The sequence below is a fragment of the Pseudomonas sp. BN505 genome (assembly GCF_029873175.1).
Classification (GTDB): domain Bacteria; phylum Pseudomonadota; class Gammaproteobacteria; order Pseudomonadales; family Pseudomonadaceae; genus Aquipseudomonas; species Aquipseudomonas putida.
This window is the reverse complement of the sequence record NZ_SSOI01000067.1, coordinates 394,365-449,272: the sequence shown is the minus strand read 5'-3', so window position 1 is coordinate 449,272 and position 54,908 is coordinate 394,365. Positions and strand designations below refer to the sequence as shown.

Below are 54,908 nucleotides of genomic sequence, written 5' to 3'. Positions count from 1 at the left end.
AACGCCCGCATCGCGCTGCTGCATTCGGCGGTGAACGACCGCGAGCGCCTGGACGCCTGGCTGGCTGCCCGGGACGGCGAGGCCGATATCATCATCGGCACCCGCTCGGCATTGTTCACGCCGATGAAAAACCCCGGCCTGATCATCATCGACGAGGAGCACGACGGCTCCTATAAACAGCAGGAGGGGCTGCGGTATCACGCCCGTGACCTGGCACTGGTGCGCGCCCACCAGGAGAACATCCCGATCCTGCTAGGTTCTGCCACGCCGTCGCTGGAAACCCTGCACAACGCCCTGACCGGTCGCTACCGCCTGCTGCGCATGAACCAGCGCGCCGGTGGCGCCCGCCCGCCGCGCATGCTGCGCCTGGACGTAAAGAGCCTGCCACTGGACAGCGGTATCAGCGGCCCGCTGCAGCAAGCCATCCGCCAGACCCTGGAGGCGGGCCAGCAAGTGCTGGTATTCCTGAACCGCCGCGGCTTCGCCCCGACCTTGCTGTGCCACGATTGTGGCTGGCTGTCCGAGTGCCCGCGCTGTGATGCACGCATGACCGTGCACCAGCGTTCTGGCGTGCTGCGCTGCCACCACTGTGGCTACGACGAACGCCTGCCGCACCAGTGCCCGCAGTGCAACCACGTGGACCTGCGCCCGGTCGGCGCGGGCACCGAGCGCGCCGAAGAACGCCTGAAGGTGCTGTTCCCGGACTACCCGATCCTGCGGGTGGACCGCGACAGCACGGCGCGCAAGGACGCCATGCACAACCTGTTCACTACCATACAGCGCGGCCAGCCGAGCATCCTGGTCGGTACGCAGATGCTTGCCAAGGGCCACCACTTCCCCCGGGTGACCCTGGTGGCCATCCTCGACGCCGATGGTGGGCTGTTCTCGGGTGATTTTCGCGCCAGTGAGCGCATGGCGCAGCTGATCGTGCAGGTGGCCGGGCGCGCCGGTCGGGCCGAAGAGCCAGGCAAGGTCATCATCCAGACCCACCTGGCCGACCACCCGCTGTTGGTGCAGCTTACCGAGCAGGGCTACTTCGCCTTTGCCGAACAGGCCCTGGACGAACGCCGCGCCGCCGGGCTGCCGCCCTACTCCCACTTGGCCCTGCTGCGCGCCGAAGCGCACAAGCCGGGGCAGGCCGAAGGTTTCCTTGACGAAGCCTGCGCCGCCGCCGAACGCCTGGTGGCCCAGCAGCGCCTGCCGGGCATCGAACTGCTGGGCCCGGTGCCGGCGCCCATGGAGCGCCGCGCCGGGCGCTTCCGTGCGCAACTGTTGATACAGGCCAATACCCGGGCGCCTTTGCATCGACTGATCAGTGCCTGGTTGCTAGTGTTGGAGCAGATGCCCAGCGGGCGGCAGGTACGCTGGTCGCTGGACGTCGACCCGGTCGACCTGTACTGACGTCTGGCGCTGCTTTGCAGCCCCAAAGGTTGGCAACCCGCTCCCGGCAACGGATAATGCCCAGTTTTTCCACCTGCGCATCCAGGCGCTCACCGCGCTTGCGGTCGAAAAGAGATCCCCATGAAAGACACCATTCGCCAGCTGGTCCAGCAAGCCCTCACCCAACTCGTCACCGACGGTGTGCTGCCTGAAGGGCTGTCGCCGGCGATCCAGGTGGAAAACGCCCGGGACAAGACCCACGGCGACTTCGCCAGCAACATCGCCATGATGCTGGCCAAGCAGGCAGGCATGAAGCCACGCGACCTGGCCGAAAAACTGATCAACGCCCTGCCGGCCAGCGCCGACATCAGCAAGGTGGAAATCGCCGGCCCCGGCTTCCTCAACTTCTTCCAGAACACCGACGCCCTGGCCAACCGCCTGGACGCCGCCCTGGCCGATGACCACCTGGGCGTGCGCAAGGCCGGCCCGCGCGAAAAGGTCGTCATCGACATGTCGGCGCCAAACCTGGCCAAAGAGATGCACGTCGGTCACCTGCGCTCGACCATCATCGGTGACAGCGTCGCACGCGTGCTGGAATTCTTGGGTGACAATGTCATTCGCCAGAACCACGTCGGCGACTGGGGCACCCAGTTCGGCATGCTGATGGCCTACCTGCAGGAAAACCCGATCACCAGCGACGAGCTGTCGGACCTGGAGAACTTCTACCGGGCGGCGAAGAAGCGCTTCGACGAATCGGAAGAGTTCGCCACGCGCGCCCGTGGCCTGGTGGTCAAGCTGCAAGCCGGCGACCCTGAGTGCCTGGCCCTGTGGACCCGCTTCAAGGACATCTCGCTGTCGCACTGCCAGAAGACTTACGAGCTGCTCAACGTCAAATTGACCATGGCCGACGTGATGGGCGAAAGCGCCTACAACGACGACCTGGCCAACGTGGTGGCCGACCTCAAGGCCAAGGGCCTGCTGGTCGAAGACCAAGGCGCCCAGTGCGTGTTCCTGGAGGAATTCAAGAACAGCGAAGGCGAACCCCTGCCGGTGATCGTGCAAAAAGCCGACGGCGGCTACCTGTACGCCACCACCGACCTGGCCGCAGTGCGCTATCGCAGCAACGTGCTCAACGCTGACCGCGCCCTGTACTTCGTCGACCAGCGCCAGGCCCTGCACTTCAACCAGGTATTCGAAGTGGCACGCCGTGCAGGCTTTGTCGGCCACCCGATGCAGATGGAGCACATGGGCTTCGGCACCATGAACGGCGCCGACGGCCGCCCGTTCAAGACCCGGGACGGCGGCACCGTCAAGCTGATCGACCTGCTCACCGAGGCCAAGGAGCGCGCCTACGCGTTGGTCAAGGAAAAGAACCCGAGCCTGGCTGACGAAGATCTGCGCCACATCGGCGAAGTGGTTGGCATTGGCGCAGTAAAATACGCCGACCTGTCCAAGCACCGCACCAGCGACTACAGCTTCAACTTCGAGCTGATGCTCAACTTCGAAGGCAACACCGCCCCGTACCTGCTGTACGCCTACACCCGCGTAGCCGGCGTATTCCGCAAGCTGGGCAAGGGCTTTGACGAAGTCGAAGGCAAGATCGTGCTGCAGGCCGCCCACGAGCAGGACCTGGCTGCGCGCCTGGCGCAGTTTGGCGAAACCCTCAATAGCGTCGCCGAAAAAGGCACACCGCACGTGCTGTGCAGCTACCTGTACGACCTGGCCGGGCTGTTCTCCAGCTTCTACGAGAACTGCCCGATCCTCGCCGCCGAAACCCCGGAGCAACAGCAAAGCCGCCTGCGCCTGGCCGCCCTGACCGGCCGCACCCTCAAACAAGGTCTGGAACTGCTCGGCCTGGAAACCCTGGAGCGCATGTAAGTTGGCTGCCAAGAAAAAACCCACCCCAAAACGCGGCGCCAGCCGCCAGACGGCACCGGCCAAACAGCCGATCCCTGGCTGGGTATGGATGGCCGTCGGCCTCACCGTCGGCGCGTTCATCGTGTTCCTGATGAAGCTCGAGCCGGGGGGCGATGACATCAAGCGTGCCAAGCCCGAGCAGCAGAAGACGGAAAAGGTGACCGAAGCCAGCAAGCCTGCGCAGGCCACCCCGCAGCAGCCGGTGAAGCCGAAGTACGACTTCTACACCCTGCTGCCGGAGTCTGAGGTGATCGTGCCGCCAGAAGCGGTACCGGAGAAGACGCCACCGGTACCGGCCCAGCCCGTGACCCCGGTGACGCCGGCAGAAGCGGCAAAAATCGACACCGCGCGGGCCCAGGCGGCGTTGCTGGGCCAGACCCCGCCACCGCCACCACCGGTGATCAAGCCGGCTGCGACCACCCAGTACTTCCTGCAGGCTGGCTCGTTCCGCAAGCAGGCCGATGCCGACAAGGTCCGTGCGCAGATCATCCTCCTGGGCCAGTCGGTGAAGGTGGAGTCGGGTACGGTCAAGGACGAGACGTGGTACCGCGTACTGGTTGGGCCCTTCAGCAACCGTGAACAGCTGACCGGTGCGCAGAAGCAACTGGCCGGGGCCGGGTTCAGCAACCTGCTGCTGCAACAACGGCAGACCCGGCAGTAACCCAGCCACAAAAAAAGGCCTTGCCGCTTCGGTGCGACAAGGCCTTTTTCATTACCCGCGAAGCATTTCAACGCAAGGCGTTGCGCTCAGACACCTGGCTGTTCAACGTCCAGAAGTCATACAGCACCCCCACCAGGAACAAGCCGCCGGTAAAGAAGTAAATGATCGCGGTGATCCACTTGCCCTGATACAGCCGATGCAGGCCAAACACCCCAAGGAAGGTCAGCAGGATCCAGGCGATGTTGTAGTCGATACGCCCGGACTGGAACCGCAGGTCTGCTTCACGGTCCATGGCCGGGATCAGGAACAGGTCGATCAACCAGCCAATGCCCAGCAGGCCCAAGGTGAAGAACCAGATGGTGCCGGTGATGGGCTTGCCGTAGTAGAAGCGATGCGACCCGGTGAAGCCGAAAATCCACAGCAGGTAACCGATGACCTTGCTGTGAGTGTCGTGATAGGGCGCCCCCTGTTGATAAGTATTCATTCATAGCCCTCGTGGGTTATCCGAAAATTTTCTAAAAAAAAATGTGACTTTCTTGTCGCAGGCCGACGTACGGCACCTGGGCAATCGACCAACGGATCAAAGATTGATCAAAAAGCTGTTATAAAGTTGCGCGCCCAACACATAACTATTCATAAGAGCTTCATCTATGCCGCCTTTGATCAAGACATGGCTGACCCTCTGCCTATTATTGCCCCTGGCCGCCCACGCCACCAATCGTGAGCAACGTCTTCCCAATGGTTTCACCGGCTACACCACCAATGCCTCGGTGAAACACGCGCCGGTCAAGCAGACCGCTCTACGCGCACGCCCAGCCAATGCCGCCAGCAACCGCGGCTTGCCAGTGGCTGCCATGTCGCCGAAGCAGAGCAGCGATGTGCTCAGCCGTGCCGTGAATGTGCTCGGTACCCCTTATGTTTGGGGTGGCAGCAGCCCGAAAAAAGGGTTCGACTGCAGCGGGCTGGTGAAATACGCCTTCAACGATGTCGCAGACGTCGACCTGCCGCGCACCTCCAATGCCATGGCCCAGGGCCATGGCGTCAAGGTGGCCAAGGGTGACCTCAAGCCTGGCGACCTGATTTTCTTCAACATCAAGAGCCGCCGGGTGAACCATGTTGCCATCTACCTGGGCAACGACCGCTTCATCCACGCACCACGGCGTGGCAAGCGGGTAAGCATCGACAACCTGAGCAAGCCCTACTGGCAGAAGCACTACGTAGTAGCCAAGCGGGTGCTGCCTAAGGAACAGCAGCAGCTGAACCTGGCCAAGCGCTGAGCAGGCCCGGCCCTTTCGCGGGTGAACCCGCTCCCACAGGGACCGCACAGTCTTCAAAGGCTGCTTCGTACTTGTGGGAGCGGGTTTACCCGCGAAGAGGCCAGAACAGGCACTATAGGTCTTTGATCAGCCCCTTCTCTCTCAGCTCCCGCATTGCCCCCTCCATCGTCCGCATCCCTTCTGCACCACCCGCCTGCATCACCGAACACAACTGCGCCATTCGCCCCTCCCGCACCAGGTTGCGCACCGCCGGCGTCGCCACCAGCACTTCCCGCGCCGCCACCCGCCCACCGCCCACACGCCTGACCAGTACCTGAGCCACCACCAGGCGCAACGACTCGGCCAACATGGTTCGCACCAAGGGCTTTTCCTCGGCAGCAAACACCTCCACCAACCGGTCAACGCTGCTGGCCGCCGACCGCGTATGCACGGTCGCCAGCACCAGGTGCCCGGTCTCGGCTGCGCGCAAGGCCAGGCGAACGCTTTCCAGGTCACGTAGCTCACCGATCATGATCACATCCGGGTCCTGGCGCAGCGCACTGCGCAGCCCTTGGGCGAAGCCGCCGCTATGGCGGCCAATCTCACGCTGGTTGATCAGGCTGCGCTGGCTGCTGTGGATAACTTCGACCGGGTCTTCGAGGGTGATGATGTGCAGCGCCCGTTCGCGGTTCAGCTGGTCGATCAACGTCGCCAGGGTGCTGGACTTGCCACTGCCGGTAGGCCCACCGACCAGAATCAGGCCATCAGTGCATTGCGCAACAGCTTGATACACATCCCCCAGGTCGAGCTCATCCAGCGTGGCGATCCGCCCCGGGATCAGCCGAAAGGTAGCCCCAGCGCCGTTCAGTTGGCGAAACAGGTTCAGCCGAAAGCGGCCAAGCCCGGGCAACTCCAGCGCCAGGTCCAGCTCATCGCCCTGGGCCCATTGCCGCCGTTGGTGTTCAGCCAGCAAGGGCGCCATGCCTTCGGCCAGGTCTGCCGGGACCAGAGCCGGCAAATTCATGCGTTGCAAGTCACCCTCAATGCGCAGCATCGGGATCTGGCCCGCCGCCAGGTGCAGGTCCGAAGCCCCCGCATCCACGGCCCGGGCCAACAGGTCGGTCACATCCATGAGACTCCCCAAAGGCCTTCAAGTAGGTAGAATGCCGCAGACCCTCTAGCCGCCGGCATCCGTCCATGTCCACCCTAGCAGACAACCTTTCCGCTATTTCCGCCCGCATCGCCAGCGCTGCCCAGGCTGCCGGGCGCGATCCGGCCAGCGTCCAGTTGCTGGCCGTGAGCAAGACCAAGCCCGCCAGCGCCATTCGCGAAATCCACGCCGCTGGCGTGCGCGATATCGGGGAAAACTACCTACAGGAAGCGCTGACAAAGCAGCAGGCGCTAAGCGACCTGCCCTTGATCTGGCACTTCATCGGCCCCATTCAGTCGAACAAGACCAAAGCCATCGCCGAGCATTTCGACTGGGTGCATTCCGTGGACCGCCTGAAAATTGCCCAACGCCTGTCCGAGCAGCGCCCTGCCGGCCTGGCGCCACTGAACCTCTGCCTGCAAGTGAACGTGAGCGGCGAAGACAGCAAGTCTGGCTGCGCCCCCGCAGACCTTCCGGCCCTGGCCAAGGCCGTGGCCGGGCTGCCCAACCTGCGCTTGCGCGGGTTGATGGCAATCCCCGAGCCCACCGAAGACCGCGCCGCCCAGGAGGCTGCCTTCGCCCGCTTGCGCCAGTTGCAGGAAAGCCTGGGCCTTGGCCTGGACACCCTGTCCATGGGCATGAGCCACGACCTGGAAGCGGCTATCGCACAGGGTGCGACCTGGGTACGCATCGGCACCGCCCTGTTCGGTGCCCGCGACTACGGCCAAAACTGACTCCATGCTTTACTCACTCTTCCCCACAAGGACCTGACATGAGCAAGACACGTATTGCCTTTATCGGCGCCGGCAACATGGCCGCCAGCCTGATCGGTGGTTTGCGTGCCCAGGGCCTGGACGCCTCGCAGATCCGCGCCAGCGACCCGGGCGCCGAGACCCGCACCCGCATCCAGGCCGAGCACGGCATCGAAACGTTCGAGAACAACGCCCAGGCCATCGACGGCGCCGACGTCATCGTCCTGGCGGTCAAGCCGCAGGTCATGAAAGCCGTGTGCGAGGCCCTCCAACCCAACCTGCAGGATGGCCAACTGATCGTTTCCATTGCCGCCGGCATCACCTGTGCCAGCCTGCAAAGCTGGGTGGGCGCTCGCCCGGTGGTGCGCTGCATGCCCAATACCCCTGCGCTGCTGCGCCAGGGCGTAAGCGGCCTGTACGCAACCGCTGAAGTGTCCGACACGCAGCGCCAGCAGGCCGAACAACTGCTGTCGGCCGTGGGCACAGCCCTGTGGCTGGATCAGGAACAACAACTGGACGCCGTGACCGCAGTGTCCGGCAGCGGCCCTGCGTACTTCTTCCTGCTGATCGAGGCCATGACCGCAGCAGGCGAAAAGCTCGGCCTGCCACGTGAAACCGCTTCGCAGCTGACCTTGCAGACCGCCCTTGGCGCTGCCCGCATGGCGGTTGCCAGCGATGTCGATGCCGCCGAGCTGCGCCGCCGAGTCACCTCGCCCGCCGGCACCACCGAAGCTGCGATCAAGTCGTTCCAGGCCAGCGGCTTCGAAGCCATCGTCGAGCAGGCGCTGCAGGCTGCGGCTACGCGCTCCGCCGAACTGGCCGAACAACTGGGCAAATAAGGAGCTTTAGATGAATGCACTGTCCGGCGCCGCGATATTCGTGGTGCAAACCCTGGTCAGCCTCTACCTGGTGATCGTCCTGTTGCGTTTTGTCCTGCAACTGGTCAAAGCCAACTTCTATAACCCGCTGTGCCAGTTCGCAGTGCGCGCCACGCAGCCGCTGCTCAAGCCAATCCGCCGGATCATCCCCAGCATCGGTGGGCTGGACACCTCGTCGCTGCTGCTGGCGGTCATCATCCAGGCCCTGCTGATGGGCTTCGTGCTGATGGTCACCTACGGCACCTTCGGTGACGTCCTGCACCTGCTGATGTGGGCGATCATCGGTATCACCTCGCTGTTCCTGAAGATTTTCTGGGTGGCGATGATTGTCATGGTGATCGTCTCCTGGGTTGCCCCCAACAGCCACAACCCGGCCGCCGAGCTGGCCTACCAGATCAGCGAGCCGGTACTGGCACCGTTCCGCCGCCTCGTGCCCAACCTGGGCGGCATGGACATCTCGCCGATCTTCGCCTTCCTGGCGATCCAGGTGATCCAGTCGTTCGTCATGCCCCCGCTGGCCGCCTACGCAGGCATGCCACAAGAACTGTGGCGCATGATCTGACCCTGGTTGCTTCCAGCGGCAAGCCTTTGCTTGCCGCTGGGGGTAGCGCTCTTTAGACTTACGCCTCCGTCAAGCGTGAGCAGGGTCGATGTCCACTGTCTTTCCCGAAGATTCCGTCGGTCTGGTAGTACCGCAAACCGCCCGGTTCGATGAACCGCTGGCACTGGCTTGTGGCCGCTCCCTGGCCAGTTACGAGCTGGTCTACGAGACCTATGGCACCCTGAACGCCAGCGCGAGCAACGCCGTGCTGATCTGCCATGCCCTCTCCGGCCACCACCATGCCGCCGGCTACCATGCCGCCACCGACCGCAAACCGGGATGGTGGGACAGCTGCATCGGCCCTGGCAAACCGATCGACACCAACCGCTTCTTCGTGGTCAGCCTGAACAACCTCGGCGGCTGCAACGGTAGCACCGGCCCCAGCAGCGTCAACCCGGCCACGGGCAAGCCTTACGGCGCCGACTTTCCGGTACTGACCGTAGAGGACTGGGTGCACAGCCAGGTGCGCCTGGGCGAGCGCCTGGGCATCCAGCAATGGGCCGCTGTCGTCGGCGGTAGCCTGGGCGGCATGCAGGCACTGCAATGGACCATCAGCTACCCGGAGCGTGTGCGCCATTGCGTCGACATCGCCTCGGCACCCAAGCTGTCGGCACAGAACATTGCCTTCAACGAAGTCGCTCGCCAGGCCATCCTCACCGACCCCGAATTCCATGGGGGTTCGTTCCAGGACCAGGGCGTCATCCCCAAGCGCGGCCTGATGCTGGCGCGCATGGTCGGCCATATCACCTATCTGTCCGACGACTCGATGGGTGAGAAATTTGGCCGTGAGCTGAAAAGCGACAAGCTCAACTACGACTTCCACAGCGTCGAGTTCCAGGTCGAAAGCTACCTGCGCTACCAGGGCGAGGAGTTTTCTGGCCGTTTCGACGCCAACACCTACTTGCTGATGACCAAGGCGCTGGACTACTTCGACCCGGCCGCAGCCCAGGGCGGCGACCTGGCCGCCACCCTGGCCCACGTGAAGGCGCAATACTGCATCATGTCGTTCACCACCGACTGGCGCTTCTCGCCGGCCCGTTCGCGCGAGATCGTCGACGCGCTGATGGCTGCGCGCAAGAACGTCTGCTACCTGGAGATCGAATCGCCTTACGGGCACGATGCCTTCCTGATCCCCACACCTCGCTACATGCAGGGTTTCTCGAACTACATGAACCGCATTGCCATCTGAGGACAGCATGAGAGCCGATCTGGAAATCATCCACGACTGGATCCCCGCCGGCAGCCGGGTACTCGACCTGGGCTGCGGCAGCGGCGAACTGCTGGCCTCGCTGCGTGACCGCAAACAGGTCACCGGCTATGGCCTGGAGATCGACGCCGACAACATCGCCGCCTGCGTGGCCAAGGGCGTCAACGTCATCGAGCAGGACCTGGACAAGGGCCTGGGCAATTTCGCCAGCAACAGTTTCGACGTAGTGATCATGACCCAGGCCCTGCAGGCCGTGGAGTACCCCGACCGCATCCTCGACGAGATGCTGCGCGTTGGCCGCCAGTGCATCATCACCTTCCCCAACTTCGGCCACTGGCGCTGCCGCTGGTACCTGGCGACCAAAGGCCGCATGCCGGTATCGGACTTCATGCCGTATACCTGGTACAACACGCCGAACATCCACTTCTGCACCTTCGCCGACTTCGAGGAGCTGGTGCACGAACGCAGGGCCAAGGTGCTTGACCGCCTGGCCGTCGACCACTTGCACCGCAACGGGTGGGGTGGCCGGCTTTGGCCTAATCTTCTAGGTGAGATCGGCATCTACCGCGTCAGCAGCCCGGGCCTGCCAGAGCACCAGCTCGCTGTCTGACGCCCACCGGAGGAATTGCCCCATGCGTCGCCTAGCCCTGTTCCTGATCAGCCTGTGCCTGGCATTGCCAGTACTGGCTGCCGATGCCGCCCGGCCCGAGCGCAAGGAAGTGTTTGGCGACGTGACGGTGCATTACAGCGCATTCACTTCGAGCATGCTCACACCCGAGGTGGCTGCAGCCACCGGGCTTGTGCGCAGCAAGAACCAGGGCGTGCTCAACATTGCCGTGCTCAAGGCCGGCAAGCCCACCCCAGCACTGGTCAGCGGCAAGGTCAAAGACCTGACCGGGCGCATCAGCCCGCTGTCGTTCAAGCAGGTTACCGAACCGGGCGCGGTTTACTACATCGCCCAGTTCAAGATCGAACAAGCAGAAACCGTCACCTTCGACCTGACCATCGAAACCGGCGGCATCAGCAACTCCCTCAGCTTCAACCAGGAAGTGTTCCCAGGCGAATGATGAATTTCCAGCAACTCGTATTGGCCAGCCATAACGCCGGCAAACTCAAGGAACTCCAGGCCATGCTCGGCCAGTCCGTGCAGCTGCGCTCGATTGGCGAGTTCAGCCAGGTCGAGCCGGAAGAAACCGGCCTGTCGTTCGTCGAGAACGCCATCCTCAAGGCACGCAACGCCGCCCGTATTTCCGGCCTGCCGGCCCTGGCCGACGATTCTGGCTTGGCCGTGGACTACCTCGGTGGTGCGCCGGGTATCTACTCGGCACGCTATGCCGACGGCAAGGGTGATGCAGCGAACAACGCCAAGCTGCTCGAAGCCCTGAAAGACGTGCCCGAAGCGGAGCGCGGCGCGCAGTTCGTCTGCGTCCTGGCGCTGGTGCGCCATGCCGACGACCCGTTGCCGATACTGTGCGAAGGCCTGTGGCACGGCAGCATCCTGTTCGAGGCCAGCGGCGAGCACGGTTTCGGCTACGACCCGCTGTTCTGGGTACCGGAGCGCAACTGCTCCAGCGCCGACCTGGCCCCGGCAGATAAAAACCAGCTCAGCCACCGCGCCCGTGCCATGGCCCTGCTGCGCCAACGTCTGGGCCTGGCATGATCGAAATGCTGTCCTCTCCCGGCGCGGCGGCCTTTACCAGCCTGCCGCCGCTGGCGCTGTACATCCACATCCCATGGTGCGTACGCAAATGCCCTTACTGCGACTTCAACTCCCACGCTGCCGGGCCTGAACTGCCGGAAGACGCCTACGTCTCGGCCCTGCTGGACGACCTTGACCAGGAGCTGGCTGCCGTACAGGGCCGCCCGATCAGCTCGATCTTCTTTGGTGGCGGTACACCCAGCCTGTTCAGTGCCAACGCCCTGGGGCGGCTGCTGCGCGGCGTGGAACAACGCATCCCGTTCGCGCCAGACATCGAAATCACCCTGGAGGCCAACCCGGGTACCTTCGAGCAGGACAAGTTCAAGGCCTACCGGCAAACCGGCATCAACCGCCTGTCCATCGGCGTACAGAGCTTCCAGCCAGCCAAGCTGGAGGCGCTGGGACGCATCCACAATGGCGACGAAGCGGTCCGTGCTGCCGGTATGGCGCGTGCTGCCGGCTTCGACAACTTCAACATGGACCTGATGCACGGCCTGCCCGACCAGTCGCTGGATGACGCGCTGGGTGACTTGCGCCAGGCCATCGACCTGGGGCCGACGCACCTGTCGTGGTACCAGCTGACCGTGGAACCGAACACGGTGTTCTGGAACCAGCCGCCAGAGCTGCCCGAGGACGACATCCTCTGGGACATCCAGGAGGCGGGCCAGGCATTGATGGCCGAGCACGGGTTCCGCCAGTACGAGGTTTCGGCCTATGCCCAGGCGGACCGCGCCGCGCGGCACAACCTCAACTACTGGCGCTTTGGCGACTTCATCGGCATTGGTGCCGGTGCACACGGCAAGCTGACCTTCGCCGACGGCCGCATCCTGCGCACCTGGAAAACCCGCCTGCCCAAGGACTACCTGAACCTGGCCAAGCCGTTCAAGGCCGGCGAAAAGCTGCTGCCGGTCGACGAACTGCCGTTCGAGTTCCTGATGAACGCCCTGCGCCTGACCGATGGCGTGGAAGCCGAACTGTTCACTCAGCGCACTGGTTTGCCGCTTGCACAACTGCGCGAGGCACGCCGCGCCGCCGAACAAAAAGGCCTTTTACAGGTCGAACCGGATCGACTGGTAGCCACGCCAAGGGGCCAGTTGTTCCTCAACGACCTGCTGCAGTATTTCTTGACCTAAGGATGACCCATGGATCTGGTACTTGATCTACTCGCGACGGTTTCCCGCTGGAGCCGCGGCAACCTGTCGGAGATTTCACTCGCCTTGGTAGGCTGCCTGCTGGTGCTGTTCGGCAGCGATGTCAAAGCCTGGGCCGAACAACGCCTCGGTGGCCTGGCGGGTGCACTGAGGGTGCCGTTCATGGCGCTGATGGTGATGGTGGGCAGCGGTGCGGCGCTGATCTATGCCACGCCGTGGGTGGTGAAGGGGCTGGGCCAGTTCAACAACTACGCGCTCGCGCCGGTGTTGCTGGTGGTGCTGGTGTTGATTGGTGTGGTGGCTGATCGCAGGGGTTGATTCCACCTACAAAGGCCCTTGCAAGAGCAACTGCCTTACTCACAATCTCAAAGGTTGCGTAATTTCTGTGGGAGCGGGCATGCCCGCGAACACCGGCAAAGCCGGTGCCATCTACCGCGTCGCCTGCTTCGCGGGCATGCCCGCTCCCACAGATATGCCTTGGCCTCCGTGTTGGCGGGCCAATCTTCCAGCATCTAAGAGGCACTTCGATGCCTTCGAAAACTCTGGGGACGTTTTCGGTGAAGTCCCAGAGCGAAGGATACTCAGTCCTGTCGCTCACAAAAAAACCGCCTTTCTCAAGGCGGTTTTTTTCGCCCGCATTTCTGCAAGCACCAGCACATCGAAAGGCCAGATCAGCCGATCAATCCGCCTTCTCGAACTTCAAGTCCCACACCCCATGCCCCAGCCGCTCGCCGCGGCGTTCGAACTTGGTGATCGGGCGCTCTTCCGGGCGTGGCACGTAGGTGCCGTCGGTTGCACGGTTGCGATAGCCCGGGGCGGCGCTCATCACTTCCAGCATGTACTCGGCATAGGGCTCCCAGTCGGTGGCCATGTGGAACACGCCACCGGGCTTGAGCTTGCGACGTACCAGCTCGGCAAACTCCAGCTGGACGATGCGGCGCTTGTGGTGGCGCGCCTTGTGCCAAGGGTCTGGGAAGAACAGCATCAGGCGGTCGAGGCTGTTGTCCGCCACACAGCGGTTCAGCACTTCGATGGCATCGCAGTCGTACACCCGCAGGTTCTTCAGGCCCTGAGTCAGTACGCCGTTGAGCAGCGCGCCGACACCCGGGCGGTGCACTTCCACACCGATGAAGTCCTGTTCAGGCGCGGCAGCCGCCATTTCCAGCAGGGAATGGCCCATGCCGAAGCCGATCTCCAGGGTGCGCGGCGCCGAACGGCCGAACACCTGGTCATAGTCCACCGGGCTGTCGGCCAGCGGCAGGATGTACAGCGGGCCGCCCTGGTCCAGGCCGCGTTGCTGGCCTTCGGTCATGCGCCCGGCGCGCATCACGAAGCTCTTGATGCGGCGGTGTGGGCGGGCTTCGCCGTCGGGGGTGATCGGCGTATCGTGCGATTCAGTCATCAGGAGCTCTTACTTGATCAGACCATCCAGCGGCGAAGAGGCGCTGGCATAGAGTTTCTTCGGCATACGGCCGGCCAGGTAGGCCATGCGACCGGCGACAATGGCGTGCTTCATGGCTTCGGCCATGAGCACCGGTTGCTGGGCGTGGGCGATGGCCGAGTTCATCAGCACTGCCTCGCAGCCCATTTCCATGGCGATGGTGGCGTCGGAAGCGGTACCCACACCGGCATCGACCAGCACCGGCACCTTGGATTCTTCCAGGATGATCTGCAGGTTGTAGGGGTTGCAGATGCCCAGGCCGGTGCCAATCAGGCCAGCCAGCGGCATGACCGCGATGCAGCCGACTTCGGCCAGCTGACGGGCGATGATCGGGTCGTCGCTGGTGTACACCATCACGTCGAAACCTTCCTTGACCAGCACTTCGGCGGCCTTGAGGGTTTCGATCACGTTGGGGAACAGGGTTTTCTGGTCGGCCAGCACTTCCAGTTTCACCAGCGTGCGGGATTCGTGCGACTTGCGCCCGTCCAGCAGTTCACGAGCCAGACGGCAGGTGCGCACCGCTTCCACCGCGTCAAAGCAGCCTGCGGTGTTCGGCAGGATGGTGTACTTGTCGGGCGACAGTACGTCGAGCAGGTTCGGCTCGCCCGCATTCTGGCCAAGGTTGGTGCGGCGTACGGCGACGGTGACGATCTCGGCACCCGAGGCCTCGGTGGCCAGGCGGGTTTCTTCCATGTCACGGTACTTGCCGGTGCCGACCAGCAGGCGCGACTGGAAAGTACGCCCGGCCAGGGTGAAGGGCTTGTCGCTACGAACGTTGCTCATCGTTGTTCCTCGGGAATAGGTTGCTGGGCTTGCTTGTAAACCGCCGGGCTGCTGTCAGCCACCACCGATGGCGTGGACCACTTCGACCTGGTCGCCGTCGTTCAGCAGCGTGCTGTCGTGCTGGCTACGCGGCACGATATCCAGGTTCAGCTCTACTGCCACACGGCGCCCGGTCAGCTCCAGGCGCGTGAGCAGGGCTGCAACGCTTTCGCCAGCAGGCAGTTCGTAAGGTTCACCGTTCAATTGAATGCGCATGCGCACGGCCACCATTGTTCTTTGGGGCCCGCATTCTAGCGCCGAACCCACCTGCAACCCAAGGCCGCTGCACGCCATTAGTCGCGATTGTGGACCACTCGGTCAGCCCAGCCGCCAGGCTGCCAGGCCCAGGCACAGCCAGCCGGCCAGGAAGCACAGGCCGCCGATCGGCGTGATGATGCCCAGCTTGCCGAGGCCGCTGAGGGTCAGCAGGTACAGGCTGCCGGAGAACAGCACGATGCCTAAGGCAAACAGGCCGCCAGCCCAGCCGATCAGGCGCCCGGGCAGGTGCACCGAGAGCACGGCGACACCGAAGATCGCCAAGGCATGCACCAGCTGGTAGGTCACGCCCGTGTGGAAGATCGCCAGGTAGTCTGCCGTCAGCCGGCTTTTCAGGCCGTGGGCAGCGAAGGCACCCAGGGCGACCCCGGTAAAGCCGAAAAAGGCGGCAAGCATCAGGAAGCTGCGAAGCATGGGACGACTCCTTGTATCGGGTCTGTATAATGGCCCCTTCCACCCGTACGGCCAAGCCATCGCCATGCTGCCAACCCTTCTCCGCCGACTTTCCCGTGCCCTGCTATGGTTCGCTGCCGGCAGCATTGTGCTGGTACTGGTGTTCCGCTGGGTGCCACCGCCCGGCACGGCCCTGATGGTCGAGCGCAAGGTGCAGTCTTGGGTGAATGGACAATCCATCGACCTGCAGCGCGACTGGGAGCCGTGGGAGAACATCTCCGATGAGCTGAAGGTTGCCGTCATCGCCGGCGAGGACCAGAAGTTCGCCAGCCACTGGGGGTTCGACATCCCGGCTATCCAGGCGGCCCTGGCCTACAACGAGCGTGGCGGCAGTGTGCGCGGTGCCAGCACCCTGACCCAGCAAGTGGCCAAGAACCTGTTCCTGTGGTCCGGGCGCAGCTGGTTCCGTAAAGGGCTGGAGGCCTGGTTCACGGCCCTGATCGAGCTGTTCTGGTCCAAGGAGCGGATTCTTGAGGTTTACCTGAACAGTGCCGAATGGGGCAAAGGCGTATTTGGCGCCCAGGCAGCGGCGCGTTATCACTTTGGTGTCGATGCCAGTCGTCTTAGTCGCCAGCAGGCGGCGCAGCTGGCGGCGGTGCTGCCTAGTCCGATCAAGTGGAGTGCCAGCCGGCCGAGCGCCTATGTGGCTAGCCGGGCGGGGTGGATTCGCCGGCAGATGAGCCAGTTGGGCGGGCCCAGCTACCTGATGCAGCTCGATACTTCGCGCAAGCTTTGAGCTTTTTGGGGCTGCTGCGCAGCCCATCGCGACACAAGGCCGCTCCCACAGGCGACCGCGATCCCCTGTAGGAGCGGCCTTGTGTCGCGATGGGCCGCAAAATCTCACAGGCACAAAAAAGCCGCTCACCTTATCCAGGCAAGCGGCTCTGTTTGCAGCCAGGCTCGATCAGGCAGCGATCAGTGCCTTGACCTTGTTCATCGCATTTTTCTCCAGCTGGCGAATCCGCTCAGCCGATACGCTGTACTTGTCTGCCAGCTCATGCAGCGTGGCCTTCTCTTCCGCCAACCAGCGCTGATAGAGAATATCGCGGCTACGCTCGTCCAGCCCTTGCAGCGCCTCGTGCAGGTTGCTGGTGGAGTTATCGCTCCAGTCGGCATCCTCCAACTGCACCGCCGGGTCGTAACGGTGGTCTTCCAGGTAATGCGCAGGCGACTGGAAGGCGCTGTCGTCGTCAGCTTCCGCTGCCGGGTCGAAGGCCATGTCCTGGCCACTCAGGCGGCTTTCCATCTCACGCACTTCACGCGGTTCGACGCCAAGGCTTTCTGCCACGCGGTGCACTTCGTCGTTGTTCAGCCACGCCAAGCGCTTCTTCTGGCTACGCAGGTTGAAGAACAGCTTGCGCTGGGCCTTGGTGGTGGCCACCTTGACGATGCGCCAGTTGCGCAGGATGAACTCGTGGATCTCTGCCTTGATCCAGTGCACGGCGAACGACACCAGGCGCACGCCCATTTCAGGGTTGAAGCGCTTGACGGCCTTCATCAGGCCGACGTTGCCTTCCTGGATCAGGTCAGCCTGTGCCAGACCGTAGCCTGCATAGCTACGGGCGATGTGTACGACGAAACGCAGGTGGGCCATCACCATTTGACGAGCGGCCTCGACATCCTGCTCATAATAGAGACGCTCGCCCAGATCACGCTCCTGCTCGACCGTCAGCAGCGGGATGCTGTTGACCGTGTGCACATAGGCTTCCAGGTTTGCACCGGGTACCAGGGCATAGGCAGGTTGCAACGATGTGGTCATTCAAGAACCTCCGACTTACAAAACTCGCGCCTTGTGGGCGCTGCCAACATAGACCTGGAACGACGGTACAAGTTCCGTAGTGAACAAAATGTCAATGCTGGCACGTAAAAACTATCGCGGCGCCAGCTCGTTCAAATGACGAGCGACGGCAATCCATGCACCGATATACCCCAACAGCACCGCTCCGATCAAGAGCGACAGACCATCGGACGCCGGCACCCCGCCCAGGGCGAAGTCACTGCCGTACAGCCCGGAAAGCCCTACAACCGCGTCGTTGAGCCAATTCAGGCCAAACGCCAGGATACCCCACGCCAGCAGCCCCGCACCCAGGCCATACAAGGCGCCCATGTACAGGAAAGGCCGGCGCACGTAGGCGTCAGTGCCGCCTACCAGCTTGAGCACTTCGATCTCGACACGGCGGTTTTCAATGTGTAGACGAATTGTGTTACCGATTACTAACAGCAGGGCAGAAATCAGCATCACGGCCAGGCCGAAGACGAAGCGGTCACCGAGTTTGAGGATGGCCGCCAGGCGCTCGACCCACACCAGGTCAAGTTGCGCCACTTCCACCCGCGGCAGCTCCGACAGGCGTTGACGCAAGGCATCCAGGGCGGGCTTGTCGACCTCGGTCGGGGTTACCACCACCACGCCAGGCAGCGGGTTGTCGGGCAGTTCGCGCAAGGCCTCGCCCAAGCCGGACTGCTGCTGGAATTCTTCCAGCGCCTGCTCGCGGCTGACAAATTGCGCGTCCGCCACCCCGGGCATGCCCTTGATCTCGTCGCGCAGGGCCTCACCATCGCGGCTGCCGGCATCGAGCTTGAGGTACAGGGAAATCTGCGCAGCACGCTGCCATGAGCCGCCAAGCTGCTCGATGTTCTTCAGCAGCAACGACAGGCCCATGGGCATGCTCAGCGCCACCGCCATTACCAGGCAGGTGAAAAAGCTGCCGATCGGCTGCTTGCCCAAACGACGCAGGCTGTCGGCCATGCTGGCACGGTGGCTTTCCAGCCAGGCATTCAGCAGTGTGCGGAAATCCGGGCCGTCATCGTCCTCGCCGCGTTTTTTCTTCTCCGGTTGCGGGTCGGCCGGCTTTGGCGCAACCCGCTCGGAAACCTTCGGCGTACGTATAGTGCTCATTGCCCGGCCTCCCCATCGCCGATCAAGCGGCCGCGCTGCAAGGTCAGCATGCGGTGGCGCATGCGCGCAATCAGTGCCAGGTCATGGCTGGCGATCAATACCGTGGTGCCCAGGCGGTTGATGTCCTCGAACACGCCCATGATCTCTGCTGCCAGGCGCGGGTCGAGGTTACCGGTGGGTTCGTCGGCCAGCAGCAGGGCCGGCTGGTGCACGATGGCGCGGGCGATACCCACGCGCTGCTGCTGCCCGGTGGACAGGTCGGCCGGGAACAGTTCGCCCTTGTCGGACAGCGACACACGCTCCAGCGCCGAATCCACGCGCTTGGCGATCTCGGCCTTGGACAAGCCGAGAATCTGCAGTGGCAAGGCGATGTTGTTGAACACCGTGCGGTCGAACAACAGCTGGTGGTTCTGGAACACCACGCCGATCTGCCGACGCAGGAACGGGATCTGCGCGTTGCTGATCTGGCCCAGGTCCTGACCGGCCAGCATGAGCTTGCCGCTGGTCGGGCGTTCCATGGCCAGCAACAAGCGCAGCAAGGTGCTCTTGCCGGCGCCCGAATGGCCGGTGACGAACAGGAATTCGCCCCGGCGCGCCCGGAAACTCAGCTCATGCAAACCCACATGACCATTGGGATAGCGCTTGGCAACCTGTTCGAATCGGATCATGGTCAGTCTCGCTCGGCGAACAGAGCCTTGACGAACGGCTCGGCTTCGAAGGTACGCAGGTCGTCGATGCCTTCACCGACACCGATGAAGCGGATCGGGATATTGAACTGCTTGGCCAAGGCGAAGATCACCCCGCCTTTGGCGGTGCCGTCCAGCTTGGTCAGGGCCAGGCCGGTCAGTTCGACGCTCTGGTTGAAGTACTTGGCCTGGCTGATGGCGTTCTGGCCGGTGCCGGCGTCGAGTACCAGCAGCACCTCGTGTGGCGCATCGGCGTCGAGCTTGCCGATCACCCGACGGACCTTCTTCAGCTCTTCCATCAAGTTGTCTTTGGTGTGCAGGCGGCCGGCAGTGTCGGCGATCAGCACGTCGGCGCCACGGGCCTTGGCGGCCTGCACGGCGTCGAAGATCACCGACGCGGAGTCGGCGCCGGTGTGCTGCGCGATCACCGGAATCTGGTTACGCTCGCCCCACACCTGCAGCTGCTCGACCGCGGCGGCACGGAAGGTGTCACCGGCAGCCAGCATGACTTTCTTGCCTTCCAGCTGCAGCTTTTTCGCCAGCTTGCCGATGGTGGTGGTCTTGCCGGCGCCGTTCACGCCAACCACCAGGATCACATAGGGTTTGTTCTGCGCCTGCACTTTCAGCGGTTGCTCGACCGGGCGCAACAGCGCGGCCAGCTCTTCCTGCAGCGACTTGTAAAGCGCGTCGGCGTCGGCCAGCTGCTTGCGGGCAACCTTTTGGGTCAGGTTCTGGACGATGGCCGAGGTGGCTTCCACACCGACGTCGGCCGTCAGCAGGCGCGTCTCGATTTCGTCGAGCAGGTCGTCGTCGATGACCTTCTTGCCGAGGAACAGGCTGGCCATGCCCTCGCCGATGCTGGCGCTGGTCTTGGACAGGCCCTGCTTGAGGCGAGCGAAGAAGCCGGGTTTGGCTTGTTCGGTAACGGTTGCGACGGCTGCGGGAGCTGGCTCGGGCTCTGGTGCGACGGGCTCTGCCACCTGACGCTCGGGAATCGCTGGTGGGGCCTTTGGCTCCAGGTCTGGGACGAGAGCGACAGGTTCCTCGGCAACGGGCAGGACCAGGTTGCTGACAGGGGGTTCAACGGCTTGAGCAGCTACCGGCGCAGGGGTTTCGACCTGCAGAGCCGCAGGCTGCGCATTCGCGGGCACGCCCGCTCCCACAAGGGCCGGGGCAGGCTGAAGGGTCGGGACAACCTCTGGGGCCGGGGCAGGCTCGGGGGCCGGGGCAGGGACTGGGGCGGGTGCAGGCTCGAAGACCGGGGCGGCCACTGGGGTGGGCGCGGGCTCAAGGACCGGGGTAACCACTGGGGCAGTTGCCGGCTCGGCGGCCCGAGGCGCCTCGGTTGCAGGGGCGGGGGTTTCTGCAACCACCGGCTCGACCGGAGCAGCTTCAGGGCGCTCGACGGCGGGCTGCGGCGCTACAGGCTCTGCAGCCTGGGGCTCGGGGGCTTGTGGCTGTTCGGCGACAGGTTGCTGCGGCTTCTTGCGAAACCAGCTGAACAGGCCTTTCTTCTCGCCAGCCTCGGCCGGCGCTTTCTTGTCGTCGTTGGAACCAAACATGGAGGACGGCTATCTCAGGGTAGCGATGAGCCAGTAATGGCACATCGGGAATTCTCTCTACGCAGAACAGACTATCTTGAAGCCTGCTGGTTCATGCGCAACGTTTTGTCTTAGTGTCCTGCGGGCCAGAACGGCGACAGGCATGGTCGCCAGGCAACCGGATCAGTATCCTAGCACCTCCTGGCCCGCCGACGCTAAACCCAGCGGGCCGCCGAACAGGTTAAACACCTTATGAATGCTCTAGCCCGCCGCGCCGCTGGCCTGTTGCTCGGCACGCTCTGCCTGCCGCTCGCGGCCTTCGCCGCCGATGTGCAACCCACCCACGAATTCATCCTCGACAATGGCCTGAAGGTGGTCGTGCGCGAAGACCATCGCGCCCCGGTGGTGGTCTCGCAAATCTGGTACAAGGTCGGCTCCAGCTACGAAACCCCGGGCCAGACCGGTTTGTCCCATGCGCTGGAACACATGATGTTCAAGGGCAGCGCCAAGGTCGGCCCCGGCGAAGCTTCGCGCATCCTGCGTGACCTGGGCGCCGAAGAAAACGCCTTCACCAGCGACGACTACACCGCCTATTACCAGGTACTGGCCCGCGACCGCCTGCCGGTCGCCCTGGAGCTGGAGGCCGACCGCCTGGCCAGCCTGCGCCTGCCGGCCGACGAGTTCAGCCGCGAAATCGAGGTAATCAAGGAAGAACGCCGCCTGCGCACCGACGATCAGCCCAACTCCAAGGCGTTCGAGCTGTTCCGCGCCATGGCCTACCCGGCCAGCGGCTACCACACGCCGACCATCGGCTGGATGGCGGACCTGGAGCGCATGAAGGTCGAAGAACTGCGCCACTGGTACGAGTCTTGGTACGCCCCCAACAATGCCACCCTGGTTGTGGTCGGCGATGTCACCGCCGACGAGGTCAAGGGCCTGGCGCAGAAGTACTTCGGCAGCATTCCAAAGCGCGCCGTACCGCCGGCCAAGCTGCCACTGGAGCTGGCCGAGCCTGGCCAGCGCCAGCTGACCCTGCACGTACGCACCCAGCTGCCCAGCCTGATCTATGGCTTCAATGTGCCCGGCCTGCCCACCGCCAAGGACCCGCGCACCGTGCATGCCCTGCGCCTGATCTCGGCACTGCTCGACGGAGGCTACAGCGCCCGTATGCCGGCACGCCTGGAGCGTGGCCAGGAGTTGGTGGCTGGCGCCTCGTCCAGCTACAACGCCTTCACCCGCGGCGACAGCCTGTTCCTGATCTCGGCCACGCCGAACGTGCAAAAGCAGAAAACCCTCGACGATGTGGAGAAAGGCATCTGGCAGTTGCTTGAAGAACTCAAGACCACCCCGCCCAGCGCCGAAGAGCTCGAACGCGTACGCGCCCAGGTCATTGCCGGCCTGGTCTACGACCGCGACTCCATCAGCAGCCAGGCCACCACCATCGGCCAGCTGGAAACCGTCGGCCTGTCCTGGAAACTGATCGACAGCGAGCTGGACGAGCTCAAGCGCGTCACCCCGCAGGACATCCAGGACGCCGCGCGCACCTACTTTACCCGCGAACGCCTGAGCGTTGCCCATGTACTGCCCGAGGAGTCCGCTCATGAGTGATCGTCGCGCACCGCGCCCAACCTTGCTGGCCACGGGCATCCGCGCCCTGGCGCTGGCGGCAGTGCTGGCCGCCCCGGCCATGGCCGACAACGCCGCCAAGGCGGACACCAGCGCCGCCCGCCCGGCCAACACCTTGCAGTCGCTGGCCGAGCTGGATGGCAAGGCACCCAGCCGGCGCCAGCTGAACATCCAGCACTGGAGCACCGCTGAGGGCGCCCGTGTGCTGTTCGTGGAAGCCCGCGAACTGCCGATGTTCGACCTGCGCGTCACCTTTGCCGCCGGCAGCAGCCAGGACGCCGGAACCCCCGGCGTAGCGGCGCTGACCAACGCCATGCTCAACGAGGGTGTGGCCGGCAAGGACGTCACCGCCATCGCCGAGGGTTTCGAAGGCCTGGGCGCAGACTTTGGCAACGGCTCCTACCGTGACATGGCCGTGGCATCGCTGCGCAGCCTCAGCATCAAGGACAAGCGCGAACCTGCGCTCAAGCTGTTCACCGAAGTGGCCGGCAAGCCGACCTTCCCCGAGGACGCCCTCAAGCGCATCAAGAACCAGATGCTGGCCGGCTTCGAATACGAGAAGCAGAACCCCGGCAAAATCGCGGGCAAAGCGCTGTTCGGCAACCTCTATGGCGACCACCCCTACGCCCACCCAAGCGATGGCACCGCAGAAACCATCAACGGCATTACCCTGGCACAACTGCGCGCCTTCCACGCCAAGGCTTATACCGGCGGCAACGCAGTAATCGCCCTGGTCGGCGACCTCAGCCGTGCCGAAGCCGAAGCCATTGCCGCCCAGGTTTCGGCGGGCCTGCCCAAGGGCCCGGCGCTTGCCGCGCCAGCCCAGCCCAGCGAAGCCAAGGCCGGCCTGACCCACATCGACTTCCCGTCCAAACAGACCCACCTCATGCTGGCTGAGCTTGGTATCGACCGCCAGGACCCGGATTGGCCAGCCTTGTCGCTGGGTAACCAGATCCTCGGTGGTGGCGCCTTCGGTACCCGGCTGATGAGTGAAGTGCGTGAAAAGCGTGGCCTGACCTACGGCGTGTACTCGGTGTTCAGCCCCATGCAGGTGCGCGGCCCGTTCATGATCAACCTGCAGACCCGTGCCGAGCTCAGTGAAGGCACGCTCAAGCTGGTACAGGATATTCTTGCCGACTACCTCAAGACAGGCCCCACCCAGCAAGAGCTGGACGATGCCAAGCGCGAACTGGCCGGCAGCTTCCCGCTGTCCAATGCCAGCAACGCCAGCATCGTCGGCCAGCTGGGCGCAATCGGCTTCTACAATCTGCCGCTGACCTGGCTGGAGGACTTCATGCAGCAGTCCCAGGCCCTCACCGTCGGGCAGGTCAAGGCGGCCATGAACAAACACCTGTCAGCCGATAAACTGGTGATCGTCACCGTAGGCCCGAAAGTGCCACAAAAACCGCTGCCAGCCCCCACTGACAAGCCCTCCGAGCAAGCGCTCGGGGTACCGGAGCACTAATGCCAAGATCCACCCCTCCCGCCCGCCCGCAATCGGGCCAAAGCAAGGGCCAGGGCCACCTGCGCATCATCGCCGGCGAGTGGCGTAGCCGCCGCCTGGCGGTACCGGAAGGCGAAGGCCTGCGGCCAACGCCTGACCGCGTGCGCGAAACCCTGTTCAACTGGCTGGCGCCACACATCGAGGGTGCCCGCGTTCTGGATGCCTTCACCGGCAGCGGTGCCCTGCTGCTCGAAGCCCTGTCTCGCGGCGCCAAGGATGCCGTGGCACTGGACAGCAACCCGGCGGCGATCGGCAACCTGAAGAACAACCTCGAGATCCTGCGTTGCCCCCGCGGGCAAATCCTGCAAACCGATGCCCTGCGCTACTTGCAAGGCCCGGCCAAGCAACAGTTCGACGTGGTGTTCCTCGACCCGCCGTTCCACCAGGACCTGCTGGCCAACACCTGCAACCTGCTGGAGCAGAACCAGTGGCTGGGCGAACAGGCGCTGATCTACACCGAAAGCGAAGCGGCGCCCTCAACACTGCCGATGCCCGCCAACTGGCGGCTGCACCGCGAGAAGAAAACCGGCCAGGTGTATTACGCGCTCTGGCAGCGAGGATGACCCGATAAACCGGGTTTGGCTTACTTAGTTACCGCACTGCCGCCGCCTGCGTGGCTGAAGCTGCTCCTTTGTTTCTTGAAGGAGCACTTCAACCATGACCGAACGCCCCTCCTCGCCCACACCGGCTAGCCGGATAAGTGCTTTTACCCTCGCCAATGGCTTGCGCGTCTTTCTGCGCGAAGACCACCGCGCCCCGCTGGTCAGCGCGCAGCTGTGGTATCACGTGGGTTCCAGCTACGAGCCCGAAGGCCATACCGGCCTTTCACATGCCCTTGAGCATTTGCTGTTCGAGGGCAGCAGCAAACTGGCTGGGGGGCAATACTCCTCCCTCATGACCCACTTGGGTGGTGAGGCAAATGCATTCACCCTCCCCGATGCCACAGCCTTTCCGCTCACGTTGCCAGCCAGCCGCCTGGAGATCGCCCTGGAAGCCATGGCCGATATCATGGCCAGCGCCACCCTCAGCGATGCACCTTTTGCCCGCGAACTGGCGGTTGTCATGGCTGAGCGACGCGAGGACGTCGATAACGACCCGTGGTCGCAGGCCCTGGAACATCACCTGCTGCTGGCCTATGACAACCGCGGCTATGGCACGCCCACGATCGGCTACAAGACTGACCTCGGCCACATGACACCTGCCGCGGCACGCACGTGGTACCGGACCTGGTACCACCCCAACAACGCGACACTGGCAGTGGCTGGCGACATTACATTGGCGCAACTGCAAACGCTGGTAACGCGACACTTTGCAGCGATCCCCGCTCATCGCCTGCCGGCCCGGCAAATACCTGTAGAGCCCTCCAGCCTGGTTCGGCGCGTTCAAACCTTGCGCCAGCACGGCCTGCACACGGGCGTGATCATCAGTTTCAACCTACCCAGTCAATGCACCGCCCGGTCTGACTCACAAGCGTATGCACTGCGTCTGCTGCCCCAGATTCTTGCCCAAGGCCAGGCCAGCATCCTCCAGCGCCTGCTCGTGCGCGAAGAAACGGTACTGCAAGGTGTGTGGTCGGACTATGAGCCCTGGCAACGAGGGGACAGCCTGCTGACGTTTTACGCGTTCTGCAGCCCGCAGGTTGCACCCCAGGCGGCGGCAGAACGGCTGCTGATGGAAGTCGAAGCGTTCCGCCAGTCAGCGCCCAGCAAAGAAGACCTCCAGCGCGCCAAGGCACGGCTTCTGGCCGAGCAATTATTCGACAGGGACGATATCGGCAAGCAGGCAGAAGCCATCGGCAAGCAGGCCGCCTGCGGCCTGGACCCTGTTGCACTGGAGGATGAACGGCGAGCCATCGAAGCCGTGACAGCCGAGCAGGTAGGCCTGGCCGCTTATGACTTCCTGACCGAATCCCGGACCACCATCACCTTTACGCATCACAAGGAAAGCGCTGATGAATGACTCGAATTCATACCCCGCTGCAGACAGCCCTGTTCATGGTGGTCTGGTGTCGGCCCTGGGGGTTGATCTGGACCTCTTCGAACCCATTGATACCCACGTGCAGGCGTGGACAACGGATAGCGGCACAGCCGTGAAGTTCGTCGAAGCCCGAGGGCTGCCAATAGTCGATATCGTGCTGCAATTCAGGGCCGGTACAACCCAGGACACCGTACTCCCCGGCCTGGCATCCCTGGCGTTCTACATGCTCGACGAGTGCAGCCAGCAGCACACCGCCACCCAGCAAGCAGAGCAACTGGAGCGCCTGGGCGCTGTCATGGAAAAGCAGATCCGCCTGGAGCACGCGACCCTGAGCCTGCGAAGCCTGAGCAACGAAGCACTGTTCGACCCGGCACTGGCGCTTTTCATCGACCTTGTGGCACGCCCTGCCTTTACCGCTGACGCGCTAGCCAAGATAAAAAGCCAACTGCTGCGGCACAATGCATCTCGCGAGCAAAACCCCCGCTTTAGGGCGCGTAGCGAAGCCTTTCGTCATATGTTCAGTGGTCATCCATATGGCAACCCATCGGGCAGCACTCAGCAAGGGATAGAACAGGTTACCCCGGAGGATCTGAGGCGCTTCCACCAGCGTGCCTACTGCGCCAGTAACTTGAACATCGTAGTAGTGGGGGACCTTTCCCTTGCACAGGCTCAGGCCGTTTCACAACAGATCAGTCAGGCGCTGCCCCAAGGCTGGTCCGCAATCGAGCTGGCGGCCGCTGCTCCAGCAACCGGCACCACGCTCAGCGTCGAACAGCCTGGCGCGAGCAGCGTCGTCCTGATTGCATTACCCGTGAGCGTGCCCGCCAATCATCCGCAATATCCGGCCCTGGTGTTGGCGAGTGAAGTATTGGGGTCGGGAATCGCGTCACGCTTGATGAATGAACTGCGGCTGCGCCGCGGGTTGACGTATGGCATCTACACACGGGTAAATGCCTGGAGCGCAGGCGGCCTGTTCAGCGCCGAATGGGATATCGCGCCAGAGTACGTCGAAGGCTCTCAAGTACTGGTTGAAACGTTGCTGCGCGAGTTCATCGAACAAGGGCCAACCCAGGCCGAGCTGCAAGTGGCGCGCAAGCAACTGGCAGGGCAACTGTTGCGCGATGTGGCACAGAACAAGCTGCTGGCAGCCTTGCTCACACAAATTACCCAACAACGCCAGCCCGCCGACTTTCTCGGCAGCTGCATCGAGCGCCTCGCCAGCCTGACACCGGCAGATGTCCGCGCCGTCATGCAGCGTCAGCTCGATTTGAGCCAGGCAGTACGCGTCAGTGTCGGCCCACCTACCGCGCAACAACCACTGCCGGCCACCGACCAATAGCGCAGGTACTGTGGCGCTTTTTCATGGCACTCTAGGCAAGCACATCATGAGTTGCCCAGCATGCCCAGCCCAAGCGCCACCTTCCGTCCGGCCATCGGCCTGTCCAATCCCCACCTGCAGACGCTGTGGGGCCCCTTGTGGCGCAAGCTGCCTGAGCTGCAGCGCAACCGCGAGCGCCTGTGGCTGGCCGACGGCGATTTCATCGATCTCGACTGGCATGGCCCACATCAGGCACAGGCGCCACTGGTGCTCGTGCTACATGGGCTGACGGGCTCGTCCCATTCACCCTACGTCAAAGGCTTGCAGCTAGCGCTGCAAAACCGCGGCTGGGCCAGCGTGGCGGTGAACTGGCGTGGTTGCTCAGGCGAACCCAACCTGCTGCCGCGCAGCTACCATTCCGGCGCCAGCGAAGACCTGGCCGAAATTGTCAGCCACCTGCGTGCCCAGCGCCCGTTGGCGCCGCTGTATGCGGTGGGTTACTCGCTGGGTGGCAATGTGCTGTTGAAATACCTGGGCGAGAGCGGCGTTGCCAGCCAGCTGGAGGCGGCAGTTGCCGTGTCGGTGCCCTTTCGCCTGGACCACTGTGCCGACCGTATCGGCCAAGGCTTTTCCAAGGTGTACCAGGCACATTTCATGCGCGAGATGCTGGCGTATGTTCAGCTCAAGCAACGGCACTTCCACGAGCAGGGCGAGCATGAACGGCTGGCGGCGCTGGAGCGCCTGGGGCAGCTGAGCAACCTGCGCACGTTCTGGGACTTTGACGGCAAAGTCACGGCACCCCTCAATGGCTTTCGCGATGTGCACGACTACTATCGCCGCTCATCGAGCCACTTCTTCCTCGGCCAGAACCGCACGCCGACGCTGATCATCCATTCCAGCGATGACCCGTTCGTGGCCGGCCAGAGCCTGCCTACGGCCCGTGAACTGGCACCCCAGACCCGCTTCGAACTGCACCGCCGCGGTGGCCATGTGGGGTTTGTCGATGGCAGCCTGCGCAACCCGGGGTACTACCTGGAGCGGCGGATTCCACAGTGGCTGGTAGACGGCCAGTGACTGAAGACCTGCCCGACACCCTGTGGGAGCGTACACCGCGAAGAATCCGGCGCGGAGGATGGCACCGGCTTCGCCGGTGTTCGCGGGTAAACCCGCTCCCACAAGAGCCAAGATAGCCTTGCAGAGCGCGCTTGCTTACTCGCCGGTGGCCACGGCATGCTGCGGGTTGTTGATCCACTCGCTCCACGACCCGGCGTACAGCTTGCCCAGCGGGTACCCCGCCAGTGCCATCGCAAACAGGTTATGGCAAGCCGTCACCCCAGACCCGCAGTAAGACACCAACTGCTCCGGTGCCCGCCCGGCCAGCTTTTCGGCAAAGCGCTGCTTGAGTTGATCCACAGGCAAGAAGCGCCCATCAGCCCCCAGGTTGTCGGTAAACGCCGCGCACTGGGCCCCGGGAATATGCCCCGCCACCGGGTCGATCGGCTCTACTTCACCGCGAAAACGCGGCAAGGCACGCGCATCGATCAAGGTCAGGTCAGTGCTGCCCAGGCGCTTGCCCAGGTGCTCGGCATCGATCAGCAACTTGGCATCGGGCTCACCACTGAAGGTGCCTTCGCGTTTGGACGGTGAGTCCAGGCTCAACGGCAAGTGCGCCGCATGCCAAGCCTTCAGGCCACCATCGAGGATCGCCACGCCGTTGCGCTTGCCAAGCCAGGCCAGCAGCCACCAGGCCCGGGCGGCAAAGGCGCCAGGGCCGTCGTCGTACAGCACCACCTCGCTGTCGTTGCCCAGGCCCCACTCGCGCAGGCGCTCCACCAGCCGGTGCGCATCGGGCAGTGGATGGCGCCCGGTGCGCCCCTTGCTCACCGGCCCGCTGAGGTCGCGGTCCAGGTCGGCAAAATGCGCCCCGGCAATATGCCCCTGGGCATAGCTGCGTTGGCCATAGTCCACATCCTCGAGGGCAAAGCGACAGTCGAGGATCACCAACTTGGGCGAGCCCAGACGCTCGGCCAACTGCTGCGGGGTGATCAATTGCGCAAGGGGCATGACAATCTCCTGATCGATGGCACTAGGGCCCTGGGTCAATGTTCCAGAGCCTGGTTGAACGGTACATGGAATTCCTGGCACAGGGCGTCCACAGCACTGCGCGCACGGTCGGTGACGTAGCCGAGTTCCAGCACCAGTACCTGGTAGACGCCCCGCTTGAAGGCTTCTTCACCCAAGTGCGCGGAATGTTCACGCGTAGTGCTGAGGAAACGGACCCAGGACGTCAGCACGATCCAGGCATTGATGGTCAGCGATTCGATCTGCGCCGGCGCCATGGTCAGGATGCCCGCCTCGACAAAGCCGCGGTAGATCGCCTGGCCCTGGCGCAGGCAGCGCTCGGAAAAACGCCGGTAACGGGCGGCCAGCTCCGCGTCGCTGTCCAGCAGGTGCTCCAGGTCGCGGTGCAGGAAGCGGTAGTTCCACATCGCCGCCAGCAAGGCCTTGAGGTAGAAGCGCTTGTCCTCCACGGTTGCCTGGCGGCCTTGCGGCGGGCGCAGGAAGCTGTCTACCAGTTCTTCATACTGGCTGAACAACAGGGCAATGATCGCCTGCTTGTTGGGGAAGTGGTAATACAGGTTGCCGGGCGAGATTTCCATGTGCGCGGCAATGTGGTTGGTACTGACACTGCGTTCGCCCTGCTGGTTGAACAGCTCCAGGCTGTTCTGCACGATGCGCTCTCGGGTCTTCATGCGCGGGGCCATGCTCAGCTCCCAGTCTGCGGGCTTTCATCAAAGGGTCATCTTACGGCGTATTACAGGTGGAATGCACCGTTCGGCGGCGCGGAAAAATTCGCACCATCGTCCCGATTAGAGTATAGGCTCTAGACATTTCCTGCCCGGATCAAACGCCGCCATGAACGCGCCCAGTGCCTTGACCCCTGTGCAATCCGACCTCGACCTTGCGGCGATGTTCGCTGCCCAGCGCCAGGCCTTCGCCGGCAACCCCCTGCCGCCTGCGGCCCAGCGACTGCAATGGCTGAGAACCCTGCGCGAAGCCTTGCTGGCCAACCAGGCTGGGTTGATCGAGGCCATCAGCGAGGATTTTTCCGGGCGCAGCGCCGACGAGACCCTGCTGGCCGAGCTGCTGCCCTCGGTACAGGGCCTGCGCCACGCCGAAAGGCACCTGCATCGCTGGATGCGCGCCAGCCGGCGACGGGTCGGTCTGGCCTTCCAGCCGGCCAGCGCGCAGGTGCGTTATCAGCCGCTGGGGGTGGTGGGCATCATCGTGCCGTGGAACTACCCGCTGTTTCTCGCCATCGGCCCGCTGACCTGCGCCCTGGCCGCCGGCAACCGGGTCATGCTCAAGCTCAGCGAAGCCACGCCCGCCAGTGCCCAGGCCTTGAAACAACTCTTGGAGCAGGTATTTCCCTCCGATCTGGTCAGCGTGGTGCTGGGTGAGGTAGCGGTGGGCCAGGCCTTCGCCCGCTTGCCCTTCGACCACCTGCTGTTCACCGGCGCCACCAGCGTGGGCCGGCAGGTCATGCTGGCGGCGGCGCAGAACCTGACCCCGGTTACCCTGGAGCTGGGCGGCAAGTCACCGGCCATCGTGTCGGCCGACGTGCCACTGGACAGCGCCGCCGAGCGCATCGCCTTCGGCAAGACCCTCAACGCCGGGCAAACCTGCGTCGCCCCCGACTATGTGCTGGTGCCGCGCGAACGGCTGGCGGCCTTCAGCGACGCCTACCAGCGCGCCGTGCGCCGCCTGTACCCGCGCATTGCCGACAACCCCGACTACACCGCCATCATCAACCCCCGCCAGCTGCAGCGCTTGCAGCACCTGCTGGACGATGCCCACAACAAAGGTGCGCAGGTGCTTGACCTGTACCCAGGCGAAACCCGCCAGGGCCGGCGCCTGCCACCGCACCTGCTGCTGGACGTGAACGACAGCATGCAGGTGATGCAAGACGAAATCTTCGGCCCGCTGCTGCCGCTGGTGCCCTATGACAGCCTCGACCAGGCGCTGGCCTACATCAACCAGCGCCCGCGCCCGCTGGCGCTGTACTACTTCGGTTATGACCGGGCGGGCCAAGAGCATGTGCTGCGCCACACCCACTCCGGCGGGGTATGCCTGAACGACACCCTGCTGCATGTCGCCCAGGACGACCTCCCCTTCGGCGGCATCGGCCCTTCGGGCATGGGCCACTACCATGGCCACGACGGTTTTCTGACCTTCAGCAAGGCCAAGGCCGTACTTGCCAAGCAACGTTTCAACGCCGCACGGCGGATCTACCCGCCTTATGGCAAAGCCTTGCAGCGCTTGGTCTACAAGCTGTTCATCCGCTGAGCGCCGGCCAGTGCACCGCCGCGACCTGCTGCGTTTCAGCCTTGGCGCCAGCGCCTTTCTGGCGGGCGCCAGCCTGGTTGGCTGCAGCGCACAAACAGCGGCGTCGGGCTATCAGGTACTGCGCGACGACGACCTGCCGCTGCTGCGGGCGCTGATCCCGGTGGTACTGGCCGGTACGCAGGCCTCCGAGCACTTGGTGCTGCACAGCCTCGACCACAAGCTGGCGGCGTTGTCGCCGGAAATGCTCAAGCTCACCCGGCAATTGTTCGACGTGCTCAGCCTGCCACTCACCCGTGGCCCCCTGACCGGTGTCTGGGGCGCCTGGGCACAGGCCAGCCCTGCGCAAGTCACGGCCTTCCTGCAGCGTTGGCAGGACAGTTCGCTGAACCTGCTGCGCATGGGCCACGCCTCGTTGCTGCAGTTGCTGCAGATGGCCTGGTACGAACGCCCCGAGTCCTGGGCCGCCTGCGGCTACCCCGGGCCACCAACAATCTGAAAACAACAAGAGCATCGCCAATGCCTGTCCCCGACCCGTTTCGCCAAGGCCTCGAACGCGGCTGGATCACCCATGACGCTTCGCGTCTGGCGCAGGACCTTGCCCTGGAGGCCGACGTTGCCGTGATCGGCAGCGGTGCTGGCGGTGCCACCAGCGCGCAGATGCTCAGCGCCGCAGGCTTCAAGGTGCTGCTGATCGAAGAAGGCCCGCTCAAGACCAGCAACGATTTCCACCTGCTGGAGAGCGAAGCCTACGCCAGCCTGTATCAGGAGGGCTTGGGGCGCATGAGCAAGGATGGCGCCATCACCATCCTGCAGGGCCGCGCCGTGGGCGGCACTACGCTGGTGAACTGGACCTCGAGCTTTCGCACCCCTCCCCAGACCCTGGTGCACTGGGCTTCAGCCCACGGCGTGACTGGGCTGGGTGAGGATGAGCTGCGGCCCTGGTTCGAACGCATGGAGCAGGAACTGGGCATTACCCCCTGGGCCCTGCCGCCGAATGCCAACAACGACGTGCTACGCCGGGGCTGTGAGCAGTTGGGCTACCGCTGGGCGGTGATACCGCGCAACGTGCGCGGCTGCTGGAACCTGGGCTACTGCGGCATGGGCTGCCCGGTGAATGCCAAACAATCGATGCTGGTGACGCGCATTCCCGCCACCCTCGAACAAGGCGGCGAACTGCTGTACCTGGCCCGGGCCGAGCGCTTCACGCACAACGGCGAGCGCATCCAGGGCCTGACCTGCCAGGCCCTGGATGCCCAAGGCGTACATCCCACCGGCAGGCAGGTCAGCGTACGCGCACGCCATTACCTCCTGGCTGGCGGCGGCATCAACAGCCCGGCCCTGCTGTTGCGCTCCGCCGCGCCCGACCCACATGGCCGCCTGGGCAAACGCACGTTCCTGCACTTGGTGAACTTCAGCGCAGCACGTTTCACAGACCGTATCGACCCCTACTACGGCGCCCCGCAGTCCATCTACAGCGACCACTTCCAGTGGCAAGGCGGCACAGATGGCCCGGTCGGCTACAAACTGGAAGTGCCACCGCTGCACCCTGCGCTGGCGAGCACCCTGCTGGGTGGGCACGGCCACGAAAATGCCAGGCGCATGGCCGAGCTGCCGCACACCCATGTGATGCTCGCGCTGCTGCGCGACGGTTTCCACCCCGAGAGCCAGGGTGGCGCCGTGGAGCTGCGTGGCGACGGTTCACCGGTGCTCGATTACCCGGTCACCGACTACCTGCGCGACGGCTTGCGTCGCGCCTACCGCAGCATGGCGCAGATCCAGTTCGCGGCCGGGGCCATGCAGGTGACCCCCGTGCACAGCGACGCCAGCGCTGCTTCCAGCCTGGAACAGGCGCTGGGCATGATCGACGCCTTGCGCCTGGAGCCCTTCAGGGCGCGCCTGGGCAGCGCTCATGTGATGGGTGGCTGTGCGTTGGGCGAAGACCCGCGTCAGGCCGTGTGCGACAGCCTGGGCCGCCATCACCAGCTGGAAAACCTGTCGGTGCACGACGGCTCGCTGTTCCCCACCAGCATCGGCGCCAACCCGCAACTGTCGGTGTATGCCATCAGCGCCAGGCTCACCGAAGCCCTGATTGGCCGCCTGGCACACAGCGCATGACAACGAATACGGCGCCTGTCTATAGTGCCATCAGCTGGCCGCATGACTTGGCCGGGCGCAATCGCTGCGCTACCATCCGACTCCCCAACGCACTCCAGCCAGGATGACGCGATGAACCGAGTGTTGTACCCGGGTACTTTCGACCCCATTACCAAAGGCCATGGAGACCTGGTCGAGCGCGCCTCGCGCTTGTTCGACCACGTGATCATCGCGGTGGCGGCCAGCCCGAAGAAAAACCCCCTGTTCCCCCTGGAGCAGCGGGTGGCGCTAGCCCGTGAGGTCACCAAGCACCTGCCCAATGTCGAAGTCATCGGCTTCTCCTCCCTGTTGGCGCATTTCGCCAAGGAACAGGGCGCCAACGTCTTCCTGCGTGGCCTGCGTGCGGTGTCCGACTTCGAGTACGAGTTCCAGCTGGCGAACATGAACCGGCAACTGGCCCCCGATGTCGAGAGCCTGTTCCTGACGCCGTCGGAACGTTATTCGTTCATTTCCTCGACTTTGGTCCGGGAAATCGCCGCTCTGGGCGGTGATATCAGCAAATTCGTCCACCCGGTGGTGGCCGACGCGCTGACTGAACGCTTCAAGAAATAAGCCCGATCGCCTGATTATCGCGCCCGCGTGCACTGCGGGCGCGAATGCGGCACAATTGTGCCCACTGCGTTGAACATGCCCGGGCCATGAGCCCCGGCCGGAGTCCCCATGTCCCTGATCATCACCGACGATTGCATCAACTGCGACGTCTGCGAACCCGAGTGCCCGAACGAGGCCATCTCCCAAGGCGAAGAGATCTACGTGATCGACCCTAACCTGTGCACCCAGTGCGTGGGCCACTACGACGAGCCGCAGTGCCAACAGGTCTGCCCGGTCGACTGCATCCCGCTGGATGAGGCGCACCCGGAGTCCGAAGAACAGCTGATGGCCAAGTACCGCCGCATTACCGGCAAGGCCTGATCGGCGCCTGGCAAGGGCTTCGCCCTTGTTCGCGGGTAAACCCGCTCCCACAGGTAACTCACTGGCCTACAGGCCTGCACCGTACCTGTGGGAGCGGGTTTACCCGCGAATTGGGCCGCAAAGCGGCCCCCAGCCTTACCGCTGGCAGCGCGGGCAATACACGCTCGCCCTTTGCCCCAGCTTCACCTCGCGCAACTCCGTGCCGCACACCTTGCACGGCTGCCCGCCTCGCCCGTAGACGAACAATTCCTGCTGGAAGTACCCCGGCTGCCCATCGCCACCGATGAAGTCGCGCAGGGTGGTACCACCGCGCTCGATCGCCGCCGCCAGCACCCGCTTGATCTCGATTGCCAGCTTCAGGTAGCGCGCCCGTGAAATTCCGCCCGCCTCGCGCCGTGGGTCGATGCCTGCGGCAAACAGCGCTTCGGTGGCGTAGATGTTGCCCACCCCCACCACCACCGCGTTGTCCATGATGAACGGCTTGACCGCCATCGACCGCCCACGGGACAGCTGGAACAGCCGCTCACCGTCAAACAGGTCCGTCAGCGGCTCAGGCCCGAGGCGCAGCAGCAGCTCGTGGTTCAGCGGGTCCAGGCTCCACAGCATGGCACCAAAGCGGCGCGGGTCGGTGTAGCGCAGCATCAGCCCCGACTCCAGCTCGATGTCGACATGTTCATGCCTGGCCGCAGGCAAACCCAGCTCGACCAGCCGCAAGTTGCCCGACATGCCCAGGTGGCTGATCAGCGTACCGACCTCGGCATTGATCAACAGGTACTTGGCGCGCCGCTCGACACTGACAATGCGCTGCCCCGACAGGCGCACATCCAGGTCCTCCGGGATCGGCCAGCGCAAGCGCCGGTCGCGCACCACCACGCGGCTGACGCGCTGGCCTTCGAGGTGGGGCGCAATACCGCGCCGGGTGGTTTCTACTTCTGGCAATTCCGGCATGTGTCAGTGCCCGCTCAGCTCGCGAATGTTCTGCTTGAGGTTTTCGAAATCGTATTCCGACAAGCCTATGTAATCGAGCACCAGCGGGCCGACCACGTTCCATTCGTGGTCCACCGCCTGGTTGCCCAGCACCCGGTAGGACGCGCAGATGTGCTCGGCCATCTTCAGCACCGCCAGCAGGTTTTTCAGCTGGCTCTGGGTATTGCGCGCGCTCTCGTCACGGAACACGGCCAGGGCGTTGTGGTGGTTGGCGATGGCTGCCGTGAGGTGCTCGGGCAGGCGCCAGGACTTGGCGGTGAAATAGCCGACCACCGAATGGTTGGTGTTGAACACGCGGTTTTCGGTGTCGACCACGCGCGTCTCTTCGTCGGCCTGGGCATAGGCCTGCACCAGCACATCCATGTAGTCCGGGAAGCGCTTGAGCATCAGCGGCACCCCACAGTCATGGAACAGGCCCAGGGTGTAAGCCTCGTCTGCGGCCTGGACACCGGTGCGTTTGGCCAGGGTCAGGCAGGTCATCGCCACATCCTGGGCGGTATCCCAGAAGCGGTTGAGGGTAACGATGGTCTCGTCGCTCATCTCGCCCTTGATCGACTGGGCGTTGATCAGGTTGATGATCGAACGGCTGCCCAGCAAATTTACTGCGCGCTGGATCGAGCCGATCTTGTTGGACAGGCCGAAGTGCGGGGAGTTGACCAGCTTGAGCAAGGCGCCCGAGAGGCCCGGGTCCTGGGAAATCAGCTTGGCGATGGTTTCCAGGTCCGGGTCAGGCATGTACTGCTCGAACTGCAGGTCGACCATGATCTGCGGTTGCGGCGGAATGGTGATGCCTTGCAAGGCTTGCTGGATCTGTTCGGCGCTGAGTTCTTGGGACATACGTGCACACTCGTTTAGGACCGGCGATTTTAACCCTCTCTGCGCTCGCCGTGACAGGTGCAGCGCTTGGGAAATCGAGCGCCGCCAGCGCGGCGCTCGTTCTCCCAGGCGCTGCACCTCTAAAGGCGAAAGCACCGCAGACACGTTATACTCCCGCTCTTTTTTCCGGAGCGACGTCATGTCCCTGCCCAGCCTTCGCCTCAAAGCCAATGCCGACCGCCGCCTGCGCGCCGGCCACCTGTGGGTCTACAGCAACGAAGTCGACGTCACCGCGACCCCGCTGCAAGGCTTCCAGGCCGGCCAGCAGGCCGTTCTCGAGGCAGCCAACGGCAAGCCGCTGGGCATCGTCGCACTCAGCCCGAACAACCTGATCTGCGCCCGCCTGCTGTCGCGCGACATCAAGCTGCCGCTGGACAAGTCGCTGCTGGTACACCGCCTGAACGTCGCCCTGTCGCTGCGCGAGCGCCTGTTCGACAAGCCGTGCTATCGCCTGGTCTACGGCGATTCCGACCTGCTGCCGGGCCTGGTGGTCGACCGCTTCTTCGACATCCTCGTGGTGCAGCTGGCCTCGGCCACCATGGAAGCGCACAAGGACGATGTGATCGCTGCCCTGGTGCAGGTGCTCAAGCCTGGCGGCATCTTGTTCAAGAACGACTCCGCCGCGCGTGACGCCGAAGGCCTGCAGCGCTATGTCGAGACCGTATACGGCGAAGTGCCCGACTGGGTGGCGCTGGAAGAGAACGGCGTCAAGTTCGAAGCCCCGGTGCGTGAAGGCCAGAAGACCGGCTGGTTCTACGACCACCGCATGAACCGCGCGCGCCTGGCGCCGTACGTGAAGGGCAAGCGTGTACTCGACCTGTTCAGCTACATCGGTGGCTGGGGCGTGCAAGCCGGCGCGTTCGGCGCCAGCGAAGTATTCTGCGTCGATGCCTCGGGCTTTGCCCTGGATGGCGTGGAGCGTAACGCTGCCCTGAACGGCATCAGCGAGAAGCTGACCTGCATCGAAGGCGACGTGTTCGAAGCCCTGCGCGAGCTCAAGGCTGCAGAAGAACGCTTCGACGTGATCATTGCCGACCCACCCGCCTTCATCAAGCGCAAGAAAGACCTGAAAAACGGCGAAGCGGCCTACCGCCGCCTGAACGAACAGGCCATGCGCATGCTGAACAAGGATGGCATCCTGGTCAGCGCCTCGTGCTCGATGCACCTGCCCGAGGACGATCTTAACAACATCCTGCTGACCAGCGCCCGCCACCTGGACCGCAACATGCAGCTGCTCGAGCGCGGCGGCCAGGGCCCGGACCACCCGGTACACCCGGCCATCGCCGAGACCCGCTACATCAAGAGCATCACCTGCCGCTTGCTGCCAAACAGCTGAAATCTGCTGCAAAGGGCCGCCTGGCGGCCCTTTCCTGCTGCAATCTCCCCGCCAACCATCCACATCTGCATTCCCTCACCGCGCCAGCGGTGTAGAATCGGCCTATTCATCGCCAGTCATCCCCGGCGGGTTTATGAGCTCTGGCCAAGCACGCGGCGATCCCGTGGTGTCTTCGGCCCCATCCGTGCCAGTGGCAACAGGCCTGCGGCACAAAGGACAAGAGAAGCTCACTCCCCTTTATGTGACCTGATTAAGCCGCCAGGAGTGTTTCATGCCTGATTATCGTTCCAAGACTTCCACCCATGGCCGCAACATGGCCGGCGCCCGTGCCCTGTGGCGCGCAACCGGGATGAAGGACGAAGATTTCAAGAAACCGATCATCGCCATCGCCAACTCGTTCACCCAGTTCGTCCCGGGCCATGTGCACCTGAAGGACCTGGGCCAGCTGGTTGCCCGCGAGATCGAGCGCGCCGGTGGCGTGGCCAAGGAATTCAACACCATCGCGGTCGATGACGGCATCGCCATGGGCCACGACGGCATGCTGTACTCGCTGCCAAGCCGCGAGATCATCGCCGACGCCGTGGAATACATGGTCAACGCCCACTGCGCCGACGCCATCGTGTGCATCTCCAACTGCGACAAGATCACCCCCGGCATGCTGATGGCCGCCCTGCGCCTGAACATCCCGGTGATCTTCGTTTCCGGCGGCCCGATGGAAGCCGGCAAGACCAAGCTGGCCAGCCACGGCCTGGACCTGGTCGACGCCATGGTCATCGCCGCCGATTCCACGGCTTCCGACGAAAAAGTCGCCGAATACGAGCGCAGCGCCTGCCCGACCTGCGGTTCGTGCTCCGGCATGTTCACCGCCAACTCGATGAACTGCCTGACCGAGGCCCTGGGCCTGGCCCTGCCTGGCAACGGCTCGACCCTGGCCACCCACGCCGACCGCGAGCAGCTGTTCCTCACCGCCGGCCGCACCATCGTCGAGCTGTGCAAGCGCTACTACGGCGACAACGATCAGTCGGTACTGCCGCGCAACATTGCCAACTTCAAGGCGTTCGAAAACGCCATGATGCTCGACATCGCCATGGGCGGCTCGACCAACACCATCCTGCACCTGCTGGCCGCAGCCCAGGAAGGCGAAGTCGCGTTCGACCTGCGTGACATCGACCGCCTGTCGCGCAAAGTGCCGCAGCTGTGCAAAGTGGCGCCGAACATCCAGAAGTACCACATGGAAGACGTGCACCGCGCCGGCGGCATCTTCAGCATCCTCGGTTCGCTGGCCCGTGGCGGCCTGCTGCACACCGACCTGCCGACCGTGCACAGCGCCAGCATGGAAGAAGCCATCGCCAAATGGGACATCACCCAGACCGATGACGAAGCCGTGCACACCTTCTTCAAAGCCGGCCCTGCCGGTATCCCGACCCAGACTGCGTTCAGCCAGTCGACCCGTTGGGAAACCCTCGACGACGACCGCGAAAACGGCTGCATCCGCAGCTTCGAGCATGCCTACTCGCAAGAAGGCGGCCTGGCCGTGCTGTACGGCAACATCGCCCTCGACGGTTGCGTGGTGAAAACCGCCGGTGTTGACGAATCGATCCACGTGTTCGAAGGCAATGCCAAGATCTTCGAGAGCCAGGACAGCGCCGTGCGCGGCATCCTCGCCGACGAAGTGAAGGCCGGCGACATCGTAATCATCCGCTACGAAGGCCCGAAAGGCGGCCCGGGCATGCAGGAAATGCTGTACCCGACCTCGTACCTGAAGTCCAAAGGCCTGGGCAAGGCTTGCGCCCTGCTCACCGACGGCCGCTTCTCGGGCGGTACCTCGGGCCTGTCGATCGGCCACGCCTCGCCGGAAGCGGCTGCCGGCGGCGCCATCGGCCTGGTGCGCGACGGCGACAAGGTATTGATCGACATCCCTAACCGTTCGATCAACCTGCTGGTCAGCGACGAAGAGCTGGCCGAGCGCCGCATCGAGCAGGACAAGAAGGGGTGGAAACCCGCTGAAGTACGCCCACGCAAAGTGACCACCGCGCTGAAGGCCTACGCCCTGCTGGCGACCAGTGCTGACAAGGGTGCGGTGCGCAACAAGGCGATGCTGGAAGGCTTGTAGGAAGCCTCTGAAAAAGACCCACCGGCGCCCTGTGCGCCGGTTTTTTTTGTCAGTCGCGCACATACTTCTGGCCACTATGAAAACCAGAGGCAGTGGCTGTTATGAACTGGGCAGGCTCGCTCTACATGCTGACCTTGGGGTGCTTTTTTCTGCTCACGCCTCTGGCCCAAGGCCAGGAGCGTAAAAGCACTGGAACCGTTTCCTTCAGTGGTTCGATCATCACCCCTGGCTGCCGCTCGGCCTGGAGTGCCGAGCATGAGCGCGTACAGGCCAGAGAATGCCCTGATGCCCTGGATTCCAAAGTCAGCACGCCCCACGTAGAGGCCGTGAACGTCTTCTCTAGAGCGTCGCTCAGTGTGGTGCACGAATATACTGCGGCAGGTTCGGAATTCGCGCTCCTCGATAGCGAGGGTAACCCTGTTTCAACAGGCAGCTACAGGATTACTTTGCACGTACCTTAGGTCGAATATTCCATAAAGTAATAACTAAATACCATTTAGGTATAAATACATGCAATTTCACGCTGTTAGCATTTCTGTTCGAAATCGCACACAGAGGCGATGACTCATTTTCTGATTTTCGGAGCTTCAATGAACCTGCCGCTGTCACTTAACCTGCTGGCGTTCCTGGCCCTGTTGCTGGGCCTGGCACAAACCCGCCGCACCGACTGGAGCCTGGCCAAGAAGGTACTGCTGGGCCTGGTGCTGGGCGTAGTCTTCGGCTTGGCCCTGCACACGATCTACGGCGCTGGCCACCCCGTGCTCAAGGCCACCATCGCCTGGCTCGACCTGGTCGGCAACGGCTATGTCGGCTTGTTGCAGATGATTGTCATGCCGCTGATCTTCGCCTCGATCCTCAGTGCCGTGGCGCGCCTGCACAATGCCTCGTCGCTGGGCCGCATCAGCGTGCTGAGCATCGGCACCCTGCTGCTGACCACCGCCATTGCCGCGCTGATCGGCATCGTGCTGACCAACCTGTTCGGCCTGAGTGCAGAAGGCCTGGTGGCCGGTGTGCAGGAAAGCGCCCGCATGCAGGTTATCCACAGCGACTACGCCGGCAAGGTCGCCGACCTCAACATCCCGCAGCTGCTGCTGTCGTTCATCCCCAGCAACCCGGTGGGTGACCTGGCGCGGGCCAAGCCGACGTCGATCATCAGCGTGGTGATCTTCGCCGTGTTCGTCGGCCTGGCCGCGCTGCAGCTGATCAAGGACGATGCCGAGAAAGGTGAGCGCGCCCTGTCGGCCATCGACACCCTGCAAGCCTGGGTGATGCGCCTGGTGCGGGTGGTAATGAAACTGACCCCGTATGGCGTGCTGGCGTTGATGACCAAGGTGGTTGCCAGCTCGAACATGGAAGACATCCTCAAGCTGGGCAGCTTCGTGGTGGTGTCGTACCTGGGCCTGGGGCTGATGTTCGTGGTGCATGCCCTCATCCTGGCGGCGACCGGTGTGAGTCCGCTGCGCTTCTTCCGCAAGGTGTGGCCGGTGCTGACCTTCGCCTTCACCAGCCGCTCCAGCGCTGCCAGCATTCCGCTGAACATCGAAGCACAAACCCGCCGCCTGGGTGTGCCGCAGTCGATTGCCAGCTTCAGCGCATCATTCGGCACCACCATTGGCCAGAATGGCTGCGCTGGCCTCTATCCCGCCATGCTGGCGGTGATGGTGGCACCGGCGGTGGGCATCGATACCTTCGACCCGCTGTGGATCGCTACCCTGGTGGCCATCGTCACGCTGAGTTCTGCAGGGGTTGCCGGCGTGGGTGGCGGGGCCACTTTTGCCGCACTGATCGTGCTACCAGCAATGGGCTTGCCGGTGGAGCTGGTGGCGTTGCTGATTTCGGTGGAGCCGCTGATCGACATGGGGCGTACGGCGCTGAACGTGAACGGTTCGATGACTGCGGGCGTGGTGACCAGCCAGCTGTTGAAAGAGACCGACAAGGACGTGCTGGCGGGCGATGAGCATGCCGAATTGAGCCACTCCTGACCGATCGCAGGGGGCGCTTCGCGCCCCCGACAATCTCAAACCTTGTCCCAAACCTCGAAGTGATAAGCAGGCTTGCCTTCCTCAGCCTGTGCCTCACTCGACTCCAGCTTCCAATGCGCCTCATCAAACGCAGGGAACCAGGCATCGCCTTCCGGCGCCATTTCTACCCGCGTCAGGTACATCCGGCTGACCAGCCCTTGCTCCAGCGCCTGCCGATACAACTGCGCCCCGCCAATCAGCATCAGCTCTTCAACGCCTTGCTCGCGCGCCCACTGCTCGGCCCGCACCAGCGCTTCTTCAAGCGATGCAAATACCTCCGCACCTGTCAGTTCAAGGCCCCGCTGGCGGCTGACGACGATATTCAACCGCCCAGGCAGCGGCCGCCCCAGCGAGTCCCAGGTCTTGCGCCCCATGATGATCGGCTTGCCCAGGGTGGTGGCCTTGAAGTACTTGAAGTCCCCCGGCAAATGCCAGGGCATGGAATTGTCGATGCCGATCACGCGGTTCTCGGCGTACGCCGCGATCAGGCTGAGGGGGAGTGATGTATTCATGCCAGCGAGGATAGCACCGGGCGTGTGGGTTATGCTTCTGCCCTGACCTGTGCAATGGAAGACCATGTGACTGAACCGACTCCACTGGACAAGCGCTGGCTCACCGAAGCGGTACGCCTGCGCGAGGAACACGCCGGCCCCCTGGAAGATCAGGAAGCCAACCGTCGCGCCCGCCAATTGGGCGGCGACCTGGCGGCCCGCATCGAAACCCGTGCACTGTTCCTGGCCGAACGCGATGGCATGAGCACCGCCCTGCGCCACTGGAAGCAAGGCGCGCGCCTGGCGCTACTGGCCTTGCTGCTGATGGCCGTGCTCAGCGGCGCGGGCTTGGCCCTGGCCGCCCTGGGCGACGGGCAGCGGCCGGTGAACGTGTTCTGGGCCCTGGGCAGCCTGCTCGGGCTGAACCTGCTGATGCTGCTGGGCTGGGCCATCGGTTTTGCCGTAAGCGGCGAGCATGGCGCAGGGCTGGGCCGCTTGTGGCTATGGCTGAGTGAACGCTTTGCCCGCGATGCCAAGGCCGCACACCTGGCACCTGCGCTGCTGGTGCTGCTGCAACGCCAACGCCTGAACCGCTGGCTGCTCGGCCTGCTGGTGCATGGCCTGTGGCTGCTGGCCATGCTCACCGCCCTGGGCATGCTGCTAGCCTTGCTGGCGACCCGGCGCTATGGCTTTGTCTGGGAAACCACGCTGCTTGCCGCCGACCCGTTCATCCACCTGACCCAAGCCCTGGGCGCCCTGCCTTCGCTGCTGGGCTTTGCCGTGCCTGACGAAGCCATGATCCGCGCCAGCGGCGACACCTTGCCGGCCCTGGAGCAAGCCCGACAGGCCTGGGCCAGCTGGTTGCTGGGGGTGGTGCTGGTGTATGGCCTGTTACCACGCCTGGTACTGGCTGCATTGTGCCTGTGGCGCTGGCGCCAGGGCCGCGAGCGCCTGGCACTGGACTTGAGCCTGCCCGGCTACGCGCAACTGCGTGATGCACTGATGCCGCGCAGCGAACGCATCGGCGTGCAGGATGCCGCACCCGAGGCCCTGCCACAGTTTGCCGCCGGCCAGCTGGAAAGCGGCAGCAGCGGTGCCCTGCTGGTGGGCCTGGAACTGGACGACCAGCGCCCCTGGCCGCCCGCCCTGCCGAGAAGCGTGATCGATGCTGGCGTGCTCGACAGCCGCGAATCGCGCAACCGGCTGCTCGAACAACTCAGCCGCTTCCCCCCGGCACGCCTGGCCATCGCCTGCGACCCCCGGCGCTCGCCCGACCGCGGCAGCCTGGCGTTGCTCGCCGAACTGGCGCGCAATGCCGGCGCAACCCGTATCTGGCTACTGCAGTCGGCACCCGGGCAGGCTGTTGATGCCCAGCGCCTGGGCGATTGGCACGAAGCCCTTGACCGCCTTGGCCTGCAGCACGCCGACACCTCACCATTGACCTGGCTGGAGCATGGCCATGACTGAGCCACTGAAACTGGCCGTGGTCGGCCATACCAACGTCGGCAAGACCTCGCTGCTGCGCACGCTGACCCGCGACGTAGGCTTTGGCGAAGTGTCCCACCGCCCCAGCACCACGCGCCATGTAGAAGGTGCGCGCTTGTCGGTGGACGGCCAACCCTTGCTGGAGCTGTACGACACCCCGGGCCTGGAGGATGCCATCGCGTTGCTCGACTACCTCGAACGCCTGGAACGCCCGGGCGAGCGCCTGGACGGCCCGGCCCGCCTGGAGCGCTTTCTGCAGGGCAGCGAAGCGCGCCAGCGTTTCGAGCAGGAGGCCAAGGTGCTGCGCCAGTTGCTGGCCAGCAATGCCGGCCTGTACGTGATCGACGCGCGCGAGCCGGTGCTGGCCAAGTATCGCGATGAACTGGAAGTGCTGGCCAGCTGCGGCAAGCCGTTGCTGCCGGTGCTCAACTTCGTCGCCAGCCACCAGCACCGCGAGCCGCAATGGCGTGAAGCCCTTGCCCGGCTTGGGCTTCACGCGTTGGTGCGGTTCGACAGCGTGGCCCCGCCCGAAGATGGCGAGCGCCGCTTGTATGAAAGCTTGGCCCTGCTGCTGGAGGATGCTCGCCCGGCCCTGCAGCGGCTGATCGACGACCAGCAGGCACAGCGCCTGGCCCGCCAGCACAGTGGCAAGCGGCTGATTGCCGAGTTGCTGCTGGACTGCGCCGCCTGCCGGCGTAGCGTCGAGGCCGAGCCAGCGGCCGAAGCCAAGGCCATAGAGGCGCTGCGCCAGGACATACGCCAACGTGAACAGCGTTGCGTCGAAGCCCTGCTCAAGCTGTATGCCTTCCGCCGCGAGGATGCCCATGCCAGCGACCTGCCGTTGCTCGATGGCCGCTGGGGCGATGACCTGTTCAATCCTGAAACCCTGAAGCTGCTGGGCGTGCGCCTGGGCAGCGGCGTGGCGGCCGGCGCTGCAGCCGGGGCCGGGGTCGATCTGCTGGTCGGCGGGCTTACCCTCGGCGCGGCAGCGCTGGCCGGGGCGATTGCCGGCGGTGCGCTGCAGACGGCGCGTAACTATGGCTCACGGTTGATAGGCAAGCTCAAGGGCAAACGCGAGCTGACCGTGGACGACACGGTATTGCGCCTGCTGGCGTTGCGTCAGCAGCAGTTGATGGTGGCGCTGGATAACCGCGGGCATGCGGCGCAAGACAGCATCAGGCTGGGTGAGCTGGATGAGAAGGCCTGGCGCGAGGGCAAGTTGCCAGAGGCACTGGTGAAGGCGCGGGCGCACCCACAGTGGTCCACCCTCAACCCAGGGGCGAAGCTGAATCAGGCTGAGCGGCAGGAACAGCTGGAGGCACTGGTTTCACAATTTTGAGTCAGCAGGCCTGGCCTCTTCGCAGCACAAGGCTGCTCCTACACGCGGACGCAATACCTGTAGGAGCAGCCTTGTGCTGCGAAGAGGCCGGCACAGGCAGCCCACATCTCAAAGCAGTGCCAGCGCCCTCTGCTTCAACCCATCCAGATCAACCACCGGCACCCCCACCTCCTTGGCCCGCTCATCCCACTCCCGCATCCGCAAGCTCACCTCGAACAGCGGATCCCGCTCGAATGCATCCGCCTCAGCCTCGCTCATTACACCCCCCTGATACTCCAGGGTCCGCCGGCTCGCCTCGCTCAGGCGCTGGTAATACCCCGCTTGGCGCAACGTCAGGTAACGTTTGGCCTCCACGTGATACTCCACCAGTTGCGCCATGCGCTCGCCAAAGCCGCAACGGCGCAGATACTCGGCGCCGATGCGTTCATGGCTGACCACTCCGTAGCCGCCCATGCTGGCGTCGCCGCCACACAGGTGGCCGATGTCGTGGAAGAACGCCGCCAGCACCACCTCATCGTCGAAGCCTTCGGCCATGGCCAGTTGCGCGGCCTGTGACATGTGTTCGAGCTGGGTGATGGCTTCGCCGATGTAGTCGTCGCTGCCATGGCGCGCGTACAGGGCGAAGGTGCTGTCGACGATCTGTGCTGGGGTGGGCATCGGTAGCTGATCCTGGCTTGATGATGAGTTGGCTTCTTCGCAGCACAAGGCTGCTCCTACAGGTATCGCGCGCCCTGTAGGAGCAGCCTTGCGCTGCGAAGTGGCCGGTACAGGTTACTGCTGGGCCACCTTCTCCGACTTGCCATCGTAGCGCTTGCGCCACTCGGCCAGAATCTGGTCACGGTTCTTTGATGCCCACGCAAAGTCGTTCTTGATCAGGCGCTGTTCATAGTCCGCTGGCAGCTCGGTCTGTGGCTTGGCAATACCCGGCGCGGCCAGCACGGCGAAGTTTTCCTTGTACAGCTCCATCGCCGCCGGGCTGGCCGAGAAATCTGCCAGGCGCTTGGCCGCATCCGCCTTGGGCGAGCCTTTGATTACAGCAGTCGCCTCGATCTCCCAGCCCAGGCCTTCCTTCGGCAACACGATGTCCAGCGGCGCGCCCTGGCGCTTCAGTTGCACAGCCGGGTATTCGAACGAGATACCGATCGGGAACTCGCCCGCAGCTGCCAGCTTGCATGGCTTGGAGCCGGAGTGAACATACTGGCCGATGTTCTGGTGCAGTGCGTCCATGTAGGCCCAGCCTTGCGGCTCGCCAAAGGTCTGCAACCAGGCACTCACGTCAAGGAAGCCGGTACCCGACGAGGCTGGGTTCGGCATGACGATCTTGCCTTTGTATTCCGGCTTGGTCAGGTCCTGCCAGCTCACCGGCTTGCTCAGGCCCTGCTTCTCGGCCTCGATGGTATTGAAGCAGATGGTTGCGGCCCACACGTCCATGCCCACCCACGCCGGCGGGTTGGCAGCGTCCCGGTAGTTGCCGGAGATCTTGCCCAGGTCCTTCGGTGCATAGGCTTCCAGCATGCCGTTCTGGTCGAGGATGGCCAGGCTGGACGCTGCCAGGCCCCATATCGCGTCGGCTTGCGGGCGGTCTTTCTCGGCCAGCAGCTTGGCAGTGATGATGCCGGTGGAATCGCGTACCCACTTGATCTCGATGTCCGGGTTGGCCTTCTCGAAGGCCTGCTTGTAGCTCTTCAGCTGCTCGGCTTCCAGCGCGGTGTAGACCGTCAGCTGGGTACCCGCGGCCGAAGCCTGCAGGCTGAATACGGCAGAAACGGCAGCGGCAAGTGCAAGGTGCTTGTACATGAGTAGGTTCCTTACAGGTCAGACGGTCGCGGCGCGTTGGCGCCAGGCTTGGGAGCGGCGCAGCAGGCCGCGTGAGGCTGCGGCCAGCAGCAGTGAAGCGCTGGCACTGGTCAGCAGGATCAAGGTGGACATGGCAGCAGCACCGCCAACGTTGCCGGCATCGTCCATGTTCAGCACGGCAACGGCAGCCAGGATGGTGTCGGGGCTGTACAGGAAGATCGCCGCCGACACCGTGGTCATGGCCGAAACGAACAGGTAGCGGATGATGTCCAGCAGCGCCGGCAGGCAGATCGGCACGGTCACCCGCAGGAAGTGCTTGTACAGCGGCGTCTTCAACGACAGCGCAGCGGCCTCGAACTCGCCATCAAGCTGGCGCAGCGCGGTGGTTGCGGTCATCTGCGCGGTGGTCAGGTAATGGGCGATGGTGCACACCACCAACAGCCCCATGCTGCCGTACAGCACATGCAGCGGGTTGCCGTTCAGGTTGAAGAAGAAGACGTAGCCCAGGCCCAGCACCAGGCCCGGCACGGCCATGGGGATGAAGCTGAGCAGGCGCAGCGCCTGGTTGAGCAGGCGTTGGCCCTGGGTTTTCTCCATCAGGTAGGCACCGGTGAAAATCACGATGCTGCCGATCAGCGCGGTGCCGATGGCCATGGTCACGCTGTTCCGGTAGGCCAGCCAGCCGCCACCGGCGGTGTCTTCGAACATGTAGTGACGCAGCGACAACGACAGGTTGTATGGCCAGAAAGTGACCAGCGACGAATACACCGCCATGCCGATCACCAGAAGCAATGCCGCGCACACCAGCAGCACGAGGGCCAGGAAGCAGGCATCGCGGCCATGCGATGGCTTGGGTTCGAACACCTGGGCGCGGCCGCTCATGGCCTCGCCCTGGCGCCGGCGCAGCCAGGCGTCGACGCTGAAGCTGAACAAGGCCGGCAACAGCAGCACCATACCGATCAGCGCACCACGGCCGAACTGTTGCTGGCCGACCACCGCCTTGTAGGCCTCCAGCGCCAGCACCTGATAGTCGCCACCGACCACCACCGGCACACCGAAGTCGGTGATGGTCAGGGTGAACACCAGGCAGAACGCCGCAAACACCGCCTGGCGCGTGGCCGGCCAGGTGATGCTGGTGAACGCACGACCTGGGCCGGCGCCCATGCTGGAGGCGGCATCGAACAGCCGAGCATCGGCCAGCGACAGCGCCGATAGCAGGATCATCAGCGCATGCGGGAAGGTGTAGATGGCCTCCCCCAGCACGATGCCCCAGAAGCCGTAGATATTGTCGCTGAGCAACCCGCGCAGCAGCCCCTGGTTACCGAACAGGTAGACCAGGGCGATGGCCGGCAGCATTGACGGCGCCAGCAGCGGCAGCAGGGAAATCCCCCGCCACAGGCCCTTGGCCGGGATCAGCGTACGTTGCAGGGCATAGGCAAACAGGTAGGCCAACGGCACCACGATGGCCGCGACGGTGAAAGCCACCGACAGGCTGTTGCCCAGCAACCAGTGGAAGTTGTCGCTGGCGAACAGCTCCCGGGCTGCCAGCAAGCCGCCACCCTGGCCCGCGTCCGCGCTGAAGCCACGCCAGAAGATCGCCAGCAGCGGCATCAGCACGGCCAGCACCAACAGGATCAGCAGCAGGCTCTTGCCGCCGACGACGAACAACCGGTCGCCCAGGGCAACGCCAGCACGCGGCGCGGCTTTGGCCTGGCTCAGCGGCAGGGACATTGGCGCGGCCATCTCAGGCAAACACCTGCAGGCTCTGCGGTGGCAATGCCACCCAGATGTCCTGCGAACCCAGGCGCGGCATGGCCTCGGGGGCCACCTCGGCCAGCAGGGCATGGCCTGGTAGGGCCTTGAGTTCAAAACTCATGCGGCAGCGGTTACCGAGAAAGGTGATTTCGCGGACCATGGCCGGGAACAGGTTTTCTTCGTGTACCACCGGGTTGACCGTGATCGCCTCCGGGCGGCAGAACAGCCGGCCACTGCTGGCCTGGGCCGAACCCGGCGCCAGGCGCATGTTCATGCCGCCAACCTGGGCATGGCTGTCGCCGCTTCGCTGGAATGGCAGCCAGTTACCCTGGCCGACGAACTCGGCAACGAACGGCGTGGCCGGTTGGTCGTAGATTTCCTGCGGGGTGGCGTACTGCTCGACCTGGCCGTTGTTCATCACCGCAATGCGGTCGGCCATCAGCATGGCTTCGTCCTGGTTGTGGGTCACCATCAGGGTGGTGATGCCCAGCTGGCGTTGCAGCTGGCGCAGCTCGGTGCACAGGTGCTCGCGGACCCGGGCGTCCAGCGCCGACATCGGCTCGTCGAGCAGTAGCAGGGATGGCGACGGCGCCAGCGCACGGGCCAGGGCCACACGTTGCTGCTGGCCACCGGAAAGCTGGCCTGGGTATTTCTTCTCGCTGCCAGAAAGGCCTACCAGTTCGAGCATTTCAGCCACCCGCTGGCGGACCTGCTCGCGGCCACTGCCGGTCAGGCCGTAGGCGATGTTGGCTTCGACGGTAAGGTTGGGGAACAGCGCGTAGGACTGGAACAGGATGCCGTAGTCACGGGCCTGGGGCGGCAGCTCGGAGATATCGCGCTCGCCGATATACAGCGTGCCGCGGTCCTGGCGCTCCAGGCCGGCGATGCAGCGCAGCAGCGTGGTCTTGCCACAGCCGGACGGGCCGAGCAGGCACACCAGTTCGCCGGCGGCGATGTCCAGCGAGACATCGTTGAGTGCCGTGAAGGCACCGAAGCGCTTGTGGATGTTGCGCACTTTCATCTGTGCGCCGGGGGTGGTGTGGTTCATGGCAGGGCCTCATCGAAGAGATGGGGCCATGCTAGGAAGGCTGTGCGAAGGTTCTGTGGCTTTGAGGCAAAAGCCGGTGATAGTGGTATAGGCAGATTTTGTATTAGCCTGTGTTGGCCTCTTCGCGGGCTTGCCCGCTCCCACAGGATATCTACAAAACTCAGACCCTACGCAGTACCTGTGGGAGCGGGCAAGCCCGCGAAGAAGCCAACACAGGTCTAGAAATGCGAACCGGCCACTTCTTGCGCTACACCCATGAACGCGGCCGGCAACCTGGCCTGGCGCCGTTCCTTCAGGCAATACAGGTACTCATGCATCACCGGAGCATTCTCCAGCACGAGCACCCGCAGTTCGGGGTTGTGCGGCACCTCATGGCGGGCAATCACGCTGATGCCGATGTTGCGCAGCACCGCCTCGCGGATCGACTCGCGGCTGCCGATTTCCAGCAAGGCCCCGGCCGTCACCCCGGCCTCCTGCATCATCTGCTCGGTCAGCTTGCGCGTGGTTGAGCCCTTCTCCCGCATCAACAGGCAATGCCCGGCCACCACATCGATGGACACCGTCTGGCGGTGGGCCAATGGGTGGTTGCGGTGCACCGCCACCACCAGCGGATCGGTGCCCAGCACCCGTCGCACCAGCCGGGTGTCCTCCAGCAGCTGCGACGAAGCGGCGATATCCACCCGGTAGTCCTCGAGCATTTCCAGCACCTGCTGCGAGTTGCCGATCTCCACCGCTACATCCACCTGCGGCAAGCGCTCGCGGTAGATCTTCACCAGGTCGAGAATGTAGTAAGGCGCCGTGGCGGCGATGCGCAAACTGCCTTGGGCCTGGCCGCTGTTGCGCAGCTCGAACTCGATGTCGGCCTCCTGTTGCAACAGCGCCTTGACCATCGGCAGAAGTCGCACGCCCTCTTCGCTCAACACCAGGCGCCGCCCGCCACGGTAGAACAGCTCGACCGTGTAGTGGCTTTCCAGGTTGCGGATCTGCGTGGTCACCGTGGGCTGGCTGAGCCCGAGCTTCTTTGCCGCCAGGGTAATGCTGCCCAAGCGGGCCACCATGTAAAAGGCTTTAAGCTCCGAACTCAGCATGCACGTCCTCTATTTGCGCAAAAGGCGCAAGCCGTTGAACACCACCAGCAGGCTCACGCCCATGTCGGCGAACACTGCCATCCACAGGGTGGCCATGCCGGCAAAGGTAATCGCCAGGAATATCGCCTTGACGCCCAACGCCAGAACGATGTTCTGCATGAGGATCGCCGCACTTTGGCGCGACAGCCTGACGAAGGCCGGGATTTTCCGCAAGTCGTCGTCCATCAGTGCCACATCGGCGGTTTCAATGGCGGTGTCGGTGCCGGCAGCGGCCATGGCAAAACCGATCTCGGCACGGGCCAGGGCCGGGGCGTCGTTGATGCCGTCACCGACCATGCCCACCCGATGGCCCTGTGCGTACAAGGCTTCGATGGTTTTCAGTTTGTCGGCAGGCAGCAGGTTGCCCTCCGCGCGGTCGATACCCACCACGGCGGCGATGGCCTGCGCGGTATGCGGATTATCACCGGTCAGCATGACAGTCTTGATGCCCAGCTCATGCAGCTCGGCAATGGCCTGGCGGCTGCTGTCCTTGACCGTATCGGCCACTGCGAAAAGGGCTAGCGGGCCACTGCGGTCAAGCAGCAGGACCACGGTCTTGCCCTGGCGCTCCAGCGCATCCAGCTGGGCTTCCAGCTCGGGTGAGCACAGCCCCAGTTCTTCCACCAGGCGGTGGTTGCCCAGGTGGTAGACCTCGCCAGCGATGGTGCCACGCACGCCGCGCCCGGCCAGGGCAGCGAAGTCATCGACCTCGCTCAAGGCCAGCCCTTGCTCCTTGCCGAACTGGGCAATGGCGCGGGAAACCGGGTGATCCGAACGTTCGCCCAAGCTGGCAGCCAGGGCTTGCGCACGGCCTTCGAACCCCGGCTCCAGTACTTTGGCGTCGGTCTGTACCGGCTTGCCGTGGGTGATGGTGCCGGTCTTGTCCAGGGCCAGGTAATCCAGGTGGCGGCCGCCTTCCAGGTACACACCGCCCTTGATCAGGATGCCTTTGCGCGCAGCAGCGGCCAGCCCGCTGACGATGGTCACCGGGGTCGAGATGACCAGGGCGCACGGGCACGCGACCACCAGCAGCACCAGGGCGCGGTACACCCAGTCGAACCAGCTTGCGGCCATGAACAGCGGCGGGATCACCGCCACGGCCAGGGCGATGGCAAACACCACCGGGGTATAGATACGCGAAAACTGGTCGACGAAGCGCTGGGTAGGCGCCCGCGCGCCTTGTGCTTCCTCCACGGCCTTGATGATCCGCGCCAGGGTCGATTGGCCCGCGCCAGCGGTAACGCGAAACTCCAGCGCACCCGCCTGGTTGATGGTGCCGGCGAACAGTTTGTCGCCTACGGCCTTCTCCACAGGCAAGCTTTCGCCGGTGATCGGCGCCTGATCGACGCTGGATTGCCCACTGCTCACTTCGCCATCCAGGCCGATGCGCTCGCCGGGGCGCACCCGCACCAACGCGCCGATGGCCACTTCGCGCACATCCACTTCGCGCCATTGGCCATCTGCCTGCTGCACCGTGGCCATGTCCGGGGTCAGCTGCATCAGCCCGCTGATGGCATTGCGTGCGCGATCCAGCGAGCGGGCTTCGATCAGCTCGGCAACGGTAAACAGCACCATCACCATGGCCGCTTCCGGCCACTGGCCGATCAGCACAGCACCGGTCACGGCGATGCTCATCAGCGCATTGATGTTGAGGTTGCGGTTTTTCAGGGCAATCCAGCCCTTCTTATAGGTGCCCAGACCGCAACCAAGAATGGCTGCCAGCGCCAATGCCGCCACCAGCCATTCCGGCGCCAGCGCGGCAAAGTGCACGATTTCGGCGGCGATGGCGGCAACACCCGACAATGCCAGCGGCCACCAGCGGGTCTTGGCCGGTTGGGGCGCGGCGGCGATACCGTCGCCTTCGGCACCAAGCGGCTCGGCCTTCATGCCCAGGCTGTCGATGGCACGCTCGATGTCGCCAGTACCGTCCAGGGTGTGGCGTACGCCAAGTACGCGGTTGATCAGGTTGAATTCCAGCTGCTCGATACCGGCCAGCTTGCCCAGCTTGTCCTGGATCAGGGTCTGCTCGGTCGGGCAGTCCATGGCGTCGATGCGGAAGCGGCTGAGCTGTGCCTGGGCACTGGCCGTTTCAGTCAGCTGCACCAGCGCCGGCGCGGCTTTGGCCCCGCAGCAGCTGTGGCCGTGGGCGGCGTGCCCATGGTCGTCATCGCCATGGGCGTGATCGTGCGGATGCTTGTGTTCGTGGCTGACAGGCTGGTTCATGGGGTCGTCCTTAAAGTGAGCCTGTTGCCAAGTGAACACCCTGTAGCCACTATAGGGTCAAGCCACTTGCTGGAGATTTCGTGATGAAGATCGGAGAACTGGCCAAAGCCACCGACTGCGCGGTGGAAACCATCCGCTACTACGAGCGTGAACACCTGCTGCCCGAGCCTGCCCGTACAGAAGGCAACTACCGGCTGTATACCCAGGCCCACGTGGAACGGCTGACCTTCATCCGCAACTGCCGCACCCTGGACATGACCCTGGAAGAAATCCGCAGCCTGCTACGCCTGCGCGACAGCCCCGACGACTCGTGCGGCAGCGTCAATGCGCTGATCGACGAACATATCGAGCATGTGCAGGCGCGGATCGATGGCTTGGTGGCATTGCAAGAGCAGCTGGTGGAGCTGCGGCGGCGCTGCAACGCGCAGGGGAGCGAATGCGCGATCTTGCAGCAACTGGAGACGAACGGGGCGGTATCGGTGCCGGACACCGAGCATTCGCATGTGGGGCGCAGTCACGGGCATTGAGCCAAAAGCTTCGCGGGTGAACCCGCTCCCACAGGGACCGTACACGACTTAGGCCTGTGCAATACCCTGTGGGAGCGGGTTCACCCGCGAAGAGGCCAGTTCAAACAATGGAGATCTATCAGACCGCCATCGGCGCTGTCATCGGCGCATGGTGCTCATAGCCTTCCAGCCAGAAATCACTCGGCTCGATCTTCTCCAGCCAATCCGGCTCATACTTGCCCGTCTCGGCAAACGCCGGCACGCGGTCGCTGATCATCAGCTTCGGCGCTTCCAGCGGCTCGCGCTTGAGCTGCTCGTTCAGCATGTCCAGGTGGTTTTCATACACATGGGCATCGCCGATGAAGTAGGTGAACCAGCGTGGGGTGTAACCGGTCAGGCGGCCGAACAGCGACAGCAGCGCCGCGCCTTCGGTGAGGTTGAACGGTGTGCCCAGGCCCAGATCGTTGGAGCGGATGTAAAGGGTCAGGGAAATTTCCTTGGTCTCTACATTCGGGTGGAACTGGTACAGCAGGTGACACGGCGGCAGGGCCATCTCGTCCAGCTGCGCGCAGTTCCAGCCGTGGAACAGGATGCGGCGGCTGCCTGGGTCGTTGGCGATGGTGTCCAGGCACTGGCGCACCTGGTCGATGGCCTTGTACAGGACCACGAACGCCTGGCCGTCTTCTTCGTCCTGGGCAATACGGCGGAAGCCGGCCTTCTCGGCCATTTCGACAGCGGCCGGGTTGCTAAGCGGGATGCGCTTGTAGCCCGGCCACTGGCGCCATTGCACGCCATAGATCTCGCCCAGGTCGTCATGGCCCTGGCGGAACGGGTTGGCCAGCCACTGGGCGTTTTCGTTGGCGTTCTGGTCCCAGACCTTGCAGCCCAGCTCACGGAATTCACCGGCGTTTTTCACGCCCCGCAGGAAGCCGACCATCTCGCCGATCGCCGACTTGAACGCCAGCTTGCGCGTGGTGATGGCCGGGAAGCCCTTCTGCAGGTCGAAGCGCAGCATGGCGCCCGGCATGCTGATGGTACGGATGCCGGTGCGGTTGCCTTGCAACGTCCCGTTCTCGATGACTTCACGGACCAGATCTAGATACTGTTTCATGACTTTCCTGTAACAAGAACGGCAGGGGGATCGCCCCTGCCGTGAAAATCATACGGCTGGTTTTGCCGTAGGTTTGCGGTTGTAGGCC

54 protein-coding genes (2 of these 54 cut by a window edge) are annotated in these 54,908 nt (G+C 64.0%); 31 read left to right on the top strand and 23 right to left on the bottom strand.

The genetic code is table 11. The features are described 5' to 3' along the window. From E8E78_RS24565 to E8E78_RS24555, 3 genes are all read left to right on the top strand, one after another. Window positions 1–1,401: the 3' portion of a primosomal protein N' gene (locus E8E78_RS24565; protein ID WP_280314819.1), read on the top strand. 819 nt of this gene lie to the left of the window's left edge; only the last 1,401 of its 2,220 coding nucleotides appear in the window; its start codon lies off the left edge, out of view; the stop codon is at window positions 1,399–1,401. 120 nt (window positions 1,402–1,521) lie between these two features. Continuing rightward, window positions 1,522–3,258, top strand: coding sequence for an arginine--tRNA ligase (gene argS, locus E8E78_RS24560; RefSeq protein WP_063423299.1), 1,737 nt, complete (start codon window positions 1,522–1,524; stop codon window positions 3,256–3,258). A gap of 1 nt (window position 3,259) precedes the next feature. Beyond that, on the top strand, window positions 3,260–3,958 hold the full coding sequence (locus E8E78_RS24555) for an SPOR domain-containing protein (protein WP_232861589.1): 699 nt from the start codon (window positions 3,260–3,262) through the stop codon (window positions 3,956–3,958). A 67-nt stretch (window positions 3,959–4,025) separates the two neighbouring features. On the opposite strand, the gene E8E78_RS24550 is transcribed toward E8E78_RS24555, so the two are convergent. Then, window positions 4,026–4,442 (bottom strand): TM2 domain-containing protein, encoded by a 417-nt coding sequence (locus tag E8E78_RS24550; protein WP_016502053.1) that lies wholly within the window; start codon window positions 4,440–4,442, stop codon window positions 4,026–4,028. A 166-nt stretch (window positions 4,443–4,608) separates the two neighbouring features. Between E8E78_RS24550 and E8E78_RS24545 the strand changes: the two genes are divergently transcribed. After that, window positions 4,609–5,235 (top strand): C40 family peptidase, encoded by a 627-nt coding sequence (locus E8E78_RS24545; RefSeq protein WP_016502054.1) that lies wholly within the window; start codon window positions 4,609–4,611, stop codon window positions 5,233–5,235. Between the two features lie 112 nt (window positions 5,236–5,347). Here E8E78_RS24545 and E8E78_RS24540 read toward each other — a convergent pair whose 3' ends face one another. Further along, window positions 5,348–6,346 (bottom strand): PilT/PilU family type 4a pilus ATPase, encoded by a 999-nt coding sequence (locus E8E78_RS24540; RefSeq protein WP_114942770.1) that lies wholly within the window; start codon window positions 6,344–6,346, stop codon window positions 5,348–5,350. 65 nt (window positions 6,347–6,411) lie between these two features. Between E8E78_RS24540 and E8E78_RS24535 the strand changes: the two genes are divergently transcribed. From E8E78_RS24535 to E8E78_RS24495, 9 genes are all read left to right on the top strand, one after another. Beyond that, window positions 6,412–7,098, top strand: a complete 687-nt coding sequence (locus tag E8E78_RS24535) for a YggS family pyridoxal phosphate-dependent enzyme (RefSeq protein ID WP_059394475.1) — start codon at window positions 6,412–6,414, stop codon at window positions 7,096–7,098. Between the two features lie 38 nt (window positions 7,099–7,136). Next, window positions 7,137–7,955, top strand: coding sequence for a pyrroline-5-carboxylate reductase (gene proC, locus E8E78_RS24530; protein WP_059394476.1), 819 nt, complete (start codon window positions 7,137–7,139; stop codon window positions 7,953–7,955). Window positions 7,956–7,965: 10 nt separating this feature from the next. Further along, complete coding sequence (locus E8E78_RS24525; RefSeq protein ID WP_016502058.1) at window positions 7,966–8,556, top strand: YggT family protein; 591 nt, start codon at window positions 7,966–7,968, stop codon at window positions 8,554–8,556. 88 nt (window positions 8,557–8,644) lie between these two features. Next, a complete protein-coding gene (locus E8E78_RS24520; protein WP_016502059.1) occupies window positions 8,645–9,784 on the top strand; it encodes a homoserine O-acetyltransferase in 1,140 nt (379 codons plus the stop codon). A 7-nt stretch (window positions 9,785–9,791) separates the two neighbouring features. Continuing rightward, window positions 9,792–10,412 carry a methionine biosynthesis protein MetW gene (gene metW, locus E8E78_RS24515; protein WP_016502060.1) on the top strand — a complete coding sequence of 207 codons (621 nt, stop codon included), beginning with the start codon at window positions 9,792–9,794 and terminating at the stop codon, window positions 10,410–10,412. Between the two features lie 22 nt (window positions 10,413–10,434). Then, window positions 10,435–10,869 carry a DUF4426 domain-containing protein gene (locus E8E78_RS24510; protein WP_016502061.1) on the top strand — a complete coding sequence of 145 codons (435 nt, stop codon included), beginning with the start codon at window positions 10,435–10,437 and terminating at the stop codon, window positions 10,867–10,869. Further along, the gene (rdgB, locus tag E8E78_RS24505) at window positions 10,866–11,462 is read left to right on the top strand and encodes an RdgB/HAM1 family non-canonical purine NTP pyrophosphatase (protein ID WP_061204006.1); all 597 of its coding nucleotides are present in this window, start codon (window positions 10,866–10,868) and stop codon (window positions 11,460–11,462) included. Before E8E78_RS24510 ends, rdgB begins: the two co-directional genes overlap by 4 nt. Beyond that, complete coding sequence (gene hemW / locus E8E78_RS24500) at window positions 11,459–12,634, top strand: radical SAM family heme chaperone HemW (protein WP_016502063.1); 1,176 nt, start codon at window positions 11,459–11,461, stop codon at window positions 12,632–12,634. The genes rdgB and hemW overlap by 4 nt, the downstream gene beginning before the upstream one ends. A gap of 9 nt (window positions 12,635–12,643) precedes the next feature. Next, the gene (locus E8E78_RS24495) at window positions 12,644–12,970 is read left to right on the top strand and encodes a DUF3392 domain-containing protein (protein WP_016502064.1); all 327 of its coding nucleotides are present in this window, start codon (window positions 12,644–12,646) and stop codon (window positions 12,968–12,970) included. Between the two features lie 361 nt (window positions 12,971–13,331). On the opposite strand, the gene trmB is transcribed toward E8E78_RS24495, so the two are convergent. From trmB to E8E78_RS24475, 4 genes are all read right to left on the bottom strand, one after another. After that, entirely contained in the window at window positions 13,332–14,054 is a 723-nt protein-coding gene (gene trmB / locus E8E78_RS24490) for a tRNA (guanosine(46)-N7)-methyltransferase TrmB (RefSeq protein ID WP_049276370.1), read from the bottom strand. A 9-nt stretch (window positions 14,055–14,063) separates the two neighbouring features. Continuing rightward, on the bottom strand, window positions 14,064–14,876 hold the full coding sequence (locus E8E78_RS24485) for a thiazole synthase (protein WP_003249091.1): 813 nt from the start codon (window positions 14,874–14,876) through the stop codon (window positions 14,064–14,066). A 54-nt stretch (window positions 14,877–14,930) separates the two neighbouring features. Then, window positions 14,931–15,131 carry a sulfur carrier protein ThiS gene (thiS, locus tag E8E78_RS24480; RefSeq protein ID WP_033692437.1) on the bottom strand — a complete coding sequence of 67 codons (201 nt, stop codon included), beginning with the start codon at window positions 15,129–15,131 and terminating at the stop codon, window positions 14,931–14,933. A 102-nt stretch (window positions 15,132–15,233) separates the two neighbouring features. Beyond that, window positions 15,234–15,605: a DUF423 domain-containing protein gene (locus E8E78_RS24475; RefSeq protein WP_019472079.1), complete on the bottom strand. Its 372-nt coding sequence runs from the start codon at window positions 15,603–15,605 to the stop codon at window positions 15,234–15,236. Between the two features lie 64 nt (window positions 15,606–15,669). Here E8E78_RS24475 and mtgA point away from each other — a divergent pair, with 64 nt between their 5' ends. Continuing rightward, complete coding sequence (mtgA, locus tag E8E78_RS24470; protein ID WP_049276371.1) at window positions 15,670–16,380, top strand: monofunctional biosynthetic peptidoglycan transglycosylase; 711 nt, start codon at window positions 15,670–15,672, stop codon at window positions 16,378–16,380. Between the two features lie 168 nt (window positions 16,381–16,548). On the opposite strand, the gene rpoH is transcribed toward mtgA, so the two are convergent. The 4 genes from rpoH to ftsY all read right to left on the bottom strand — a co-directional run bounded on the left by rpoH (window position 16,549) and on the right by ftsY (window position 20,788). Then, window positions 16,549–17,403 (bottom strand): RNA polymerase sigma factor RpoH, encoded by an 855-nt coding sequence (gene rpoH / locus E8E78_RS24465; RefSeq protein WP_003249083.1) that lies wholly within the window; start codon window positions 17,401–17,403, stop codon window positions 16,549–16,551. A 111-nt stretch (window positions 17,404–17,514) separates the two neighbouring features. Continuing rightward, window positions 17,515–18,540 (bottom strand): permease-like cell division protein FtsX, encoded by a 1,026-nt coding sequence (gene ftsX, locus E8E78_RS24460; protein ID WP_280314838.1) that lies wholly within the window; start codon window positions 18,538–18,540, stop codon window positions 17,515–17,517. Next, window positions 18,537–19,208, bottom strand: a complete 672-nt coding sequence (gene ftsE / locus E8E78_RS24455; RefSeq protein ID WP_012274659.1) for a cell division ATP-binding protein FtsE — start codon at window positions 19,206–19,208, stop codon at window positions 18,537–18,539. The genes ftsX and ftsE overlap by 4 nt, the downstream gene beginning before the upstream one ends. A 2-nt stretch (window positions 19,209–19,210) precedes the next feature. Beyond that, window positions 19,211–20,788 carry a signal recognition particle-docking protein FtsY gene (gene ftsY / locus E8E78_RS24450; protein ID WP_059394477.1) on the bottom strand — a complete coding sequence of 526 codons (1,578 nt, stop codon included), beginning with the start codon at window positions 20,786–20,788 and terminating at the stop codon, window positions 19,211–19,213. A 231-nt stretch (window positions 20,789–21,019) separates the two neighbouring features. On the opposite strand from ftsY, the gene E8E78_RS24445 reads away from it, so the two are divergent. From E8E78_RS24445 to E8E78_RS24420, 6 genes are all read left to right on the top strand, one after another. Then, window positions 21,020–22,375, top strand: coding sequence for a pitrilysin family protein (locus E8E78_RS24445; RefSeq protein WP_049276522.1), 1,356 nt, complete (start codon window positions 21,020–21,022; stop codon window positions 22,373–22,375). Further along, window positions 22,368–23,858 (top strand): pitrilysin family protein, encoded by a 1,491-nt coding sequence (locus E8E78_RS24440; protein ID WP_280314844.1) that lies wholly within the window; start codon window positions 22,368–22,370, stop codon window positions 23,856–23,858. The genes E8E78_RS24445 and E8E78_RS24440 overlap by 8 nt, the downstream gene beginning before the upstream one ends. Beyond that, window positions 23,858–24,460 (top strand): 16S rRNA (guanine(966)-N(2))-methyltransferase RsmD, encoded by a 603-nt coding sequence (gene rsmD, locus E8E78_RS24435; protein WP_061204009.1) that lies wholly within the window; start codon window positions 23,858–23,860, stop codon window positions 24,458–24,460. Before E8E78_RS24440 ends, rsmD begins: the two co-directional genes overlap by 1 nt. A 94-nt stretch (window positions 24,461–24,554) precedes the next feature. After that, a complete protein-coding gene (locus E8E78_RS24430) occupies window positions 24,555–25,856 on the top strand; it encodes a pitrilysin family protein (protein ID WP_059394479.1) in 1,302 nt (433 codons plus the stop codon). Next, on the top strand, window positions 25,849–27,213 hold the full coding sequence (locus E8E78_RS24425; RefSeq protein WP_280337145.1) for a pitrilysin family protein: 1,365 nt from the start codon (window positions 25,849–25,851) through the stop codon (window positions 27,211–27,213). The genes E8E78_RS24430 and E8E78_RS24425 overlap by 8 nt, the downstream gene beginning before the upstream one ends. 60 nt (window positions 27,214–27,273) lie before the next feature. Further along, window positions 27,274–28,266: a hydrolase gene (locus E8E78_RS24420; protein WP_061204011.1), complete on the top strand. Its 993-nt coding sequence runs from the start codon at window positions 27,274–27,276 to the stop codon at window positions 28,264–28,266. Between the two features lie 135 nt (window positions 28,267–28,401). Here the strand turns inward: E8E78_RS24420 and E8E78_RS24415 are convergent, their stop codons facing one another. Then, entirely contained in the window at window positions 28,402–29,256 is an 855-nt protein-coding gene (locus E8E78_RS24415) for a sulfurtransferase (RefSeq protein WP_280314850.1), read from the bottom strand. 35 nt (window positions 29,257–29,291) lie between these two features. Then, entirely contained in the window at window positions 29,292–29,957 is a 666-nt protein-coding gene (locus E8E78_RS24410; RefSeq protein ID WP_016502079.1) for a TetR/AcrR family transcriptional regulator, read from the bottom strand. A gap of 151 nt (window positions 29,958–30,108) precedes the next feature. Between E8E78_RS24410 and E8E78_RS24405 the strand changes: the two genes are divergently transcribed. The 5 genes from E8E78_RS24405 to E8E78_RS24385 all read left to right on the top strand — a co-directional run bounded on the left by E8E78_RS24405 (window position 30,109) and on the right by E8E78_RS24385 (window position 34,605). After that, a complete protein-coding gene (locus E8E78_RS24405; protein WP_280314852.1) occupies window positions 30,109–31,539 on the top strand; it encodes a coniferyl aldehyde dehydrogenase in 1,431 nt (476 codons plus the stop codon). Window positions 31,540–31,549: 10 nt separating this feature from the next. Beyond that, on the top strand, window positions 31,550–32,035 hold the full coding sequence (locus E8E78_RS24400) for a hypothetical protein (RefSeq protein ID WP_049276513.1): 486 nt from the start codon (window positions 31,550–31,552) through the stop codon (window positions 32,033–32,035). Between the two features lie 20 nt (window positions 32,036–32,055). Beyond that, window positions 32,056–33,654, top strand: coding sequence for a GMC family oxidoreductase (locus E8E78_RS24395; RefSeq protein ID WP_059394483.1), 1,599 nt, complete (start codon window positions 32,056–32,058; stop codon window positions 33,652–33,654). Window positions 33,655–33,765: 111 nt separating this feature from the next. Then, entirely contained in the window at window positions 33,766–34,245 is a 480-nt protein-coding gene (gene coaD, locus E8E78_RS24390) for a pantetheine-phosphate adenylyltransferase (protein ID WP_016502083.1), read from the top strand. Window positions 34,246–34,353: 108 nt separating this feature from the next. After that, the gene (locus E8E78_RS24385) at window positions 34,354–34,605 is read left to right on the top strand and encodes a YfhL family 4Fe-4S dicluster ferredoxin (RefSeq protein WP_019473229.1); all 252 of its coding nucleotides are present in this window, start codon (window positions 34,354–34,356) and stop codon (window positions 34,603–34,605) included. A 135-nt stretch (window positions 34,606–34,740) separates the two neighbouring features. Here E8E78_RS24385 and mutM read toward each other — a convergent pair whose 3' ends face one another. Both mutM and E8E78_RS24375 read right to left on the bottom strand, forming a co-directional pair. Continuing rightward, on the bottom strand, window positions 34,741–35,553 hold the full coding sequence (gene mutM, locus E8E78_RS24380) for a bifunctional DNA-formamidopyrimidine glycosylase/DNA-(apurinic or apyrimidinic site) lyase (protein ID WP_049276511.1): 813 nt from the start codon (window positions 35,551–35,553) through the stop codon (window positions 34,741–34,743). Window positions 35,554–35,556: 3 nt separating this feature from the next. After that, window positions 35,557–36,375 carry an HDOD domain-containing protein gene (locus E8E78_RS24375; protein WP_169725196.1) on the bottom strand — a complete coding sequence of 273 codons (819 nt, stop codon included), beginning with the start codon at window positions 36,373–36,375 and terminating at the stop codon, window positions 35,557–35,559. Between the two features lie 232 nt (window positions 36,376–36,607). Between E8E78_RS24375 and E8E78_RS24370 the strand changes: the two genes are divergently transcribed. The 3 genes from E8E78_RS24370 to E8E78_RS24360 all read left to right on the top strand — a co-directional run bounded on the left by E8E78_RS24370 (window position 36,608) and on the right by E8E78_RS24360 (window position 41,899). Beyond that, window positions 36,608–37,804: a class I SAM-dependent rRNA methyltransferase gene (locus tag E8E78_RS24370; RefSeq protein ID WP_016502087.1), complete on the top strand. Its 1,197-nt coding sequence runs from the start codon at window positions 36,608–36,610 to the stop codon at window positions 37,802–37,804. A 271-nt stretch (window positions 37,805–38,075) separates the two neighbouring features. Next, window positions 38,076–39,917 carry a dihydroxy-acid dehydratase gene (ilvD, locus tag E8E78_RS24365; RefSeq protein ID WP_016502088.1) on the top strand — a complete coding sequence of 614 codons (1,842 nt, stop codon included), beginning with the start codon at window positions 38,076–38,078 and terminating at the stop codon, window positions 39,915–39,917. A gap of 590 nt (window positions 39,918–40,507) precedes the next feature. Continuing rightward, window positions 40,508–41,899, top strand: coding sequence for an L-cystine transporter (locus E8E78_RS24360; protein ID WP_059394485.1), 1,392 nt, complete (start codon window positions 40,508–40,510; stop codon window positions 41,897–41,899). 35 nt (window positions 41,900–41,934) lie between these two features. On the opposite strand, the gene E8E78_RS24355 is transcribed toward E8E78_RS24360, so the two are convergent. Next, complete coding sequence (locus tag E8E78_RS24355) at window positions 41,935–42,450, bottom strand: dihydrofolate reductase (protein WP_049276507.1); 516 nt, start codon at window positions 42,448–42,450, stop codon at window positions 41,935–41,937. A gap of 54 nt (window positions 42,451–42,504) precedes the next feature. Between E8E78_RS24355 and E8E78_RS24350 the strand changes: the two genes are divergently transcribed. Continuing rightward, complete coding sequence (locus tag E8E78_RS24350; RefSeq protein ID WP_084738499.1) at window positions 42,505–43,896, top strand: DUF2868 domain-containing protein; 1,392 nt, start codon at window positions 42,505–42,507, stop codon at window positions 43,894–43,896. Beyond that, a complete protein-coding gene (locus tag E8E78_RS24345) occupies window positions 43,889–45,253 on the top strand; it encodes a GTPase/DUF3482 domain-containing protein (protein WP_049276505.1) in 1,365 nt (454 codons plus the stop codon). The genes E8E78_RS24350 and E8E78_RS24345 overlap by 8 nt, the downstream gene beginning before the upstream one ends. Before the next feature lie 108 nt (window positions 45,254–45,361). Here E8E78_RS24345 and E8E78_RS24340 read toward each other — a convergent pair whose 3' ends face one another. The 6 genes from E8E78_RS24340 to E8E78_RS24315 all read right to left on the bottom strand — a co-directional run bounded on the left by E8E78_RS24340 (window position 45,362) and on the right by E8E78_RS24315 (window position 53,203). Continuing rightward, window positions 45,362–45,910, bottom strand: coding sequence for a phosphonate degradation HD-domain oxygenase (locus E8E78_RS24340; RefSeq protein WP_049276504.1), 549 nt, complete (start codon window positions 45,908–45,910; stop codon window positions 45,362–45,364). 114 nt (window positions 45,911–46,024) lie between these two features. Then, window positions 46,025–47,050 carry a putative 2-aminoethylphosphonate ABC transporter substrate-binding protein gene (locus E8E78_RS24335; protein ID WP_049276503.1) on the bottom strand — a complete coding sequence of 342 codons (1,026 nt, stop codon included), beginning with the start codon at window positions 47,048–47,050 and terminating at the stop codon, window positions 46,025–46,027. Window positions 47,051–47,068: 18 nt separating this feature from the next. Beyond that, window positions 47,069–48,793, bottom strand: coding sequence for a putative 2-aminoethylphosphonate ABC transporter permease subunit (locus E8E78_RS24330; protein WP_280314862.1), 1,725 nt, complete (start codon window positions 48,791–48,793; stop codon window positions 47,069–47,071). 1 nt (window position 48,794) lies between these two features. Then, window positions 48,795–49,853, bottom strand: a complete 1,059-nt coding sequence (locus E8E78_RS24325) for a putative 2-aminoethylphosphonate ABC transporter ATP-binding protein (protein ID WP_156858340.1) — start codon at window positions 49,851–49,853, stop codon at window positions 48,795–48,797. A gap of 218 nt (window positions 49,854–50,071) precedes the next feature. After that, window positions 50,072–50,941, bottom strand: coding sequence for a LysR family transcriptional regulator (locus E8E78_RS24320; RefSeq protein ID WP_059394490.1), 870 nt, complete (start codon window positions 50,939–50,941; stop codon window positions 50,072–50,074). Between the two features lie 9 nt (window positions 50,942–50,950). After that, complete coding sequence (locus tag E8E78_RS24315) at window positions 50,951–53,203, bottom strand: heavy metal translocating P-type ATPase (RefSeq protein ID WP_059394491.1); 2,253 nt, start codon at window positions 53,201–53,203, stop codon at window positions 50,951–50,953. An 83-nt stretch (window positions 53,204–53,286) separates the two neighbouring features. Here E8E78_RS24315 and cadR point away from each other — a divergent pair, with 83 nt between their 5' ends. Next, window positions 53,287–53,730, top strand: coding sequence for a cadmium resistance transcriptional regulator CadR (gene cadR / locus E8E78_RS24310; protein WP_049276498.1), 444 nt, complete (start codon window positions 53,287–53,289; stop codon window positions 53,728–53,730). Window positions 53,731–53,848: 118 nt separating this feature from the next. Here the strand turns inward: cadR and E8E78_RS24305 are convergent, their stop codons facing one another. Further along, entirely contained in the window at window positions 53,849–54,820 is a 972-nt protein-coding gene (locus tag E8E78_RS24305) for a thymidylate synthase (RefSeq protein WP_059394492.1), read from the bottom strand. Window positions 54,821–54,868: 48 nt separating this feature from the next. Next, window positions 54,869–54,908 carry the 3' end of a prolipoprotein diacylglyceryl transferase gene (gene lgt / locus E8E78_RS24300; protein ID WP_016502103.1) on the bottom strand. The gene runs 770 nt beyond the window's last position, so the window shows 40 of its 810 coding nt (coding positions 771–810); its start codon lies beyond the right edge, outside the window; its stop codon occupies window positions 54,869–54,871.

What these genes read in the sequence shown, in the direction of transcription:
- E8E78_RS24525 (WP_016502058.1), top strand. Translation starts at nt 7,966, where the DNA reads ATGAATGCACTGTCCGGCGCCGCGATATTCGTGGTGCAAACCCTGGTC.
- argS (WP_063423299.1), top strand. Translation starts at nt 1,522, where the DNA reads ATGAAAGACACCATTCGCCAGCTGGTCCAGCAAGCCCTCACCCAACTC.
- E8E78_RS24475 (WP_019472079.1), bottom strand. Translation starts at nt 15,605, where the DNA reads ATGCTTCGCAGCTTCCTGATGCTTGCCGCCTTTTTCGGCTTTACCGGG.
- E8E78_RS24395 (WP_059394483.1), top strand. Translation starts at nt 32,056, where the DNA reads ATGCCTGTCCCCGACCCGTTTCGCCAAGGCCTCGAACGCGGCTGGATC.
- proC (WP_059394476.1), top strand. Translation starts at nt 7,137, where the DNA reads ATGAGCAAGACACGTATTGCCTTTATCGGCGCCGGCAACATGGCCGCC.
- mutM (WP_049276511.1), bottom strand. Translation starts at nt 35,553, where the DNA reads ATGCCGGAATTGCCAGAAGTAGAAACCACCCGGCGCGGTATTGCGCCC.
- E8E78_RS24355 (WP_049276507.1), bottom strand. Translation starts at nt 42,450, where the DNA reads ATGAATACATCACTCCCCCTCAGCCTGATCGCGGCGTACGCCGAGAAC.
- E8E78_RS24315 (WP_059394491.1), bottom strand. Translation starts at nt 53,203, where the DNA reads ATGAACCAGCCTGTCAGCCACGAACACAAGCATCCGCACGATCACGCC.
- E8E78_RS24440 (WP_280314844.1), top strand. Translation starts at nt 22,368, where the DNA reads ATGAGTGATCGTCGCGCACCGCGCCCAACCTTGCTGGCCACGGGCATC.
- E8E78_RS24325 (WP_156858340.1), bottom strand. Translation starts at nt 49,853, where the DNA reads ATGAACCACACCACCCCCGGCGCACAGATGAAAGTGCGCAACATCCAC.
- E8E78_RS24485 (WP_003249091.1), bottom strand. Translation starts at nt 14,876, where the DNA reads ATGAGCAACGTTCGTAGCGACAAGCCCTTCACCCTGGCCGGGCGTACT.
- trmB (WP_049276370.1), bottom strand. Translation starts at nt 14,054, where the DNA reads ATGACTGAATCGCACGATACGCCGATCACCCCCGACGGCGAAGCCCGC.
- E8E78_RS24420 (WP_061204011.1), top strand. Translation starts at nt 27,274, where the DNA reads ATGCCCAGCCCAAGCGCCACCTTCCGTCCGGCCATCGGCCTGTCCAAT.
- E8E78_RS24360 (WP_059394485.1), top strand. Translation starts at nt 40,508, where the DNA reads ATGAACCTGCCGCTGTCACTTAACCTGCTGGCGTTCCTGGCCCTGTTG.
- thiS (WP_033692437.1), bottom strand. Translation starts at nt 15,131, where the DNA reads ATGCGCATTCAATTGAACGGTGAACCTTACGAACTGCCTGCTGGCGAA.
- rdgB (WP_061204006.1), top strand. Translation starts at nt 10,866, where the DNA reads ATGATGAATTTCCAGCAACTCGTATTGGCCAGCCATAACGCCGGCAAA.
- E8E78_RS24320 (WP_059394490.1), bottom strand. Translation starts at nt 50,941, where the DNA reads ATGCTGAGTTCGGAGCTTAAAGCCTTTTACATGGTGGCCCGCTTGGGC.
- E8E78_RS24350 (WP_084738499.1), top strand. Translation starts at nt 42,505, where the DNA reads ATGGAAGACCATGTGACTGAACCGACTCCACTGGACAAGCGCTGGCTC.
- ilvD (WP_016502088.1), top strand. Translation starts at nt 38,076, where the DNA reads ATGCCTGATTATCGTTCCAAGACTTCCACCCATGGCCGCAACATGGCC.
- E8E78_RS24445 (WP_049276522.1), top strand. Translation starts at nt 21,020, where the DNA reads ATGAATGCTCTAGCCCGCCGCGCCGCTGGCCTGTTGCTCGGCACGCTC.
- metW (WP_016502060.1), top strand. Translation starts at nt 9,792, where the DNA reads ATGAGAGCCGATCTGGAAATCATCCACGACTGGATCCCCGCCGGCAGC.
- E8E78_RS24430 (WP_059394479.1), top strand. Translation starts at nt 24,555, where the DNA reads ATGACCGAACGCCCCTCCTCGCCCACACCGGCTAGCCGGATAAGTGCT.
- E8E78_RS24545 (WP_016502054.1), top strand. Translation starts at nt 4,609, where the DNA reads ATGCCGCCTTTGATCAAGACATGGCTGACCCTCTGCCTATTATTGCCC.
- E8E78_RS24510 (WP_016502061.1), top strand. Translation starts at nt 10,435, where the DNA reads ATGCGTCGCCTAGCCCTGTTCCTGATCAGCCTGTGCCTGGCATTGCCA.
- E8E78_RS24305 (WP_059394492.1), bottom strand. Translation starts at nt 54,820, where the DNA reads ATGAAACAGTATCTAGATCTGGTCCGTGAAGTCATCGAGAACGGGACG.
- E8E78_RS24415 (WP_280314850.1), bottom strand. Translation starts at nt 29,256, where the DNA reads ATGCCCCTTGCGCAATTGATCACCCCGCAGCAGTTGGCCGAGCGTCTG.
- E8E78_RS24385 (WP_019473229.1), top strand. Translation starts at nt 34,354, where the DNA reads ATGTCCCTGATCATCACCGACGATTGCATCAACTGCGACGTCTGCGAA.
- cadR (WP_049276498.1), top strand. Translation starts at nt 53,287, where the DNA reads ATGAAGATCGGAGAACTGGCCAAAGCCACCGACTGCGCGGTGGAAACC.
- ftsY (WP_059394477.1), bottom strand. Translation starts at nt 20,788, where the DNA reads ATGTTTGGTTCCAACGACGACAAGAAAGCGCCGGCCGAGGCTGGCGAG.
- mtgA (WP_049276371.1), top strand. Translation starts at nt 15,670, where the DNA reads ATGCTGCCAACCCTTCTCCGCCGACTTTCCCGTGCCCTGCTATGGTTC.
- E8E78_RS24405 (WP_280314852.1), top strand. Translation starts at nt 30,109, where the DNA reads ATGAACGCGCCCAGTGCCTTGACCCCTGTGCAATCCGACCTCGACCTT.
- ftsE (WP_012274659.1), bottom strand. Translation starts at nt 19,208, where the DNA reads ATGATCCGATTCGAACAGGTTGCCAAGCGCTATCCCAATGGTCATGTG.
- rpoH (WP_003249083.1), bottom strand. Translation starts at nt 17,403, where the DNA reads ATGACCACATCGTTGCAACCTGCCTATGCCCTGGTACCCGGTGCAAAC.
- E8E78_RS24345 (WP_049276505.1), top strand. Translation starts at nt 43,889, where the DNA reads ATGACTGAGCCACTGAAACTGGCCGTGGTCGGCCATACCAACGTCGGC.
- E8E78_RS24495 (WP_016502064.1), top strand. Translation starts at nt 12,644, where the DNA reads ATGGATCTGGTACTTGATCTACTCGCGACGGTTTCCCGCTGGAGCCGC.
- E8E78_RS24550 (WP_016502053.1), bottom strand. Translation starts at nt 4,442, where the DNA reads ATGAATACTTATCAACAGGGGGCGCCCTATCACGACACTCACAGCAAG.
- hemW (WP_016502063.1), top strand. Translation starts at nt 11,459, where the DNA reads ATGATCGAAATGCTGTCCTCTCCCGGCGCGGCGGCCTTTACCAGCCTG.
- E8E78_RS24330 (WP_280314862.1), bottom strand. Translation starts at nt 48,793, where the DNA reads ATGGCCGCGCCAATGTCCCTGCCGCTGAGCCAGGCCAAAGCCGCGCCG.
- E8E78_RS24370 (WP_016502087.1), top strand. Translation starts at nt 36,608, where the DNA reads ATGTCCCTGCCCAGCCTTCGCCTCAAAGCCAATGCCGACCGCCGCCTG.
- ftsX (WP_280314838.1), bottom strand. Translation starts at nt 18,540, where the DNA reads ATGAGCACTATACGTACGCCGAAGGTTTCCGAGCGGGTTGCGCCAAAG.
- coaD (WP_016502083.1), top strand. Translation starts at nt 33,766, where the DNA reads ATGAACCGAGTGTTGTACCCGGGTACTTTCGACCCCATTACCAAAGGC.
- E8E78_RS24540 (WP_114942770.1), bottom strand. Translation starts at nt 6,346, where the DNA reads ATGGATGTGACCGACCTGTTGGCCCGGGCCGTGGATGCGGGGGCTTCG.
- E8E78_RS24425 (WP_280337145.1), top strand. Translation starts at nt 25,849, where the DNA reads ATGAATGACTCGAATTCATACCCCGCTGCAGACAGCCCTGTTCATGGT.
- E8E78_RS24340 (WP_049276504.1), bottom strand. Translation starts at nt 45,910, where the DNA reads ATGCCCACCCCAGCACAGATCGTCGACAGCACCTTCGCCCTGTACGCG.
- E8E78_RS24335 (WP_049276503.1), bottom strand. Translation starts at nt 47,050, where the DNA reads ATGTACAAGCACCTTGCACTTGCCGCTGCCGTTTCTGCCGTATTCAGC.
- E8E78_RS24535 (WP_059394475.1), top strand. Translation starts at nt 6,412, where the DNA reads ATGTCCACCCTAGCAGACAACCTTTCCGCTATTTCCGCCCGCATCGCC.
- E8E78_RS24520 (WP_016502059.1), top strand. Translation starts at nt 8,645, where the DNA reads ATGTCCACTGTCTTTCCCGAAGATTCCGTCGGTCTGGTAGTACCGCAA.
- rsmD (WP_061204009.1), top strand. Translation starts at nt 23,858, where the DNA reads ATGCCAAGATCCACCCCTCCCGCCCGCCCGCAATCGGGCCAAAGCAAG.
- E8E78_RS24410 (WP_016502079.1), bottom strand. Translation starts at nt 29,957, where the DNA reads ATGGCCCCGCGCATGAAGACCCGAGAGCGCATCGTGCAGAACAGCCTG.